57 protein-coding genes and 4 pseudogenes (1 of these 61 running past the window's edge) are annotated in these 55,454 nt (G+C 64.4%); 25 read left to right on the top strand and 36 right to left on the bottom strand.

The annotated features are described in order from the left end of the window. Nucleotides 1-866: the 5' portion of a ParB/RepB/Spo0J family partition protein gene (locus tag WKW80_RS24260; protein ID WP_340366131.1), read on the bottom strand. 184 nt of this gene lie to the left of the window's left edge; 866 of the gene's 1,050 nt are visible here — the first part of the coding sequence; it begins with the start codon at nucleotides 864-866; its stop codon lies beyond the left edge, outside the window. Between the two features lies 1 nt (nucleotide 867). After that, a complete protein-coding gene (locus tag WKW80_RS24255) occupies nucleotides 868-2,064 on the bottom strand; it encodes a ParA family protein (RefSeq protein WP_340366130.1) in 1,197 nt (398 codons plus the stop codon). A 421-nt stretch (nucleotides 2,065-2,485) separates the two neighbouring features. Between WKW80_RS24255 and WKW80_RS24250 the strand changes: the two genes are divergently transcribed. Next, the gene (locus tag WKW80_RS24250; RefSeq protein WP_340366129.1) at nucleotides 2,486-4,006 is read left to right on the top strand and encodes a replication initiation protein; all 1,521 of its coding nucleotides are present in this window, start codon (nucleotides 2,486-2,488) and stop codon (nucleotides 4,004-4,006) included. Between the two features lie 662 nt (nucleotides 4,007-4,668). On the opposite strand, the gene WKW80_RS24245 is transcribed toward WKW80_RS24250, so the two are convergent. Together WKW80_RS24245 and WKW80_RS24240 are read right to left on the bottom strand one after the other, a co-directional pair. Further along, nucleotides 4,669-5,076: an FHA domain-containing protein gene (locus WKW80_RS24245; RefSeq protein WP_340366128.1), complete on the bottom strand. Its 408-nt coding sequence runs from the start codon at nucleotides 5,074-5,076 to the stop codon at nucleotides 4,669-4,671. Nucleotides 5,077-5,155: 79 nt separating this feature from the next. After that, nucleotides 5,156-5,308 (bottom strand): hypothetical protein, encoded by a 153-nt coding sequence (locus WKW80_RS24240; protein WP_340366127.1) that lies wholly within the window; start codon nucleotides 5,306-5,308, stop codon nucleotides 5,156-5,158. 235 nt (nucleotides 5,309-5,543) lie between these two features. Here WKW80_RS24240 and WKW80_RS24235 point away from each other — a divergent pair, with 235 nt between their 5' ends. Continuing rightward, on the top strand, nucleotides 5,544-6,269 hold the full coding sequence (locus tag WKW80_RS24235; RefSeq protein ID WP_340366126.1) for a mechanosensitive ion channel family protein: 726 nt from the start codon (nucleotides 5,544-5,546) through the stop codon (nucleotides 6,267-6,269). Between the two features lie 124 nt (nucleotides 6,270-6,393). Here WKW80_RS24235 and WKW80_RS24230 read toward each other — a convergent pair whose 3' ends face one another. Together WKW80_RS24230 and WKW80_RS24225 are read right to left on the bottom strand one after the other, a co-directional pair. Next, nucleotides 6,394-7,290: a DUF72 domain-containing protein gene (locus tag WKW80_RS24230; RefSeq protein ID WP_340366125.1), complete on the bottom strand. Its 897-nt coding sequence runs from the start codon at nucleotides 7,288-7,290 to the stop codon at nucleotides 6,394-6,396. Beyond that, a complete protein-coding gene (locus WKW80_RS24225; protein ID WP_340366124.1) occupies nucleotides 7,256-7,474 on the bottom strand; it encodes a hypothetical protein in 219 nt (72 codons plus the stop codon). Before WKW80_RS24225 ends, WKW80_RS24230 begins: the two co-directional genes overlap by 35 nt. A gap of 141 nt (nucleotides 7,475-7,615) precedes the next feature. Between WKW80_RS24225 and WKW80_RS24220 the strand changes: the two genes are divergently transcribed. Then, entirely contained in the window at nucleotides 7,616-7,879 is a 264-nt protein-coding gene (locus WKW80_RS24220; protein ID WP_340366123.1) for a hypothetical protein, read from the top strand. 69 nt (nucleotides 7,880-7,948) lie between these two features. Here WKW80_RS24220 and WKW80_RS24215 read toward each other — a convergent pair whose 3' ends face one another. From WKW80_RS24215 to WKW80_RS24195, 5 genes and pseudogenes are all read right to left on the bottom strand, one after another. Then, entirely contained in the window at nucleotides 7,949-8,878 is a 930-nt protein-coding gene (locus WKW80_RS24215; RefSeq protein WP_340366195.1) for a DUF5666 domain-containing protein, read from the bottom strand. Then, nucleotides 8,861-9,682 (bottom strand): annotated as a pseudogene (locus WKW80_RS24210) (DUF6502 family protein); the annotation flags it as partial. The pseudogene WKW80_RS24210 and the gene WKW80_RS24215, both read right to left, overlap by 18 nt. A 1,195-nt stretch (nucleotides 9,683-10,877) precedes the next feature. After that, the gene (locus WKW80_RS24205; protein ID WP_340366122.1) at nucleotides 10,878-11,054 is read right to left on the bottom strand and encodes a hypothetical protein; all 177 of its coding nucleotides are present in this window, start codon (nucleotides 11,052-11,054) and stop codon (nucleotides 10,878-10,880) included. 337 nt (nucleotides 11,055-11,391) lie between these two features. Then, nucleotides 11,392-11,994: a DNA-3-methyladenine glycosylase gene (locus WKW80_RS24200; protein ID WP_340366121.1), complete on the bottom strand. Its 603-nt coding sequence runs from the start codon at nucleotides 11,992-11,994 to the stop codon at nucleotides 11,392-11,394. A gap of 214 nt (nucleotides 11,995-12,208) precedes the next feature. Beyond that, nucleotides 12,209-12,409 (bottom strand): hypothetical protein, encoded by a 201-nt coding sequence (locus WKW80_RS24195; RefSeq protein ID WP_340366120.1) that lies wholly within the window; start codon nucleotides 12,407-12,409, stop codon nucleotides 12,209-12,211. A 596-nt stretch (nucleotides 12,410-13,005) separates the two neighbouring features. Between WKW80_RS24195 and WKW80_RS24190 the strand changes: the two genes are divergently transcribed. Further along, nucleotides 13,006-13,158, top strand: a complete 153-nt coding sequence (locus WKW80_RS24190; RefSeq protein ID WP_340366119.1) for a hypothetical protein — start codon at nucleotides 13,006-13,008, stop codon at nucleotides 13,156-13,158. 215 nt (nucleotides 13,159-13,373) lie between these two features. On the opposite strand, the gene WKW80_RS24185 is transcribed toward WKW80_RS24190, so the two are convergent. The 3 genes from WKW80_RS24185 to WKW80_RS24175 form a co-directional block, all read right to left on the bottom strand. Then, on the bottom strand, nucleotides 13,374-14,000 hold the full coding sequence (locus tag WKW80_RS24185; protein ID WP_340366118.1) for an alpha/beta hydrolase: 627 nt from the start codon (nucleotides 13,998-14,000) through the stop codon (nucleotides 13,374-13,376). Nucleotides 14,001-14,517: 517 nt separating this feature from the next. Further along, nucleotides 14,518-15,606: an adenylate/guanylate cyclase domain-containing protein gene (locus WKW80_RS24180; RefSeq protein WP_340366117.1), complete on the bottom strand. Its 1,089-nt coding sequence runs from the start codon at nucleotides 15,604-15,606 to the stop codon at nucleotides 14,518-14,520. Nucleotides 15,607-15,702: 96 nt separating this feature from the next. After that, nucleotides 15,703-16,140 carry a hypothetical protein gene (locus WKW80_RS24175; protein ID WP_340366116.1) on the bottom strand — a complete coding sequence of 146 codons (438 nt, stop codon included), beginning with the start codon at nucleotides 16,138-16,140 and terminating at the stop codon, nucleotides 15,703-15,705. Between the two features lie 233 nt (nucleotides 16,141-16,373). On the opposite strand from WKW80_RS24175, the gene WKW80_RS24170 reads away from it, so the two are divergent. The 4 genes and pseudogenes from WKW80_RS24170 to WKW80_RS37410 all read left to right on the top strand — a co-directional run. Beyond that, the gene (locus WKW80_RS24170) at nucleotides 16,374-16,817 is read left to right on the top strand and encodes a c-type cytochrome (RefSeq protein ID WP_340366115.1); all 444 of its coding nucleotides are present in this window, start codon (nucleotides 16,374-16,376) and stop codon (nucleotides 16,815-16,817) included. Between the two features lie 300 nt (nucleotides 16,818-17,117). Beyond that, nucleotides 17,118-17,288: pseudogene (locus WKW80_RS24165) on the top strand (IS5/IS1182 family transposase); the annotation flags it as partial. Nucleotides 17,289-17,592: 304 nt separating this feature from the next. Further along, on the top strand, nucleotides 17,593-18,273 hold the full coding sequence (locus WKW80_RS24160; RefSeq protein WP_340366114.1) for a redoxin domain-containing protein: 681 nt from the start codon (nucleotides 17,593-17,595) through the stop codon (nucleotides 18,271-18,273). A 907-nt stretch (nucleotides 18,274-19,180) separates the two neighbouring features. Next, nucleotides 19,181-19,516: pseudogene (locus WKW80_RS37410) on the top strand (H-NS histone family protein); the annotation flags it as partial. Nucleotides 19,517-19,545: 29 nt separating this feature from the next. On the opposite strand, the gene WKW80_RS24155 reads toward WKW80_RS37410, so the two are convergent. From WKW80_RS24155 to WKW80_RS24145, 3 genes are all read right to left on the bottom strand, one after another. Then, the gene (locus WKW80_RS24155) at nucleotides 19,546-20,139 is read right to left on the bottom strand and encodes a hypothetical protein (protein ID WP_340366113.1); all 594 of its coding nucleotides are present in this window, start codon (nucleotides 20,137-20,139) and stop codon (nucleotides 19,546-19,548) included. A 600-nt stretch (nucleotides 20,140-20,739) separates the two neighbouring features. After that, nucleotides 20,740-21,765: a tyrosine-type recombinase/integrase gene (locus WKW80_RS24150; RefSeq protein ID WP_340366112.1), complete on the bottom strand. Its 1,026-nt coding sequence runs from the start codon at nucleotides 21,763-21,765 to the stop codon at nucleotides 20,740-20,742. A 273-nt stretch (nucleotides 21,766-22,038) separates the two neighbouring features. Next, the gene (locus tag WKW80_RS24145; protein ID WP_340366111.1) at nucleotides 22,039-22,413 is read right to left on the bottom strand and encodes a response regulator; all 375 of its coding nucleotides are present in this window, start codon (nucleotides 22,411-22,413) and stop codon (nucleotides 22,039-22,041) included. A gap of 110 nt (nucleotides 22,414-22,523) precedes the next feature. On the opposite strand from WKW80_RS24145, the gene WKW80_RS24140 reads away from it, so the two are divergent. After that, entirely contained in the window at nucleotides 22,524-22,721 is a 198-nt protein-coding gene (locus WKW80_RS24140) for a hypothetical protein (protein ID WP_340366110.1), read from the top strand. 189 nt (nucleotides 22,722-22,910) lie between these two features. Here WKW80_RS24140 and WKW80_RS24135 read toward each other — a convergent pair whose 3' ends face one another. Both WKW80_RS24135 and WKW80_RS24130 read right to left on the bottom strand, forming a co-directional pair. Continuing rightward, nucleotides 22,911-23,159 (bottom strand): hypothetical protein, encoded by a 249-nt coding sequence (locus WKW80_RS24135; protein WP_340366109.1) that lies wholly within the window; start codon nucleotides 23,157-23,159, stop codon nucleotides 22,911-22,913. A 6-nt stretch (nucleotides 23,160-23,165) separates the two neighbouring features. Further along, entirely contained in the window at nucleotides 23,166-23,345 is a 180-nt protein-coding gene (locus WKW80_RS24130) for a DUF3606 domain-containing protein (RefSeq protein ID WP_340366108.1), read from the bottom strand. Nucleotides 23,346-23,552: 207 nt separating this feature from the next. Between WKW80_RS24130 and WKW80_RS24125 the strand changes: the two genes are divergently transcribed. After that, complete coding sequence (locus WKW80_RS24125; protein ID WP_340366107.1) at nucleotides 23,553-23,849, top strand: hypothetical protein; 297 nt, start codon at nucleotides 23,553-23,555, stop codon at nucleotides 23,847-23,849. Here the strand turns inward: WKW80_RS24125 and WKW80_RS24120 are convergent. From WKW80_RS24120 to WKW80_RS24095, 6 genes are all read right to left on the bottom strand, one after another. Next, the gene (locus WKW80_RS24120) at nucleotides 23,831-24,211 is read right to left on the bottom strand and encodes a hypothetical protein (protein ID WP_340366106.1); all 381 of its coding nucleotides are present in this window, start codon (nucleotides 24,209-24,211) and stop codon (nucleotides 23,831-23,833) included. The two genes, WKW80_RS24125 and WKW80_RS24120, sit on opposite strands and share 19 nt — an antisense overlap. Before the next feature lie 254 nt (nucleotides 24,212-24,465). Then, nucleotides 24,466-25,599: a YihY/virulence factor BrkB family protein gene (locus WKW80_RS24115; protein ID WP_340366105.1), complete on the bottom strand. Its 1,134-nt coding sequence runs from the start codon at nucleotides 25,597-25,599 to the stop codon at nucleotides 24,466-24,468. Further along, the gene (locus tag WKW80_RS24110) at nucleotides 25,596-27,653 is read right to left on the bottom strand and encodes an AsmA family protein (RefSeq protein ID WP_340366104.1); all 2,058 of its coding nucleotides are present in this window, start codon (nucleotides 27,651-27,653) and stop codon (nucleotides 25,596-25,598) included. The genes WKW80_RS24115 and WKW80_RS24110 overlap by 4 nt, the downstream gene beginning before the upstream one ends. 28 nt (nucleotides 27,654-27,681) lie before the next feature. Then, nucleotides 27,682-28,389 carry a glutathione S-transferase family protein gene (locus WKW80_RS24105; RefSeq protein ID WP_340366103.1) on the bottom strand — a complete coding sequence of 236 codons (708 nt, stop codon included), beginning with the start codon at nucleotides 28,387-28,389 and terminating at the stop codon, nucleotides 27,682-27,684. A gap of 170 nt (nucleotides 28,390-28,559) precedes the next feature. Next, nucleotides 28,560-29,528: an NAD(P)H-hydrate dehydratase gene (locus tag WKW80_RS24100; protein WP_340366102.1), complete on the bottom strand. Its 969-nt coding sequence runs from the start codon at nucleotides 29,526-29,528 to the stop codon at nucleotides 28,560-28,562. Beyond that, nucleotides 29,525-30,292, bottom strand: a complete 768-nt coding sequence (locus tag WKW80_RS24095) for a histidine phosphatase family protein (protein WP_340366101.1) — start codon at nucleotides 30,290-30,292, stop codon at nucleotides 29,525-29,527. The genes WKW80_RS24100 and WKW80_RS24095 overlap by 4 nt, the downstream gene beginning before the upstream one ends. 499 nt (nucleotides 30,293-30,791) lie before the next feature. Here WKW80_RS24095 and WKW80_RS24090 point away from each other — a divergent pair, with 499 nt between their 5' ends. The 4 genes and pseudogenes from WKW80_RS24090 to WKW80_RS37405 all read left to right on the top strand — a co-directional run. Continuing rightward, nucleotides 30,792-31,811: an extracellular catalytic domain type 1 short-chain-length polyhydroxyalkanoate depolymerase gene (locus WKW80_RS24090; RefSeq protein WP_340366100.1), complete on the top strand. Its 1,020-nt coding sequence runs from the start codon at nucleotides 30,792-30,794 to the stop codon at nucleotides 31,809-31,811. Nucleotides 31,812-31,938: 127 nt separating this feature from the next. Then, nucleotides 31,939-32,973, top strand: coding sequence for a L,D-transpeptidase family protein (locus WKW80_RS24085; RefSeq protein WP_340366099.1), 1,035 nt, complete (start codon nucleotides 31,939-31,941; stop codon nucleotides 32,971-32,973). A gap of 7 nt (nucleotides 32,974-32,980) precedes the next feature. Beyond that, nucleotides 32,981-33,556, top strand: a complete 576-nt coding sequence (locus WKW80_RS24080) for a M23 family metallopeptidase (RefSeq protein WP_340366098.1) — start codon at nucleotides 32,981-32,983, stop codon at nucleotides 33,554-33,556. 89 nt (nucleotides 33,557-33,645) lie between these two features. Further along, nucleotides 33,646-33,714, top strand: a pseudogene (locus WKW80_RS37405) (histidine kinase dimerization/phospho-acceptor domain-containing protein); the annotation flags it as partial. A gap of 172 nt (nucleotides 33,715-33,886) precedes the next feature. Here the strand turns inward: WKW80_RS37405 and WKW80_RS37400 are convergent. Both WKW80_RS37400 and WKW80_RS37395 read right to left on the bottom strand, forming a co-directional pair. Beyond that, on the bottom strand, nucleotides 33,887-34,312 hold the full coding sequence (locus WKW80_RS37400) for an adenylate/guanylate cyclase domain-containing protein (protein ID WP_422822956.1): 426 nt from the start codon (nucleotides 34,310-34,312) through the stop codon (nucleotides 33,887-33,889). After that, nucleotides 34,236-34,685: a zinc ribbon domain-containing protein gene (locus WKW80_RS37395; RefSeq protein WP_422822954.1), complete on the bottom strand. Its 450-nt coding sequence runs from the start codon at nucleotides 34,683-34,685 to the stop codon at nucleotides 34,236-34,238. The genes WKW80_RS37400 and WKW80_RS37395 overlap by 77 nt, the downstream gene beginning before the upstream one ends. 631 nt (nucleotides 34,686-35,316) lie before the next feature. Here WKW80_RS37395 and WKW80_RS37390 point away from each other — a divergent pair. Both WKW80_RS37390 and WKW80_RS37385 read left to right on the top strand, forming a co-directional pair. Continuing rightward, nucleotides 35,317-35,541, top strand: coding sequence for a hypothetical protein (locus WKW80_RS37390; protein ID WP_422822953.1), 225 nt, complete (start codon nucleotides 35,317-35,319; stop codon nucleotides 35,539-35,541). After that, nucleotides 35,538-35,750: a hypothetical protein gene (locus tag WKW80_RS37385; protein ID WP_422822952.1), complete on the top strand. Its 213-nt coding sequence runs from the start codon at nucleotides 35,538-35,540 to the stop codon at nucleotides 35,748-35,750. The genes WKW80_RS37390 and WKW80_RS37385 overlap by 4 nt, the downstream gene beginning before the upstream one ends. Here the strand turns inward: WKW80_RS37385 and WKW80_RS24065 are convergent. After that, nucleotides 35,740-38,220, bottom strand: coding sequence for a response regulator (locus tag WKW80_RS24065; RefSeq protein ID WP_340366095.1), 2,481 nt, complete (start codon nucleotides 38,218-38,220; stop codon nucleotides 35,740-35,742). The two genes, WKW80_RS37385 and WKW80_RS24065, sit on opposite strands and share 11 nt — an antisense overlap. A gap of 118 nt (nucleotides 38,221-38,338) precedes the next feature. Continuing rightward, nucleotides 38,339-40,042: a SpoIIE family protein phosphatase gene (locus WKW80_RS24060; RefSeq protein ID WP_340366094.1), complete on the bottom strand. Its 1,704-nt coding sequence runs from the start codon at nucleotides 40,040-40,042 to the stop codon at nucleotides 38,339-38,341. A gap of 252 nt (nucleotides 40,043-40,294) precedes the next feature. Here WKW80_RS24060 and WKW80_RS24055 point away from each other — a divergent pair, with 252 nt between their 5' ends. The 4 genes from WKW80_RS24055 (at nucleotide 40,295) to WKW80_RS24040 (ending at nucleotide 42,367) form a co-directional block, all read left to right on the top strand. Further along, nucleotides 40,295-40,633, top strand: coding sequence for a hypothetical protein (locus WKW80_RS24055; protein WP_340366093.1), 339 nt, complete (start codon nucleotides 40,295-40,297; stop codon nucleotides 40,631-40,633). Continuing rightward, a complete protein-coding gene (locus tag WKW80_RS24050; protein WP_340366092.1) occupies nucleotides 40,626-41,258 on the top strand; it encodes a hypothetical protein in 633 nt (210 codons plus the stop codon). Before WKW80_RS24055 ends, WKW80_RS24050 begins: the two co-directional genes overlap by 8 nt. An 87-nt stretch (nucleotides 41,259-41,345) precedes the next feature. Beyond that, nucleotides 41,346-41,738, top strand: a complete 393-nt coding sequence (locus tag WKW80_RS24045; RefSeq protein ID WP_340366091.1) for a hypothetical protein — start codon at nucleotides 41,346-41,348, stop codon at nucleotides 41,736-41,738. A gap of 104 nt (nucleotides 41,739-41,842) precedes the next feature. Further along, nucleotides 41,843-42,367, top strand: coding sequence for an SLATT domain-containing protein (locus tag WKW80_RS24040; protein WP_340366090.1), 525 nt, complete (start codon nucleotides 41,843-41,845; stop codon nucleotides 42,365-42,367). 213 nt (nucleotides 42,368-42,580) lie between these two features. On the opposite strand, the gene WKW80_RS24035 is transcribed toward WKW80_RS24040, so the two are convergent. Further along, nucleotides 42,581-43,708, bottom strand: coding sequence for a LirA/MavJ family T4SS effector (locus WKW80_RS24035; RefSeq protein ID WP_340366089.1), 1,128 nt, complete (start codon nucleotides 43,706-43,708; stop codon nucleotides 42,581-42,583). A 346-nt stretch (nucleotides 43,709-44,054) separates the two neighbouring features. Between WKW80_RS24035 and WKW80_RS24030 the strand changes: the two genes are divergently transcribed. Continuing rightward, complete coding sequence (locus WKW80_RS24030) at nucleotides 44,055-44,924, top strand: amino acid ABC transporter substrate-binding protein (protein WP_340366088.1); 870 nt, start codon at nucleotides 44,055-44,057, stop codon at nucleotides 44,922-44,924. Between the two features lie 254 nt (nucleotides 44,925-45,178). Here WKW80_RS24030 and WKW80_RS24025 read toward each other — a convergent pair whose 3' ends face one another. The 4 genes from WKW80_RS24025 to WKW80_RS24010 all read right to left on the bottom strand — a co-directional run bounded on the left by WKW80_RS24025 (nucleotide 45,179) and on the right by WKW80_RS24010 (nucleotide 48,246). Next, nucleotides 45,179-45,460 carry an HU family DNA-binding protein gene (locus WKW80_RS24025; protein WP_340366087.1) on the bottom strand — a complete coding sequence of 94 codons (282 nt, stop codon included), beginning with the start codon at nucleotides 45,458-45,460 and terminating at the stop codon, nucleotides 45,179-45,181. Between the two features lie 173 nt (nucleotides 45,461-45,633). Continuing rightward, complete coding sequence (locus tag WKW80_RS24020) at nucleotides 45,634-45,891, bottom strand: hypothetical protein (RefSeq protein ID WP_340366086.1); 258 nt, start codon at nucleotides 45,889-45,891, stop codon at nucleotides 45,634-45,636. 130 nt (nucleotides 45,892-46,021) lie between these two features. Continuing rightward, a complete protein-coding gene (locus tag WKW80_RS24015) occupies nucleotides 46,022-47,446 on the bottom strand; it encodes a DUF5666 domain-containing protein (RefSeq protein ID WP_340366085.1) in 1,425 nt (474 codons plus the stop codon). After that, the gene (locus WKW80_RS24010; RefSeq protein WP_340366084.1) at nucleotides 47,443-48,246 is read right to left on the bottom strand and encodes a DUF6502 family protein; all 804 of its coding nucleotides are present in this window, start codon (nucleotides 48,244-48,246) and stop codon (nucleotides 47,443-47,445) included. The genes WKW80_RS24015 and WKW80_RS24010 overlap by 4 nt, the downstream gene beginning before the upstream one ends. Before the next feature lie 595 nt (nucleotides 48,247-48,841). Here WKW80_RS24010 and WKW80_RS24005 point away from each other — a divergent pair. The 3 genes from WKW80_RS24005 to WKW80_RS23995 all read left to right on the top strand — a co-directional run bounded on the left by WKW80_RS24005 (nucleotide 48,842) and on the right by WKW80_RS23995 (nucleotide 52,081). Continuing rightward, on the top strand, nucleotides 48,842-49,216 hold the full coding sequence (locus WKW80_RS24005) for a hypothetical protein (protein WP_340366083.1): 375 nt from the start codon (nucleotides 48,842-48,844) through the stop codon (nucleotides 49,214-49,216). Nucleotides 49,217-50,398: 1,182 nt separating this feature from the next. Continuing rightward, the gene (locus WKW80_RS24000) at nucleotides 50,399-51,145 is read left to right on the top strand and encodes a hypothetical protein (protein WP_340366082.1); all 747 of its coding nucleotides are present in this window, start codon (nucleotides 50,399-50,401) and stop codon (nucleotides 51,143-51,145) included. Between the two features lie 330 nt (nucleotides 51,146-51,475). After that, nucleotides 51,476-52,081: a hypothetical protein gene (locus WKW80_RS23995; protein WP_340366081.1), complete on the top strand. Its 606-nt coding sequence runs from the start codon at nucleotides 51,476-51,478 to the stop codon at nucleotides 52,079-52,081. Between the two features lie 569 nt (nucleotides 52,082-52,650). Here WKW80_RS23995 and WKW80_RS23990 read toward each other — a convergent pair. Then, on the bottom strand, nucleotides 52,651-53,781 hold the full coding sequence (locus tag WKW80_RS23990; protein ID WP_340366080.1) for a BamA/TamA family outer membrane protein: 1,131 nt from the start codon (nucleotides 53,779-53,781) through the stop codon (nucleotides 52,651-52,653). Between the two features lie 21 nt (nucleotides 53,782-53,802). On the opposite strand from WKW80_RS23990, the gene WKW80_RS23985 reads away from it, so the two are divergent. Beyond that, entirely contained in the window at nucleotides 53,803-54,000 is a 198-nt protein-coding gene (locus WKW80_RS23985) for a hypothetical protein (RefSeq protein WP_340366079.1), read from the top strand. Here WKW80_RS23985 and cax read toward each other — a convergent pair. Next, the gene (gene cax, locus WKW80_RS23980) at nucleotides 53,975-55,069 is read right to left on the bottom strand and encodes a calcium/proton exchanger (protein WP_340366078.1); all 1,095 of its coding nucleotides are present in this window, start codon (nucleotides 55,067-55,069) and stop codon (nucleotides 53,975-53,977) included. The genes WKW80_RS23985 and cax overlap by 26 nt on opposite strands. Between the last annotated feature and the right edge of the window lie 385 nt (nucleotides 55,070-55,454).

Below are 55,454 nucleotides of genomic sequence, written 5' to 3'. Positions count from 1 at the left end.
GGTTCCACCAGGTACGCCAGGACCGCCTTCGGGCCACGTGGCCCGCGATGGGCCTCCATCTCGGTCGCCCGCTTCATCAGGCCCGCCTCGTCCTCCTCCATCGCCTTGTTCAGCAGTGGCGCCCAACGCAATTGAATGTCCAGGGGCGTCGCAAACGCGGCGACCACCGCATCAGGCAGCTTTGCGAGCGCCAGTGACTTGCCCAGATTGCTGGGATCGATACCCAATGCCGTGGCCAACTGGCGATTGGAGGCGAACAGCCCCTGGTCCAGCGCCTTCAGATACATGACGCCCTGCTCCCACGGCGACAGATCGGCACGCTCCCGGTTTTCGCGGTCCATCTCCACAAACAGGGTCCGGTCGTCCAGGTTGTCGACAACCGCCAGCACAGGCAGGCCGAGTTGTCGGCAGGCCTCATGGCGCCGATGACCGAACACGATCTCGTACGCCACGCCCTCGCCCGACTTGGTCGGCCGCACCTTGATCGGCTGAACGTTGCCGCCCGCCTCCATGATCTCGCGCTTCAGCCGCTCGAAATCCTCTCCCAGGAAACTGCTCTCATGGCGGTTGGCATACCGGCTGCGCCCGATCTGTGCCGCATCCAGCAGGCGCGCGGGCTTCGCGCCATCCCAACCGCGCAAGTCGTCCACGGCCTCGGCCAACTCGGCCTCGAGTTCGGATGTCCGCGCCGCTCGTACCCGCAGTTCCTCGTTCTCTCGCAGCAACTCGGACCGCGCGTCGTTGGCATGCGCCATCATGGCACCCGGGGCCGTCTTCGGCGGCTTGGCCTCCATGCCGCTCACAACAGTGGCCGGCGCCATCAGTGATGCGAAATCGATCTTCGATGCTTTGTCTCTGAGGCCCATGTCACGCTCCTGATTCGAGGGTATGGCGATCATCGAGCTGGCGCGCCCAGACGGCTTCGATCTGCTGTTCGACCAATTCGCACATCCGATCGTAGGCGTCGCGCGCCCGGGCAAAGGTCTTCGAGTTGACCGAGCCACGCGGCAGGTCGTAGACGGTACCAAACTCAGCACTGGCTGTCGCTGCCACCGCCGTCTTGGGAATCTCGATCGGAAGCACCTTGTCGCCGTAGCCTTCGAGCACCCACTGGCGTACGACCGAACTCGCCGCGTCCGAGGCCTCGACGCGCGACAGCAGCACGTCGATGAATTCGAAACTCTTGTTCTTGCCGCGGCTGCGGATCAAGCCGTTGCAGAGGTCCGAGAACAGGTCCCAGAATTGGGCCGAGCTCGCGAAGTCGAGCGCCGACGGCGGCAGGGGCATGATCACACCATCGGCAGCCATCAAAGCATTGATGGTCGCGTATGAGAGAGAGGGCGGCGTGTCGACCACGATCACGTCGTACTGTTCACGGGTCGCATCCAGGCCGCGGTCCAGCACCCGCCAGAACTCGAAACCGGCGTCCTTCGACTGCCGAGCCGGCAGGATGAATTCGGCGTTGTAGAGCAGAGGGGCCGCACACACCAGGTCGATGTTGGGCCAGTAGGTCGTGCGGATCGCGTACTGCAGACTCTCTTCGTCCCCGCTGAAAAGCGGCATGGCGGTGTGCTCGACATCGACTTCGGCGTCCGGCAGCACGCCGAACAGCGTGGTGGCAGAACCCTGGGGATCCAGATCGACCAGCAGCACGCGGTGGCCGCGCATCGACAGCCCCTGCGCCAATGTCACTGCGGAAGTCGTCTTTGCCACGCCGCCCTTGAAGTTCGCGACTGTGATCGTGATGCCGGCAGCACCTTCCGGGCGCCGATGCGAAGCCCGGAAATCCCGGCTCCACAGTTGAGCCTCCGCCATCGTCCATTCACGCCGATTGCCATGAATGAAGCCCGCAGGCAAGTCGCCGCGCGTCAGGCGATACGCGATCTTCGCCTTGTCGACGCCGCACAGATCTGCCAGCTGTGCCGCGGTCAGGTTGGGTGCGAGCTTGGCGGCGGTGGGCGCAAGCATGGCCGAGCGAATGTGATCCATCATTCCGGCGATCTTCTGCGCCTGGATCTCAATATCCTCGAGTGTTTGGCGCCGGATGGTTTGTTTGATGTCCACGCAAGGAGCTTTCGAAGTTTCAGGGTTATGCGATTATGCACAGCACCTCTTGAAAATCGAAGAACCTCGGCCCGCTTATCCCGTGTCCGCGTCTACTTTACCTTCCCGGATTCGAAGAATATTCAAAATCTTCAAGAAGTTAGCATTTTCGAAAAATTGATTTTCTTCTTTTAAATCAACAAGTTAGAAGATAGATTTCGCGCAAAGCGTCCGTGATCTACGCGAAAGCGTCCGCACTTTACTCGCAAGCGTCCGTGCTTTTCCCAGCAAACGTCTGCATCTTCTCCAGCGCTTCGCCGCTTGTCCACAGCCTTGCGCAAACGCCCGCCTAAAGGGCGTTTTGGCGGCGATGCAGCGAGTGTCCGCGGTTTACTCGGGGTGTCCTGATCGCGTGTTCGGCATGCGGGCAGCCGAAACGTCCGTGATTTACTCGGCCGGACGGAGGGTTGCCCGATTCCGGATCCGGCAAAGTGTCCGTGCTTTACTCGGCTATACAAGGCTCGCCCCCTATCGCAAACGTCCGCGCTTTACTCGGACGCGAGGCGGGTCGTGGCCTGGTTTGCGTCCAAGCCTGCTTGGACATATCATTGCTGCCATGACTTCGAGCGACGCCGGTGCAGTGAGCGTCCCTGCCAAAGGGCAGGGCAGCACTGATTCGCTCGAATTGCGCAAGCCCCACGAAATGGTGGTGATGGTGCCGCGTTCTGCGCGGGTCACCCTGACCGCACGGCGGATCTATACGGTGCTGCTGCAGGTGTCGCAGGCGCGGCTCGGGTCCATGCAGACGATGCCGCTGGCCGACTTCCTGTTCGAGGCGCCGCTGGCCACGATCCTGCGGACCACGGGATCGGATGCGTCCGACCGCACTGCTGCCAAACGCTATCTCGGCGAGATGCGCAGCCTTGAGGTCGACTGGGAGTCGACGGCACCGGGTGATGGCGTGAAGTGGCGCGGCTTCTCGATGCTCTCGGAGGTCGCGCTCGAAGTGCGGCGTGGCGAGACCTGGGTCAGTTGGTCGTTCCCACCGTCCATCATGTCGGCCCTGCGCGAACCGTCGCGCTGGGCGCGCATCGACCTGGACATCCTCGCGCGCCTGGGCACCTACGCATCGGTGGCGCTTTACGAGATCTGCGCGCGCTACCGCGAGAACCCCGGCGGCGTGACCAGCCGGAAGCCCGTGAGCTGGTGGACCGACGCTCTCAGCAACATGCCCGGCGGCGACCGTCGCGAGTGGCGCAAGTTCAAGAACGAGCGCATCAAGGAGGCAGTCGACGAGATCAACCAGGAGACCGATCTCGAGATCGAGCTGATCGAACACCGCCAGGGACGCACGGTCCACGAAGTGCAATTTGCCGTGCGCCGGCGCAGCAAGGTCGCGGCGATCCGCACCGGTGCGCAGGCCCCAGTCGACGCCAACCTCGCACTGCGGGCGGAAACGCTCGGCATCCGGGAAATCAAGCTCGACGGCCTGGTCAAGGAATACGGCGACGCGCTGGTCCGCGAAAAGCTCGAGGCGCTGGAGCGGAGGGCTGCCAACAGCAGCTTGCGCGTCGTCGACAACGCCTATTCGTATCTCCGCTCGCTGCTGCGCAACGACGGCGCGGCGCCAGCACCGGCCCCCACCGTGGGAGCGTTGCTCGCCATCGCGCCAGCCGACGCGCCCGCGGCACCCGCCGCGGTTCCAATCGCGCCGCCCGCCGACCTGGTGGGTGAACGGATTCGCGCCATGAAGCGGGAGATCGAGGCCTTGGCGCCCGCCGAGCGCCAGGTTTGGGTGGATCGCGCCCTGCAGCAGTTGGCCGCCAAAGGACTGCTGACTGGCGTCATCAGCCGGCGCGCGACGCAGGGCGACGTGTTACACGGCCTGTTGGGCTCGGTCATCGCCCACGCGTACGCTGACGCCACCTATGGCCCAGGCTGGAACGACGTTTCTGTAGTTTGAACGTGGCTCAGATGCAACGCGTAAGTTAGCGCTGTCTTCGATTGCCTCAGTTGCGTCGAAATTCGTGACGCTCGCCTTTCGGCGCAAGGCGGACCGCCAGCGAAAAAAGGACAGCATTTCCCAGGTCCATCGCTGCGACTGCGGGTTTGCCATCCATCAACTCGCAGTGTCAATGCGGGGAGCCGCTTCCAGCCGATGACCCGCACGGTGGCCGCACGTCCCAAGGGCGAGGGCCGACACGGCGAGAGATCGAATGGAGAAGAGAAAGCCGCCTCCGACTTTGGCGGATGACACCGCAGTCCACGCGGCCACGTCACCGGGCATTGGGGCGATACCCTCGGGACCATCGAGGCCTGAACCGACCACGTTCGCCGCATTCGGAATAGGGCATCGATCCTCGAGGCTGAGATCTCCCGCGTGGCCCGGACGGGTTGGCGGGGGTGCCTCATCGACTGACGAACAAGGAGGGCCCTGAAGTTGGCAGGAAATCGAAGTGCCTTCAAGCGCGGTCCTCAAGGCCGCTGAAACCAGACTCCCCGGCCTCCCACAGGTGAATGCCATGCAGAGGTGCATCGACTGGTGCGCTGACCCTTGTCCTCACCTGTCTTCACCTTTTGCAAGGCGCGGCGCTCTTTCTCACGCGCATTCGCCCCGCGCGTGCATCAAAGCTTGCCGCGGCGATCGGGCGATTTGTCACGGGCGGCGGACGTGCCACGGTCAAGGTCCACAAGCAGGCCCGGAACGGTCGGCAACCGCATGGCCTCGACCTTCGTGTATGTCTGCGTGTCGGTTGCAAAGCGCATCTCGAAGGTGCCGATACGAATCGCATCGCCGTCGGCGAGCACTTGGCTCTGGACTCGCTCGCCGTTCACAAAAGTGCCGTTGCTGCTGCCGAGGTCCTCTATCGTGACGAACGCGGGAGCCACCACGATACGAGCATGCATGCGGCTTGCGCTGGTTGACTCCACGTCGATGTCGTTCTCGGCACCGCGTCCGATGGAATTGGCGTTCGACTTGAGCGGGATCTCCGCAGGGCCGCCGTTCGGAGCCTGGATGATCAACTTGGGCATGAAACAACTCCTGCAAAAGAGGAGCGGGCGTGTCGCTTCCCCACGGTCCGGAATATAGTGCGGCCGAAAGCTGCGGGCTTCACGCCTCGCGATCCTCGAACCCATAAGCGCCTTCCCCGTAAGTTTCGTCGCCAAAGCGCACATTGCGCTCGGCGATCTCGCGATCGATCATCGGATTGTCGGGGATCCATTGCCCGTCAGTCAGCGTCGCTCGGCGTCCTGCTGCCGGCACGACGCGCTCGTCACGATGGCCCTCGGCGGCGAGATCCTACGGGGGCGCGTTGATTGCACGGTTAGCCTTCAAGGCGGTTCCCTGCCAGAGGGGATCGAGCCATTCAGACCCGACGCGAAACATCATCATGCACACGCTCAGCCTTTGGGAAGTCGACCTGCTTTCCTTCCTCGGCCCCGACACGCCGGTCGGGGCCCTTGTCTAGCTGGCCGTGTTCATCCTCACGGCTCTGATCTTGTCACGCGGCCTATCGGCCGCGGTGCACGGGGCGATGTCGCAACGCGAACACCTCGACCGCACAACCATCAACTTCGTCCAGCAGTTGGCCTCGGCGCTGATCTGGGTGCTGGCATTGATCCTGTATGCCCACCTCATTCCGGCTCTTCGGTCGATGGGCACGGCATTGCTCGCTGGTGCCAGCGTGGCCTCGGTCGTGATAGGCCTGGCTGCGCAAAGCGCTTTGGGAAATCTGGTGGCAGGCGTGGCCATCACGATCTATCGGCCGTTTCGGCTGGGCGACACCTTGCAGGTCGCCGCGTCGAGCGGCACCGAGATCGGCGCGGTAGAAAACATCTCGCTCGGCTATACCACCTTGCGAGCTTGGGACGGACGGCTGGTGGTGCTCCCCAACAGCGTCGCGGCCAGCCAGGTCACCATCAACCTCAGTGCCAACACCACGCCCTTTCCGATGAAAGTGCAGATCGGCATCCACCGCGATGCGGACATCGAAGCGGCTTGCTCGCGGGCGATCGCTGTGGCGGCCGACGCCCTGGGTCCCCAGGCGGTCGGGGCCTGCGTTCTGACCCGGATCGATGGCACGGCAGCGCAACTGGAACTGCACTTTCGCGCCGACGAAGGCAAGGGCATAGAGGCCACGCGATCGAAGCTCCTGACCCGGCTCGCCGCGGGCTTTGCCGGCGATCCTGCATGGGGACCGGCACCGGGGCCCACGCTCTCGTGAGCCGACCGGCTCGGATCCTGACGCGAAACCGGCCCTCGATGAGGGCGATCATCGCTGTTTGCCGCCGTTCGATGAGGGGGTCCGGTTTCCTGACGGTGCTGCCTTACGCAGCGGTGCAGATCGATCATCCGTGCGCCCGCAGCATCTTCATGAATGTGATGCCATTGCGCTGGCCCTTGTCCTCGTCACAGTTGTTGAAGATCAAATGCGTGTTGCGCACCTTGTACGCCAAGCCCACCACCTCGATCGCAAGCTCCTTCAACTCCTGGTCGGAGTAGTCGTAGTCGAAGCGCTCGGCCGCCGACGATGCGCCCCGGGTGTTGTACGTCTCGGTGTTGCGCCCATGCAGCCGCACCAGCGCGTACTCGGCGTGGGTCGCCTCGGCCAGCATCGGCACGCTGTTGGCGAAGCCCTGCGGGCCGTCCACCACCGTGTTGACGGCCCGCAGGTCGCGCAGGAAGGCGAGGGTGGAGGCCGCGCGCTCAGTGCCTTCCCACCACGAGCGATGCCGGAACTCGATGCTGCAGGTGTGGCCTGCCATCTGCTCCACACAGTGCGCGACGTGAGCATGGCCTTCGGGATTGCACTGCAGCCAGGGCGGGAACTGGAAGTGCACCAGGCCAAGCTTGCCCGCCGTCTTCAGCGGCGCGATGGCGTCGATGAAGCGGCGCCAAAGTTCTGTGCGAATTTCGAGCGGCGTGCCGCCGTAATAGAGGGTGCGGGTTGAGCCCAGTGCGTCTTTGACGTCCTTGTGCAGCACCTTCGGATCGGTCTGGTGACCGGTGAAAAGCCGGAACGCCTTGATATTGAAGACGAAGTACTCGGGAGTCCGCTCGCCCCAGTTGCGGGCGTTGGCAGGCGCGGGGATCGCGTAGTAGCTGGAGTCCACCTCGACCAGCGGAAACTGCGACGCGTAGAAGCGCAATCGCGCCTCGGGCGTCTTGCAACTGGCCGGGTAGAAGCGCCCGCAGTCGATCAGCGTCTTGTCAGTCCAGGAAGCGGTTCCGACCAGGATGCTCATGCCCGGATGCTACCGGGCGAAGCCACTGCGCCGCGGCTTCGTGCGGCGGCAGTGCACGCAGCCGCGGGTCGCGCGCGATCTCGTCGGCCACAGCCTCCAGCTCGATTGGATCGACCGTGCGCCAGTGCTGCTGCAGCCGGTGCGCGCAGGCGGCGATCCAGATGTCGACAGGCTTTGAGTCCATGCACACAATGGTACTCAAATACTGGATGTTTGCACAGTGTTTGCCGTCGTCTACCGTTGCCGCCGGTAGGATCTATTGCTGGATCGCGACTCGATTGCAGCCGACCCTGTCCGTGGCGAGTTGCGCATGGAGCGCAAGGGCATGAAGCGCATCGCCGTACTGCTCGATGCGGACGGCGAGCGCTACCTGCTCCCGGTGCTCGACAAGGTACGACAGTTGGCCGTCAACGATCGCGGCATGCTGCTGACGGGCATTGAGATCTACCCGCTGGGCAGCAAGGCTCCGCAGACGTGGTGGTGCTTGCTGGGTGGTTCCAGCGACAAGTGTCCGAGTTCGTGCATCCCGGACCGTGATGCTCTACCGTCGAAAACAGGTGCGACAGAAATCGGTCCAGCTTGGCGGTAACGTCGTTCATCTCATCCTGTCTGTGATCGGCCGAAGCGAAGGGAGGGTGGTCACCGGTCGGCGCGTCGGTTACTTCCCACCGCCACCGCCACCGCCACCGCCACCGCCACCGCCCGGTCCGCTGCCGCCAGGACCGCCGCTGCCGCTGCCGCCGCCGCCGCCAGACGAGCCCGAACTTCCGGAACTTCCCGAGCCGCCTGAACTACCTGACCCACTCGACCCACTCGACCCACTCGACCCACTCGACCCACTCGACCCACTCGACCCACTCGACCCGTGTCCAGAACCAGAGCTCGAACTCGAGGCGTTGGACGAATTCGAGCTGCTACCCGACCCGCCACCCGGCCCGCCCGCCTCGATCAACACCTGGTCCACCACGACGCGCTGCTGCGCATCCATGCGCCCTGTCACGCGAACGAACTGATTCACCAAGAGATCCGCGCGACTGCCACCCATCACACGAGCCTGTGCGTCGAATAGCAGGCTGCTGCCCTTGTCGAGACGGAGCGATTTGTTGCCAAGGTCCTGCACATAGCTTTCGAAGACGACGTCTCGGACGCCGCCCAATTGGTCGGCCGTCGGATCTGCGATCACGCGTTGCGCCACCAGGACTTCACCGTTCCAGCGGCCACTGACCTGCACTTCGGCGCCGCGCTCGAAGGTGCGCGATGCCCTACGCGCATCCCGGCGCACGCGTGTGCCGCTGATCTGCATGGCTTCGGGCGTGAACGCCTCGACGCGACCCACGATCTGTGCCAGTCGCGCTGCCGTGGCGGGCAGTGTCTCGATTTGCGATGCCACGAGAACACCGTCGGACTGCCGGTGCCCGCTGAGCCGCACCCAGTCGCCGACGCGCTTGCCGCTCAGCCTGCCGTCGGACCGAATCCTTGCGGCTTGGCCGAGTACGCGCACTGTCCCCGTTCTGGCATCGATCGCATCCAGCGGCCCCACGAGCGCATGCACGACCGCAATGGCTTGCGCATGAAGGTCGTTGCCCATGCCCGTTGCACGCACTGCAACCAACTGGCCCACGGCCAGATCGCGCGCGGTGGCCGGTTGGCCGTTGTCTGTAACCGGTGTGCGTGGGCCGAATTGCACTTCCATTCCGTTGACGCAGATGCTTGCGAATCCGGTGATCTGGCCCACGATACCGCTGCCGCCGGTCGGATCGCTCACGCGCGCGGTGATGCCCGTGCCACCGATGCCGCCCGTCGCTCCTTCGACATTGGCACGTGCAGTAACGCCCGTGCCACCCACTCCGCCGGTGCCGCCAGCGGAGCCGCGGTCGTCCCCGATCCAGGCAAAGCGCCCCGAGGCGCGTTCACAAGCGATGCACCGGTCTCGCAGATGTTGCGGCCTTGCGCGCGCACTGACTCGGCGGGCAGCAGCACGGTCAGGCTGAGCACCATCCAGACCACAAATGCGCGCCCGGTCATTCCGAGGCCTTTGCTTTCTTTCTTGAAGTCGACTCGGACTGTGCCGCGGGAGGCGCCGAGTAGGCACGAAGGCTCCGGCGTTCAGGCATACGCGCCCTTCGTCGTCGATGTGCAAGACGCCAAGGCGCAGCCACTCGTCGAGCACGACGCGCGGTCGGATGTCGCGGTTCACGCGAGCCACCAGCGCCTCGAACGACAGTTCGGCGCCTTCGCTCGCGAAGCGGGCCAGCGGCAAGGGCGTGCCGGACTTGTCGACATATGGCGTTGCGCCCATCCACTGCGCGACCACCTGTGCACCGAGCGAGATTACTTCGGTCACGGTCTCTTCGCCGGACTCCATCGCCAGCCGCAGGCGGCTCACTTCCCGCTGGTCAAGCCCATGCTATCGCGTGGCGTGACCCCGCGAGCAATGCCGGAAACGGCCACGGTGCAGGCCAAGGGAACAGTCATGGCGTCGGCCACGGCGCTGACGATGCAGCGGGCCGATAGAGACTGCCTTGCAACGCTGGGTGTAGCAGTTGCGCGCTGCATCGTGGAGCGGCCGAGACGCGGCCCGGGCTTGTGCGATGCACGACAAGGTCGTGAGCCGGATACGCAGCGACCTCAAGGCAGCTTGCCCAGCGGACCGAATCGAACGCAGGTTCAATGCGCAGCGGCTGAACCAACTGCTGGTGGCGTAGGGGTATCGACGCCGTTTCAGCCGTGCGGTATCTCAGATGAACCTGCACGCTGTTTCGGGCTGATCGCGGACGACGTTTCGGCCTGCTCGTGCATTCGGCGCCGCGACAACTCGAATTGAGATGATCGAGACGTCCGGTTCATGGCCATCGCCTTGCTCAACAACGGCTGGGGGTCAGAAAAGCGTGATGATCGCAATTACTCGCGGGCTGCCCGCGGCAGGCGAGGAAGGCCTCACGCCTCGTCCATCCAGGCGACGAGGCGCCGAGGCATCCATTTTCTTGTAGCAGTTGCCGCTGCCAATTATGTTGACTGCGAGCCGGCATCGCAAGGAACTTTGGGTGTGGGCGAAAACAATCCAGCGACATCGGGGAACATCGGACCGCGTTCACGACATTGCCAGTCATCGGCCCCGTGACGAACAGGCAGGGCTTCCTGGGGGATCGATGGCAAGGCCGCCACCTGCGCGGCGATCTCCGCGTTCTCCATCATCCTTGTCTTGCTCGTCGGCACGTCCCTCGTGCTATGCCTCGAACACAAGTTCACGCCAAACTCTTCTCTGCGATGCTCCACCAAAGGCTTGCACTTCGCCCTCTGAGCCTGCATAGAGCCCGCCAGCACTCCTTCGTGCATGCGTCTTCTTCAGCAACGACACCATGCCGCACACGGACCAGCCGCCGCAGCAGATTCTTGACTGTGGAAACGCACGGCTGTCGTTCCCCACCTGCGGATCGAGTGGGCCAGCGTCCGCCATCTGGCAGACCCCCTGGAAAAGCTCTCACCCTATGCCAACGCGATGTGCTCACCCAAACGGGATTCAAAGCAAGGAAGACAGAACTCCTCGCACGCCTGCAAAGGGCACTCCGCTGCGCGGCTCTGGGTGCTCAATCCGCAGGCTCGTCTTCCGGAGCGTCGGGGTTGACCAGCTTCTTGTTGTGCACCGACTTCATCATCGCTTCGCCTTCGATGTCCTTGCCGTCCGAAGGCACGGATTCCTCCTGCGTGAGTTCCGGCTCTTCATGGTCGCCCGGCTTGGTGCGGGTGGGTGAGTTGTTGGACATGCCATCTCCTTGGAGTGATTGGCGAGCTTGCGGTGGTTTCTCCGCGCAGCGCTTCGGCAGATCGCTCCATCCTCCGTAAGCCGATGCTGACGCAGGACGAGCTTGACCGTCACCTCCCGCGCGCTGCTGTACGACGAAATGCGTGAGCCCTGCGCAGGCTGCCCGTTCGAAGCCATGATGCGGCCTCGACGGCGCGCTCACGCCGTTGACGAAGCGCGCGTCGCCACTCGCCAGGAAGGCGACCGCGTCGGCGGTTCGGCGACACATTGGTGCGCACGGCCTCCGAGCCGAAGTCCATGCCGCGCTGCGTGCTGGTGCAGACAGCAACCACTGGCCGTCAGGCGTCGCGCGCTCGGGCAGGTGTATTGCCAGCGTTGAAGGGCTTGCTCAGGAAGCGCGAACCCGCCTCGCCGAAACGCCAAGGCGTGTCGATGGCCTTCGAAATGCCGATGCGCGGGCCTTCGGAAACCTCCGCTGCCGGCCGATCGGTGGGCGCGGCCAGCAGCAGGAAGGGCGGCACGTCGAGCGGAAGCCCATTGAAGCCGTGGTCGATGGCCAATGCCTGCCCGAGACGACCCGGGCCCGAGCACAGGAGGCGCGGGTCGTCGAGGCCGCGTCGCAGCTGCATCCGGTCGATGCCCATCGTCGGCTCAAGGGCGCGAATCAACACTCCGGCGCCATGGCCCGCCTCGCGGCACACGAAGTTCAGGCACCAGTGAATGCCGTAGGAGCGGTAGACATAGGCATGCGCCGGCGTTCCGAACATCACCGCATTGCGCGCCGTCGGGCCGGCGAAGGTGTGCGAAGCCGGGTCATCGCGGTCGTATGCCTCGGTCTCGACGATTCGGCCGCCCACGCCGTCGACCAGCAGCGTGACACCGATCAGGCTTCGGGCGACCGTGTGGGAAGAGCCCGCGAAATCGACGCCAGCTAGCAACATGATTGCGCGGGCCCCCCAGCGCCGACTTGCGCCCGCACGCGCACGTCCGCAAAGGTGGGGCGTGCTTTGAGAATGAAAGTCAGTTTGGGGATGCCGCTCTCCTTCAGTGCGTCAAGACTCCGCACTCCCTGCGCACCCCTCGGTGCTTCGATAAGGTTCGCGTCTCCGCGACGACCGTGATGCGAGCTTGCACAGCGGATGATCTTGCGACGCCCTATTTGGAGGGAGTCCCCGGGGGCGAGCTCGACGGCGCGACCTGAACCGGCGTGGAGGTCGGCGCCGTGTCCGGGCTGCCGGTCCGAGCAAGGTAGTTGTAGCCTACGGCCCCGATCGCGACGACGATCACCGCCGCGACGGCCCAGCGCACCACGAAGTTGTTGTCCCGGTCGTCCTTCTTGGCCTGATCTGCGTTCATTGCCATTTCCTTTCTCGCGTTCACCATGGCGGCCACTCCAGGATGCCTGCCAGGCATGCGAAAGACAGTCGGACAATTCCGCTTGCCCGTGTCGCTCGATGGGCGGCCTCGCTCGTTAGCGTGCGCAAAGCAGAGTGTGGCCGGCCGTGAGGCGTCTGCTCGCTGCCGGCCCTATCTCCTTCGCGGTCTGGACACTGCCTCTCCAACGTCTTACCGACAGCGGTGCATTGAGCGGTGGATCGGATTTGAGGTTTTTCATGATGTCTTTCGCGTGCACGGTGTTGGGAGTGGTCCTTCTTCCTTTCGTGTTGGGGGAGCTTTTGCGGGGCGGTCAGGATGTGGCCGGCGCCGAGCACAACCTGCGGGTGGCCGCGCGTACGTTGCATAGGCGCCGTCGCGCCTGGCGAAGCCATGTCGCAGGGCCGGGCCGGACAGGGAGACCGGGCGGCGGCCGATCCTTCCCGTCGGCGCCGATCGAATCGTCGGGAGCCACAAAGCGGTGGTTGCCTACAAGAGCCGAAGTTGCGCGGTCGCATGCTGCGCGCTTCAAGGCGTCCTGACGTGAACAGGGCCGCTGTTTGTTGAAGGAGATCGCGATGATCCGCAGACTTGCTTCCGGCGAATATCGCCTCTATTCCCGCAAGGTCGACCCGAAGACCGGCAAGCGTCGCAACCTCGGCACGTTTGCCACGCGCGAAGGTGCGGAGAAGCACGAGCGCGAAGTGCAGTACTTCAAGCGCCACGCGTAACCGTCCTGGGTTGCGCTCGAATCCGGCCCATCCGGCTGCGATGCGGCGGCGGCCTCGACTTGCCCGGCAAAGCAAGGCGCGCTGAATGGTCAGCGTCGGAATCGGCAGCGTTTGTTCCTCAAGCGCGATTGACTCTCAGAGCTTGACGCCGGCCTCCGCCTCGAGCCTGTACAGAATCTGGCGAATCAGGAGACCAGGCTTGTCGGGAGCGAAGTTCAGGTCGAACTGCGGCACGTGTCATTGCGCACCATGTCCAGGATCCACTCCAGCGCATCCGCGTCCTCTTGATAGGCTGCCGCTCGATGAGCCGGGATCTCATTGCTCAACTGTTTCAAGAACGCCGGCCGATCAAAGCCCGGCGGATCGGCTCCGATGTCGCCATCGGGCGTTGGGATGGGCATGCCAGGGGTCCATGAAGGCCCAGTGCCATGCGTTGGGAATGCGGCGAAGCTCGGGCGAGCCGGGCCGTTCGCGAGCAACGATCGGTCTTGCCAGTTGTCGCCGGGATGACGTATCGCGGCAACCAGGTAGCCGTCGCGCGCCAGCGCTTCAGCCAGGCTGGCGTGTCCTAGCTCGGACCCGCCGTTTCCGTGACTCAGGACAATCAAGCCCTTCACTTGCGCGTCAGGCGTACCTCCCATGGCGGCATGGACCGTGAACGGCCCCATCGCGATGGATCGTTCGGGGGACTGCGTGGGGTAGAACAGGGCGACAGGGATTGGCGCGGGGTCCGCGGGCAGACCGGGAACGCTGATGGTTCGAAAGCCTGCCTGGCTCGCCAAGGCGTTGATGGATAGAAACAGGCCCAGGGCCAGGAGTAAGCCACGTTGTCTGATGCGCATGAGCGAGATCCTCGGAGGAAGCGGCACGGGGTGCCGGGTTGTCTGAATCGGCATCGTCATGGCTGGACATCCTCCGCGCCACTGCAATGAGACGGAGCACCCGGATACGGGCGTCAAACGCAGCTGGGGAGCGTGAACACCATCCGCCGACCGCCTTCGCTGGTCATGAGCCTTCTGACTACAGTTGCGTCCTCCGACGCTGTGCCCAAGATCGGGGTTGGGGCCGGTGCCTTGCCGACGCTGGCAGCAGGCGTCGTCAGCATGGTGCGGGCGAGACCAGCCGTGCAACGACTAGACGCCTGGCCGGGAAGGGCGCCACTCGAACACTATCTTGCGCAATGGCTAACGCTGCTGCCGCCCCGTTGCCGACATACGCCTGAGCAAAGGTTAGCCGTCCGAAACCTGGAATTCGAAACGTCGACAAGTGGACTTCAGCTTTCGATGGAGCTAGCGCCCGACCCTCTTCGGATTTGCAGCAGTACGCCGGAGCGAAGAACTCCTTCTCGTCGCGCGGCCTTCATGCGCTCTTCAAGGCGCTCCTATCCGAATATTCGACGCAGAACGCATGGACCGGCTCGACTCGTCCGCGCAGCGCCAGCGCGCCAAGGTCGTGGGTACGGATTTCGGGCGGCGGACCAAGGGAGGCGAGCGCTTCCGCCGATGCGATGAAGAAGCATCCGACGTCGCGGGTCGCCTGCTCGAGGCGCCCGGCCGTGTTCATGACGTCGCCATGGAAGACGATCGCACGACGAACCTGGCCGACCTCGCCGGCGATGACCTCGCCCAGATGCAGGGCCGCACGTAGTTCCGGCCGCACGCTAAAGCGTTGGACAAACCGGTTCGCGTCCGCGGCGAGCGCCGCGCGCATCGCGAAGTAGCAGCGCAACGCGCGCGCATTGGCAACGCCGTCGGCTTCGACCCAGGTGATGACGATCTCGTCACCGACGTATTGGTAGATTTCGCCGCGGCACAGTTCGATCGGTTCGGCGACCGCCGAAAACACTGCGGCGAGGAAGCGATGTGCTTCCAGCGCCCCGAGCCGCTCGGCGATCGCGGTCGAGCCCACCACGTCGGCGAAGAGGAAGAAGCGTCGCTCGGCGTAGGGCCGGCGATACTTTCCAAGCAGAAGTGCCATGAACGTGCGGTAGCCGACGAGGCCCGCGGCTTGAAACATCATCACCATGACGGCAACGGGCACGAGCGAGAGGCAAACCGCAATCAGCCCGGTGCGCGCGCTATAGACGGCGACGACGCCCAACAAGCGCTCTCCCGGCTGACCGGCGAGGACTGCCCCTGCGATCGCGCCGTAAACAAGCGTCTTCAGGATAAACACCGCAGCGAACGGCAGCGCGTCGAGCCAGCGCATCGAAGCGCGAGGCAACAGGAACATCTCGATGCCGGCGATCCATGAAGCCATGAGCAGGGCGTCGATGACACCAATCGGTATCGAGATCAGGAGGGAATGGAGCAGCGAGCGAGCGCCGGGTCCGGCAGTTGCGCCCGCGTAGATTGCACCGACGCCCGCACCGATGACCGCGGCCATGCGCATGATGCGCATGAAGCGCCGAAGGCGTTCGCGCGTGACGGCGGAGAGTGTGGCGATCATCTGCGCTCGAGTCTAAGTGCACCACCGGCGGACGTCTGTTGACCTGCGCAGGCTCGATGAAGCCTCGCGCTCACGCGGGTCCAGAAGCGCTCATGGTCATCGACGTGAAATCGTTCGACCAGCGAGTGATGAAGAGCCGCACCTTGGCCGGCATGTGCATCCGAGTTTGAAACGCAACGTTGATCGTAAGTCCCCTTCATCCAGAACCGGTACCGGCGTGCCCGCCGCGATGTCGTCGTGGACGATGTACATCGACTCGACGTTGATGACGCGGTCTTGGCTCGCATTCGCGCACGGCATGGCTGCGATAGCGGTATGCAAAGTGCGGCTGGCTCCATCGGCGAGCGGCTGGCCAGTGCCGCCGCGCACTCCTTCGTTGGCCGCGACGACGAGATCCGGCAGTTCGAACGGCTGCTGCAGGCAGCCCTGCCACCACGCTGTGGTCCATGGTCCGGGCGGCAGGTGCGCGGACCGCCAGGCGCCCTCTGCCGAGTGGCGCACCGACCCGCAGTGGGCGGCGTTGATGCAGGTCACGCGGCTGGAGCCGCTGGACGAACCCAGCGCCCATTGCGGGTCCCGTTTGAGGAGGGGCGTTCAGGACCCGGCCGGCTTCATGGGTATTGAACCGGTCGTGCGTTTCCCGGAATGAACGTTCCGCCTTGGCGCGGAATCAACCGTGCCGCGGGCGGTCTCCCGTCTCGAACCGCAGCAAGACGAAACTGGGAGGACGCCGTACTTCGCGGCGCGCGAACAAGAAGGATTGACGAATGAAAACCCTTGTCCCCCTCATTCTGGTTGCCGCTTGCGGCTTTTCCATGTCGGCCGGCGCGCAGTTCGCCAAGATCGACGATGCCATCAAGTACCGCCAGAGCGCGATGTTCATCCAGAGCCAGCACGTCGCCCGCCTGGGTGCCATGGCCGGCGGCAGGGTGCCCTACGACGCGACGGCCGCGGTGGCCAATGCGGAAGTTGTCGCCGAAATATCGAAGCTTCCCTGGGCCGGATTCGGACCCGGCACGGAAGGCGGCAAGGCCAAGCCGGAGATCTGGCAGGAGCAGGCGAAATTCAAGGAACTGAACGAGAGATTGATGTCGGATACGCAGAAGCTCCTGGTCGCCGCGAAAGCCGGCAACCTCGACGCACTGAAAGCGGCCATGGACCCGTTGGGCGAGACCTGCAAGACTTGCCACGACACCTTCAGGAAGAAGTAGTTTGCTCGCACACTCGGCGCGCCGACGTCCGCATGAAGAGCATCGAGGAACCAATCAATGATGCTGGCAGATCACGCCGGACAAGGCCATCGTCAAGTTCCACGAAGACTGCGTCGTCATCGACGAGATCAACGATCCCGCCGATAGACCCGCGCGGGCGGGACGGCAGGACGCTTACTCATCGCGCGTTGCAGCGTGCATTCGAGCTCCTCGCAAGCCGCTCTCATACTTGAGAATCGATCTGCCTGCATCGGCTTGATTGAACACGCTTGAAGGTCATACCGCGCTAAAACGGCCGCAAGACAGTTGAAGCTCTCCGGTCAAGCTGTAGTGGCGATCGACGGCAGCAAGTTCAAAGCCGCCAATAGCCGTGATCGCAACTTCTCGCCCGGCAAGATCGACGGGCGCCAACAGCAAATCAAGCAGAGCATCCAGCGCTACCTCGATGCACTTGAGACTGCGGACGCCGTTCGCCGCTGCGCCTCAAGCGCATCATCCCGGCCAATCGCTGTCGATCGAACCCCGATGTTGAGCGCCAGCTACAGACTCTGAATGCTGAGATTGAACTATCAAATTATGTCGCGTGGGAGCCCGCTATTGGCCAATCGTTCTTTCGGTCGGCAATATGCGGCGGCAATTTCGAGATCTCTACTACTCGCTTCCCGTGGCCGCAAAGGCGAATGCGACATCCATCATCGAGCGTTGTGCCGTCACGCGACAAGTGATACGGTCGATTTTTCGTCCTCACCTGAACGCCAAAGCAAAGGAATAGTCCGTGGAAGACCAGAAACGCCCGCTGCGACCAGGAGAACCTGCGCCCGAATTCTCGCTTCCCGCGGCCAACCTCGAAGGAATGTTCTCGCTCGGCAGCTTGCGTGGTCGCCCGTTTCTGATCGGCTTCTTTCGAGGGCTCCACTGTCCATTCTGCCGACGCCAAGTGGTGCAGCTTGGCGCCGTGCAGCCTGCCCTGCGCGCTGCTGGGGTGGAGACCCTGGCGGTGATCAACACGCCGTTGGAGCGCGCCCGCATGTATTTCCGCTACCGGCCGACGCCAGTGATGCTTCTCAGCGACCCGGATTGCCTGACGCACCAGGCCTTCGGCGTGCCGCGCGGCGAGTTCCTCCCCGATGGCAGCAGCGAGACGCCCGAATGGCCGTATCGCGGAAGCATGGCGGAATTTGCAGCGGCACGTATCAACCCGACCGGCGAGTTGCCCGAACCGATGAACCCGATGGCGGCCAACCCCGTACTCAACGCCAAGGACGGCTTCGAGATGGATGAAGCCGATCATGCAATCTTGGCGAGCCACCCCACCCAACTCGCCGGGCACTTCCTGGTCGATGCGGCGGGCGTCGTCGCATGGGTGCAAATCGAGGCGCTCGACGGGCCGAACAGCATTTCCATCTTTCCGACCGCGGCGCAGATCATCGCCGCCGTCGGCAGACTGGAACGCTGATTTGTTGCGTACCGTCCGCGAGCATTTGCCGCAGGTGGTCAGCACAGGAATGGCAATGCCGCCAGCGAATCGCGAGCGGCCCCCGCCTGCGCGAAAATCTAGCGGCCTTGGCAAGGTAGCACTCGGAGCGCTCATCATCGCCTTGATCGAGGAACGCTGTGAGCCATGCATTCGTAGCAAGGGAACAAGAAGTTCTCTTGCTGATGCTCTGCCCTTCGCGCCCGCATGGCGAATGGCAGCAAAGGGTCGAAACCGCCAGCTTGATTCGCGACATTGAACGACCGCAGTCGTTAAGGTTGTCCGATACGTGCCCTTGTGATGCACGGCGCCCAGCAGCACGACGGCCTGAGGGCAGGTGTTGGGCAAGCCTCGAGGGACGAATCCGCAGAATGCCCCTCTGACGCCGGATAGGTTGCGAGGCTATGGGGATTGGGATGGCGGCGATCGAGTTGGCAATGTCGCTTGAGCCCCAGGGTCGCCTGAATGGCGCTGGACGGGCCCCATTGATCGGAGAACCCATTCGCCGAATCGAGAGGCATTTGCTGAGCAATTGGGGCGTGAGTCGAGCGCGATGGCAAGACCACTCCGCATCGACTGAAGAACGACGGGTCGAAGCGGGATGAAACGAATTGACGCAGACTCGTGCTGGGTCCGGCCGCTGAGGCGGTGCGCGAATCGATCGCCCTCCGAGGAGGATCTCCGGGATGAGGTCCATCGCAAAAATCGCACCGCCATCTTCTCAGCCGCGCAGCATGCAGGCGAGGCGTTTGAGTTCATATTGGCGCGAGTTGCCGCCGCCCCACGAATCACAACAGCAGCGCGATAAATGATTTGTCCATGCGGACTCGCTAATTTGCTGCACCAGAAAAGTAATTAGACTTGCGCACCTTTAACTTTCTAATTCCTCATGATCAAGACCCACGCCCAGCTCCTGCGCGAAATTGCCGTACTCCAGGCTGCAGCCGACAAGCAAAAGGCGGTTGAATCGAAAGGCGCCATTGCCAGGATCAACGACCTGATCGCCAAGCACGGACTGTCCGCTTCGGATCTCCGGTTCGCATCGGCCGGCGTGGACAGCGCTTCTTCTAAGCCCGCGGCTGTCACTCCTGCTGCGAAGGGCAAGGCCAAGCCTGCCGTTGTTGCGAGCGGCGCGAAGTACAGCGACGGACAAGGCAAGCAGTGGGGCGGGCGCGGCCCGCGACCCGCCTGGCTGCGCGAGGCGCTCGCTGTCGGCCGGTCTCTGGAGAGCTTTCTGACGGGCGCGACACCGGCTCAATCTCCTGTCGCAGCCCCCGCCGAACAGACTCCGCAAGAGACGGCGAAGACGACTGCGAAGAAGGAGGCGAAGAAGGCGGCGGTCGAGCCCGCTGCCGCATCCGCAGCCGCAGAAGGACCGGCCATTGCCACGAACGTGACCGCAAGGAAGGTGGCTGCCAAGAAGTCAGCGTCCAAGAAATCCGCTGCGAAGAAGTCCGCCGTGATCGCGACAACGGCCACGACGACGCCAGCGCCCTCGAGCGATGCGGCACAAGCAATGACCTCTGCCAGGAAGACTCCTGCAAAGAAAGCTGCCGGCAAACAGGCGGCCGCACAGAAGTCCGTTGCGACGAAGTCGACCGCCCAGACCCCGACCAAGAAGAGCGCGGCGAAGAAGCAGGCCGCTGTCACCCAGCCTGCAGAAACCGCAGTGGCGCCCGTCGCGAGGAAGGCAGCGAAGACGACAGCGAAGACGGCAGCGAAGAAGGCCGTGCCTGCTGCAGCGAAGACGGCGACCAGGAAGGTTGCGAAGAAAGTTGCGAAGAAGGCCGCAAAGACGGTTGCAAGGACGGTTTCGAATGTGACTGCGACACCCAAGGCGGCGGCCACGAAGAAGTCATCTCCTGCGCGCAAGCGCGCGCCGGCAGCTGCCGTTGTGCCCGCCACCGCGCAGGCCGCGCCTCCTGCATCCATTGCACCCGAAGCCTCCACCGCCTGATTCCGCTCGGCGCTGAGCGCGCCGGGCCTGCGCAGCGGCTGTGCGAAGGACCGCTTGCCTCACCGGCCCGCGCGTTCGTCGCTATTCGCGAACGTTGTCTTGATGATCGAACCGTCGAGATCGGGAGACGTCTCTTCCTCGGAAATGAAGCACCGATGAAGCCGGCCAAGGACTTCGCTTTGATCGACAAGCGATCGATGCAATCCGTGCGGCTGTTATCAAGCAGTTTCAGTAGTACGCATTGCCTGAAGGTTGGTCTGAACTGACTTTGCGCGGTCCGGCCGAGGTTGTGAAGGCCGCGCACGCTCTATTCAAAAAGCGCATGCGCGAACACGAAAAACCTTCTCAAAACCAGACATGATGGCCTGCCTCCGAGGACGGGCCATCATGTCTTGGCGCGGCCATGTTGTTGGACATGGCAAATTGCTTCAGCAGCTTGTGGCGAGGCAAGCACCCATGAAGACAGCGGGCAGTGCCGGCTTTGGCCAAGGTCAAATCACGTCGGTAGGGGTGGCCACGACGCGGTCGTACTTGGCCATTGCCTCCGGTTCGATCCCAAGCCAGCGCGCGACCTGACCGGGGTCCGTCCCGCGGCGAAGCTGGCGTATCGCGAACGTGTGCCGCAAGCGGAACGAGCCCCCCTCGCTGCTGTCCAGGCCGGCGTCTTCGAGCACCTGGCGCGCGCACTGGTAGTGCGACAGCTTGCTCCATGGCTTGCCTGTGCGTGTCGAAGGAAAGAGGAATTCACCCAAGATGCCGGCCTCTGCACGAACCTGCAGCCAATGCTGCAGCAGTTCGCCGGCCCAGGGCGCGATCGGCGTCTCGCGCGGAAATGAATTGCCGTTGCCTGGCACCGACACTTTCCAGGGCCGCGCGCGCACGCGGCCGCCTTGCGATGTCGGCGATTTCAACGTCAACACCCGCACGTCGCCCGGTGTCAGTCCACCGCCCAGTTGAAGTGCCACCGCGGTGCGATTGCGCAGTTCCTGCCAGGTGAACGAGGAGTGGCTGTTGCGGCGGGCCTCCGACAGCCCCGGTCGTGGCCGTGCGGCCGAGAGATAGGCGATCAGGTGCCTGGCCTCGCTAGTTGACAGGAACTCTGGAAGCGGGTCGGCACTCGCGGCATCTGCGTAGCGAACGTCAGGGTGCGCGGCAATCCAGTCGGCCGCCGCTGTGTTGGCGGGTTGATCCATCTCGGCGGCATGGTGACGAAGCACCCTGTCAATCAAGCGCAGCAACCGCAGCGCATGTCGAGGAGAAAGTGAGAGGTCCGAACTCTTGGTGCCGAACCGCGCGGCGTGGAATACCTCGAGGTCGTGCATGTCCAGCGATGCAAGCGTCACCGCAGGCTGCTCGCCGATGCACCAGGCGGTGAATGCGGACCACATTTCCCGGTAGACAGCGATCGAAGAGGCTTGGCGCAATGTGCCGGCAGCGCGTTGGTCGGCCAGCCAGCTTTCGAAAGCTGCACTGTGAGTTTCGGCCGGGAGGTCGGAGAACAGGGCGAGCGTAAGCATGAAAATATACTAACGGAAGGCGTTGGGTTGCACAACGGTTGGTGGCAGTTGACAGGGTGAATCGTGCACGTGTTAGAGCGCGCCGGTAGCTTATTTACAGCCATCCCGCGGAGACTCTCTTGCGGTCGGGTTTTGGCTTCAGTTCGAATTTGACTGCTGGCGACTTTTCGAACAGATGCAGCACGACTCACGCCGGCGTCGCCACGTTCGGTGCTCCCAAAGGCGGATGCCCTGCCAGTGCCAGGCGCCAGAGCCAAGACACCGCGGCCAAAATCAGAAGCTTTGATTTTCCAGGCAGTAGGAGAAGAAGTCCTCGAGCTCCGTGGACTTGTCGAAGACGGCGTCGGCACCCGCATCTCGACATGCCGAGCGCGTCACGGGCGTTGCATAGTTGGACAGCACGACCACCCGTTGACCGGGTTCGCGTCCGTTGCACCACTTCACAACGCCCAGGCCAGTCCCTTCGCGAAGGATGAAGTCGACGACCGCAAGATCCCATTTGCCCTTGTGCAAGGACAACCAGTCAATCGCTTCCTGCTCGGATTCGGCAGTTGCCATTACGCTGGCCGATCCCAATTCCGCAAGCGCCGGGATCAGGTGATCACGGATTCTTTCGTTGTCTTCCACCAGGAATACGGTGAGCGCCATTCTGAATCCCTTGTTTGTTGAACCGACTCTGAATGCGCTGATCTACACGTGAGTGGGCGCTCAGGAATCATCCGGGTAGGATTGATTCGCAAGATTTGACGTGGGAACCAATGAAACAGACGACGGCGAAGCTCCAAGCCAGATTGAAATGGGAGGCCGCATGCGAGCGACTTGCCTTTGCATTGCGGCCGCCATCGGGGGCGCCGCCGGACGCGCCAGACGTGAACTCGGCAGTCAAACTCGCGCAGGCGGCGCTGGAAGAAGTTCGTCAGGCGTTCGGGGTGGCTGACGCTTCCAGCGACTCCTGATCAACGCGAATTCCGACGCCACGGCCACAGCGCCCCATCGCATGCAGCGCAAATTCGCCGCGGGAGGTTGCTCGAACCTCGTGTAGGTTGCGATTCGCAAGCTGCAGCGGGTGCCGTGAACGCAAGATCTCTCGCTCGATTGCCGTTGCGAGCGCACCCTGACGGCCAAGGCGTCGGGAAGTCGCTCGTTCAAAACCGGCCCTGACCATCGCCGGTCCGGTCATGCACCCAGCGAACGGCCTGTTGCTCCGCATGGCGCAGCGCCTCCGCGGCCGATCCATAAGGGTCGCTGTCGTGCGGCAGTTCTGCCTGCTGCACGACAGCCATTCCGCCCCGGTAGATGACCCGCGGCTGGAACGTGCCGCCCTCCGTCTGGATGGCACTGCACGTGAATTCGCAGCCGCGGTATGTGAACGGCTGCGTAAGGTTCTCAGCCATGGACTGTCAGGCCTTGCCGAGATGTTCGGCGACTTGCTGGGCCGAGACTCCGACATCCGCGACCGCCTTGCGGAGCTCGTCTTCGCTGACGCCAAGGCGGCTGGTCCAGTACCGAACCTCGTGAGGCTCGTTGACGTTGATCCGGGTGCGGTCCTGGTTCCCGCGTTCTGAAAGGTCGTCTGCCATGTTGTGCTCCGGTCGCTGTGATGGCGCCACTCTTCTGCACGGCGGGAGCCTTGCGAAAGCGGACAACTCGCAACGCGCTTGCAGGACAGCGTGCCATGCGTGCCCCTGCAACTGCGGTTGCCTTCACGAGCCCGGCGAGGGCTTGTACGTCGAAGCGAAAGCACCGCGATCAAGGCCGGGCCAGACCAGTCCCGCCGGCGACCGCCGTTGACCGATCTCCTTTCAATGCCGAATGACAAACACCGCAACAACCAGGGCGACCACGAAGATAAAGCCCGCAAGGTTTCGGCGCCACGTTCGCGCAGCGAGATCCTTTCGAATATGCCGCTCCAGTTCAATCGACTGCTTCACGCTGGAGCGTCCGGCGAACTCGTCATCATCGTCATCATCGTCATCGGCGCGGCCCATCAAACCTCCAGAGGAAGACAGCAGGGGGCCACGCCGATCTGGTCAAGGCCGACGAGCCTTCAGAATCCCGGCACGGCTTACGCGCGGCGTATCTGAATCAAACGCGAACTGAGCGAATGGCGCGCGCCGGCGACGTCCATCGGCTTCCGGCGCAGATCGGCCGTGTCTTTTTCCTTCAATTGCGGTCGGGAGGCTGTTGCCGGCTTTTCTTCTGCCGCTGCGCGCTGTGTCGTCGCGGACCCTTCCGCTCCTCGGGAAGGCTCAGCTTGACCCGTCATCAATGAGATGAGCGACAACACCAAGGCGAACATCAAACAGACGACGAATGTCGCCTTCGGCCAGACATCGTTGCTGACGGGGCGCGTGGAACTGAGGACTTGGTAGCCGGTGGGCAGGTCTGCGATTTTGGTGGGCCGCTCGTGCCACCATTCATTCGTTGGTTGAGAATGTTTCTGCATGTAATCAATTATGACTATATGTAGTACCGACGAATTACACGCCTGGCGCCTGGGGGCACATTCCGTGACTTTTTCACGATCCGGGTTGCGTGCAACTCACGCACCGGTCATTCAGTGGCAGCTCCGCCGGGCGCGCAAAGGCTCTTATGCGACCTTCGCTCCTCTGAACGCGGCAACCGCGCCGGCAGGAAGACTTCAGGTCTGCGACCGCAGGAGAGCGAGGGTCTCGGTGAGTGCGCGTCGAGTCCACGCCCTCACATGGCTTTCTTTTTCTGGCGGCGGGTGCGTTGGCGAGCGAGCGAATTCGCCAGCGTGACCACCGCCAGCAACGCGACTTGGCGCGTCAGCCTGCGCGTGGCCAGCGCGACACGGTCATCCACCTCGCGCTGGGTCGCGGCCACAAGCGCAAGCCCGGCGTAGTCCGGTACGTCCGAGGCCACCGCCGCCACGCCGCTGTCCGTCGCGCGTGCAAGGTCGGCCTGCGACGTGCCAGCGGCTTGGACATTCGCCCCGAGCCTGGTCGCTGCAACGGCCTTCTGCCCGGAGAGCGAGCCGTGCGCATCGGCATAGACTTTGGTGAACTCTGCGCCGAGCAGGAAGATTTGGGCGGCGTAGTAGACCCAGGCCACCAGCACCACCAGCGATCCCGCCGCCGCAAATGCTTGCGTGACGCCGCTCTTGCCAAGGTACAGGCCGATCAGCAGTTTCCCGAGTTCGAACAACAGCGCCGTCACGCCTGCGCCGATCCATACATCTCGCCAAGCGATTCTCGCGGTGGGCATCAGCTTGTAGATCATCGCGAAAAGCAGGGTGACGATGCCAAACGAGATCAGCAGATTGAGGGCCTGCATCAGCACCTCCCAGCCCGGCATCAGCCCGCCAAACCAGTTGTCGAAGGCGGCCAGTGCCGCACTCACCAGGAGCGAGACGATGAGAAGGAATGCGACGCCGAGGATGAGCCCGAACGACAGCACACGGGCGCGCAACACAGCCCAGACGCCGGAGGGCTTCTCTTTCTCCGGAACATGCCAGATCCGGTCGAGCGCGCTTTGCAACTCCGCAAAGACTGTCGTGGCACCGACCAGCAGCACCACGACGCTGACGGCACCGGCCACCAGACCCTTGTCGGTATCGGCGGCGGCGTGCAGGATGGCTTGCACCGCCGCGGCGCCGTCCTGGCCGACCAGGCCTCCGATCTGCGCCACGATCTGCGCCTGCGCCGCGTCGCGCCCGAAGATCGCACCCGTGATCGCGATGACGATCACCAATAGCGGCGCAAGCGAGAAGATGGTGTAGTAGGAAATGGCGGCGCCCATGCTGGGCGCGAAGTCGTCGACCCATGCCATCACCGCGTCGCGACACAGGTTGTAGAGGTGCTTCAGGTTCACGGCGTCCTCCTTGCTTTGGGCACAACGGGTCTCTTGGCGCCGCCAGCCTGCTGCGCGGCACCCGCCACCGCCTGCTGCACGTTCGCGCAATTTGTTTCCTGGCCCGGCCCGGTTTCGATCAACGGCAGGAGGGCCGCCAGCGGGTTGACAGCCGCCAGCGCAAGCGCGCCCCCGGCGCGCGCGAGGAGGGGGCCCTTCACGACCTCGTAGTCCGGCCTCTTGAAACTGCCATAGACGCGCACCGGGGTGCGCAGCGAGAGCAGCCCGAACTCCTTCGGCTTCGGTGCCACGGTCATGTCGAAGCGTTCATGCTCGAGGTCGAACCGGCCGCTGCCGAGCACCTGCGTCTGCTCGGTGTCCAGCACGAACAGCGTCGACTTGCCGCGGCCGCCCGCGACGTCGAAGGCGACGCCGCCGCAGCGGATGACGATGTCCTTGTCGCCGCCGAGCAGGAGTGCGAGCACCTTGCCCCCATTGAGTCCGCTGGCGGCATCCAGAAGGTTGGAGATGCGTCCGTTCACGACGGTGACCGCGATGCGCCCGTCGGCCTGGGCGGCCGCGTCGGCGATGGAGTTGCCGGTCCCCTTCAGGTGCAGCGTTGCCCCGACGCGGCCGGCGCCCTTGGCGATCGTCTCGTTGTCGGGGACGAGGTGGTCGACGCGCACACGCTGCAGGTCGACCTGGACATCGGATTTGAGGGTCGGTTCGCGCGCATCGAGCGACACCCGCGATGCGATGGTCCCGCCCGCGAAGCCGAAATCCAGCGGCGCCACCTCCAGCATGGCATCGTGCAGGCGCAGGGAGGCCTTCAGGCTTTCGAGCGGCAGCGCGTCCGGCACGACGAGCCTGGTGGCGATCAGGTCCACTTCCGCATCGATTTTCTGCAGTCGGCTGCCCTCGAAGGTACCCGCCGGCAGTACATGGTCGGGGTCGGTCGCCCTTTCCTTGGCCTTCGCGGCAGGACGGTTGCGGGTTTCGGCCTGCGACGCCGCCGGCTTGCCGCCGCTGCCCTTGGTTTGCACGCCGACCAGCGGGCCCAGGTCGGCGATGTTGAGCAGCTTGCTGTGCAGGTCGGCGGTCAGCAATGGGCGCGGCTTCTTGTCGACATAGGCACCCTTGCCGGTGACGTCCGTCGAGCCGATCTTGCCGGCGAGGTCGTCCATCGTGTAGCGGTTGCCCTTCAGGATCAGGTGGCCTTGCAGTTGGTAGGGCGGCGAAGCCGGCAGCGGCAGCAGCAAAAACGGGTAGAGGTTCGCGAGCGTCAGGCCCTTGATGCGCAACTGGGTGTCGATGGCGGAAATGTTGGCGGCATCGGCAATCGTGCCTTCGACGGCAAGCTGGGTGGTTCCCGCATCGAGCTCGCCCTTGAGCGGGAACGGAACGCCGGACTCCTGGAAGCTCAGCACATCGCCGGTCAGCGCCCGGCCCGAAAAAGCAGCGCCGTGGTATGCCCCCTTGAAGTCGTACTGCGTCGAATAGCGGTTGTTCGCGGGCTTCGCATCGGCGTCCTTGACCTTCTCCTGCGCGGCCGGGTCGAACGTGCTGCCCTGCACGTCGAGCACAAAGGGTTCGCCATGGTCGACGTAGCGCAGGTGGCCGTGGTCGACCGACAGCGTGCTGATGCGCAACTTGCTCGGCGACGTGTCGGAGGGGTCCGAAAGGATCCAGTTCTTGCGGTTGTCGGGCAGGCGCTCGAAGACCAGTTCGGGGCGCGTGAGCGCCACGCGCGGGACCAGGACCTTCTCCGGTAGATCGCGCAAGGACACCGAGAACTCGAGCGCTTCGATCTTCGCCATGGCCGGCTCGTCCTTCGACCATGCCGCATTGCCGAAGTAGACGTCGCGCATCCGGATCGTCGGTGTGAGCCCGAGGCGGACATGCAGGTCGGAGATCCGGAACTCGCGCTGCGTCTTTTGCGAGATATAGCGCTCGAGCGGTGGGCGCACCCAGTTCCAGTCGAACAGGACGACGAGTGCGACCAGCAGGAGGACCAGGGCCCCGCAGGCGACCAGCACGGGATGGTGGCGCAGGGGTGCGAGCGTGCGTTGATACATGGGTGGATTTCCAGGGCGGCCAGCGCGGTCAGGGCCCTTGGCTTTCCCAATCGGTCGTGAAGGGGTAGCGCGCCGCCCAGGACTGCGTCAATCGCGGTTCGGCATCGACTCGGCGCACGATCTCGGCCATCCTCGGCGCCTCGCGGTAGAACCGCAGCCGGCGCGGTTGCCATCGCGAGACGACGGTCACGTACAGGTCGAGCACGCCGATGTCGCCGCCAAGCAGGTAGGGCGACCCTCGTGTCATCTCGGCGTCCATGACGCGCCAGCAGGCCGCAATGCGTTCCGCCGTGCGCTCTTCGATCACGACTTGGGCCGCACGGTCCTGCGCGAGTCGCGAGGGTTCGTCACGGACCCAGTACAGCGCGTAGATTGCGCAGGAGACGAAGCTCATCCACCGCAGGTACTGCGCACGGCGCGGGTCCTCGAGCGAAGGAGCCAGGCGTGCTTGCGGATAGCGATCGCCCAGCCAGATGAGGATTGCCGCGCTCTCGGTCATGACTTCTCCCGAAGGAAGAACCAGTACCGGCACCTGGCGCATCCGGTTGACGCTGTTGAGCTTGTCCCGCTCCCGCTCGTTGCGCCAGGGAGCGACATCCACGACGCTCACGGATGCGCCGATCAGCGTCAGTGCCGCATGGATGGGGGTGGCGCCGGAGCCCGGCGCGCCATAGAGGATGTAGGGTGCCCGCGAGATCTCAGCAGGCTTGGAAGAATCGATTGCGTCTGGAGGCATGGCGCGGTCCTTTCGGCATCTCCGGCGAGTGAGGTCGACTGCTTTTAGATCGACAGCTTTTTCGCCGGATTGACGATCGTGTATAGGCGCCGGGCGCACCGCGATGTGGGTTGGGACGCCATCGCTTCCCGACAAGCGGCTGATCGTTTTGGCTTGCCCGGTGCGAATCGCTAACTGGGTCGCCCGATGGCGCTGCGCGTCACCAGGCGCGGCCGTGCCCGTCCTTCCTGTGAGCGGCGCGGCCGACTCGCGGATTGGATCAGTCGCGGCAACTCGCCCGGCAATTCGCGCGCGAGAAATCCCAGCGGACCGTGCCGTCGCGCCAGCGCCGCCCCCGCCCGCGAGTGGAGTACCACGCCCCACGCGCTGGCCACGGCCGGTGCCAATCCGCGCGCGGCGAGTCCACCGATGACCCCGGCCAGCGTATCCCCCGAGCCGGAGGTGGCCAGGCCCGGTGTCGATCCTTCATGGCGCCAGGTTGTCCCGTCGGGCTGTGCAATGTAGGAGCAAGCGCCCTTGAGCACCACGCAGGCGTTCCACAGACGCGCCGCGGCGATCGCGGTACTCAGGGGATCGTCACACACGGCCTCTTTGGTCAGCCCCGACAGGTTCGCCATCTCGCCCGCATGCGGCGTCATCACCACGGGCTGGTCGAGACAGAGATGCCGGACCACGCCCATCGCGAATGCGTCCAGAACCACGGTGCTTCGTCGAAAAGCGGGCAGCAAGCCGCGCACAAAGCCGATCGTCCCTTGCGCATTCATCATGCCGGGGCCCAGCACCACGGCGTCGACGGCACCGGCCAGCGCGGCGAGCCTGTCGCTGCCGCGCGCGAGAAATCCGCCGCCCGACGAGAGAGGCAGGCCGATGACGCGTGCCTCCGGCACGGCCAGCGCCAAGCCCTGCGCTACGGCAGCGGGGACGGCAATCGTGAGCTTTCCCGCGCCGGCGCGCAGCGCTGCGATGGCCGCCAGCATGGCGGCACCTGGCGTCTCGACGCTGCCGCCCACGATCAGAACATGTCCGCGAATTTCCTTGTCGGCGTCGCTCCCGTGATCGGGAAGCGGCCAGCGCGAGAGCATGGCGGATGTCAACAGCGTCGCGGACGATGCACGCGTTCCCATCAAGAGCTCGCTCACGGCTTCGCAGCGATGGGCTGGTCCGGTGCGCGCGTGACTGCCGTCGCCGCCTCTTCCAGCGGCGCCAGAAAATTGACAAGCTCGAGCTGCAGGACTTCGTCGTCGTTGCGACCGCGTTCCGACCTGTAAGAGGTCACCGCGCAGTTGGGGACATCACCCTGGCGGTCGATATCGAGGATCCGGCGTTCGTCCATGTGTTCCAGCAGGTAGCGCGTGCAGTTCACGATCACCTGATGCGCGACCACCAGCACCCGACGGCCTGCGTACTCCCGCGTGATCATTTCCAGCAAGCTGCGCAGCCGCAGGATCACATCGCACCAACTCTCGCCACCGGGCGGCCGGAAGTAGAACTTGCCGACGTGCAGCCGCTGCGCGTTGAGTTCGGGATGCTTCTGCTGGATGCCGAACTTGGTCAGCCGGTCGAGGATGCCGAATTCCTTCTCGCGCAAGCGCTCGTCGATGCGAAGCGTGGCATGCGTGGCGATGGCGTTGCAACGCTCCGCGACAAGGCGCGCCGTTTCGAGGGCGCGCAAGTAGGGCGAGCAGATCACGACTTCGGGCTGCTGCTGCGCCGGCAGCCTGCCGAACCACTCGGCCAGCGCAGTCGACTGTGACACACCAAGTTCTGACAACGGGACATCGATGTCGCGCCACGCAAGATCGATGACGGCGAGGCCGCCGGCCTCGGCCGCATCGCGCGCGACATTGCCGGCACTTTGCCCGTGCCGCACGATCCAGAGCACCTCGGGCCAATTGGCTTGCATGGTCGGAGTTGTGAGTAGTGTGAGCGGTCAATATAAAAGTGATTGAACAACGGCCTCGTAGGCAAAAGCCGCTTGCGCGAGCACATCGTCGATGGGCGGTGAGAGCGCGACCGCTTCCGGGTCGCTAGCGCGGTCTGCCTCAGCGCGTCATACGCCGCCAGCACATCCTGGAACTGGTACGTAAGAACATGCCCACGCGCTATCGCGCAAAAAGCGTCCGGCGTCGACGTGCCGGCGGACCGCATGCTGTGCGGTTCGAACATCCTGGCTCACGAAGGACACCCATGCGCAATCCCTGGACCACCAAGAACCCGTTCATGAGCATGTGGCTCAGTGCGGCGAATCGGGCCGCTGGCTCTGCGAGGGGCCAGGCAACCGCAGCGGCCAAACGCAATGTGGCGACCGCGCAAGCGGAAGCCGCACGTCAAATGCTCGACTTCTGGAGCGGCAAGACAGGCAAGCCCGCCGCGAGGAGAAAGACACGTCGTTGATCGCGGCCGTGGCGAAGCGATACAAGGCCCCGACATGGGGCAGCATCTTCCAGCGCAGCGTTGTGTCGATGACCCGGCAGGGAATGCGCGCGGGGCAGAGTGCGATGGCCTCCATGGTCAAGCAGACGGTGCGGCAGACGCTCAAGAAGCGCAAGCCGCCCGCGGGGGCCGGGCAATGGCTGCAGGGCGTGGCAATGGGCGCCGCTGGCATGCGCCGCTATCGGCTCTATCGGCCGCCGCATGTCAAGGTCGGGGAGCGATTGCCGCTGATGGTCATGCTTCACGGTTGCAGCCAGGACGCCAGGACATTTGCCAACAGCACCCGGATGAACGTTATCGCGGCGCGCGAGCGCTTCATGGTGCTTTACCCGGAACAGGACCGGGTCTCCAATCCCCAAGGCTGCTGGAACTGGTTCGACACCACCGGCGGCCGGGCCTATGGCGAAGCCTCGCTCATCATGAGTGCGATCGACCAGGCGACCCTGCTCTATGGGGCCGATCGTGCCCGCGTTGCCGCGGTGGGCCTCTCGGCGGGTGCCAGCATGGCCGCACTGCTCGTCGCCCGGCATCCGGACCGGTTCAAGGCGGTCGTCATGCATTCCGGAATTCCGCCGGGGACAGCGCATTCGACAATTTCGGCGGTCGGCGCCATGCACGGCCTGAGGGCCACGAAGTCGCTGGCGGCAAGGCCGTTGAGGGCGGTTGCGGCATGGCCCCCGCTGATGGTGATTCATGGCAGCCTGGACCGGGTGGTCTCGCCACACAACGGCCACGCGGCGGTGCAGGCTTGGGCGGCAGCCGCCGGCGCGCGCGCGACTGCGACCCGCAGCGTGCAGCGCGGTACCCGCTATGCCACGAACGTGACCGACTACAAGCGCAAAGGCAGCACGATCGCCACGTTGGTGGAGGTCGCGCGCCTGGGGCACGCATGGAGCGGGGGCGCGGCAAAGGAGTTCTTCAGCGACGACAAAGGGCCGGATGCGTCGCGCATGGCGTGGACGTTCGCATCGAAGCAATTTCGGCAGTGAAGACACTGGCCGAGCTGGCGGCAGCCCGAAAGACGCGCGTTGTGCCGAGGCGCTTTGTCTGCCTGCGACTACAGGCTCCGGTTCGATCGGGAAACAGGCTTGGGCGTCCATACCTGACGAGTCCACCATGACCTCTGCACGCCGAACATTCCTGATGACCGCCACTGCGCTGGCGGCTGCCGCCACGCCATGGCTTGCCTTGGCCACGCGCCGACCGCCGGCCGCCGCGAAAAGCGCGGAAGCCCCCGGCGGTGTCGGATCGATCGACAAGCTCAACGCCGCGCACGACACCCCCACGCTGGCACAAGGCTCGCGCGGCGCAGCGGTGATGCGGGCGCAGATCCTGCTCGATCGCGCCTGGTTCTCGCCCGGGGAAATCGATGGCGGCTTCGGTACCAACATGCGCAGGGTGGTCGCGGCCTACCAGAAGTCCAATGGCATTCCGGCCAGCGGCAAGATCGACGCGGCCACATGGGCTGCCCTGCGTGCCGACGCGGCACCTCTGTTCGCGACCTACACGGTGACCGCGAACGACGCGGCCGGCCCGTTCACACCGACACCCAAGGACATGGCCGAGCGCGCCAGGCTGAAGTCGCTCGATTATGAAAACCTGCGGGAGGCGCTGTCGGAGAGGCATCACATGTCGCCCCGTGCGTTGGCCAACCTCAACCCAGGCGCGCGTTTCCAGGCCGGCGATGAAATCATTGTCGCCAACGTGGGGGGCGCGGCGGACGACAGCGTCGTCAAGGCGGCCAGGTCGATTGAGATCGACAAGGGCGAACACATGCTCTTCGTGCTGGACCGCGATGGCAAGCCGTTGGCCGGATTTCCGATCAGCATTGGCGGCCCGCTGGATCCGTTGCCGCTGGGCAGGATGAAGATCACCAACGAGGTCAAGAATCCGACGTTTACCTACGACCCTTCGATCCTCAAGAATGCGCCGGCCGATGCGACGAAGGTCGAGGTTGCGGCCGGGCCCAACAATCCGGTCGGCAACGTGTGGATGGGCCTGTCGAAGCCGCATTGGGGCATTCACGGCACACCGGCGCCGGATCGTGTCGGCCATGAAGAGACGAACGGCTGCGTCCACATGACCAACTGGGATGCCGCACGCGTCTCCCTGCTCGCGAAGCCCGGTTTTGCGGTCGAGGTCAAGGCCTGAGGCGATCTTGAATCCGCGTCAGGCATTGGTGGCTGCGCTGTGGTGCGTGGTGGCCGCAGGGACGATGGCGCAGGGCGCTGCGTCCGCACCATCGCCCGCTATCTCCGCTGCGCCCACGTCGACCTTTGCCGACGGACCCGCGCTACTGGCCGCTCGCCCGCTGCGATTCCCGATCGAAGGCATGACGGTCGACGGGCTGAAGGACACGTTCGACGACGGGCGGCCCGGCCACCGGCATGAGGCCCTCGACATTCCCGCGCCGCGTGGCACCCCGGTCCTTGCCGTGGACGATGGGACGCTGGTCAGGCTGTTTACCAGCAAACCCGGCGGCCTGACGATCTACCAGTTCGACCCGACCGAAAGGCTGGCCTACTACTACGCTCACCTGGACCGCTACGCAGCTGGCCTGCAGGAAGGAAAGGTGTTGCGGCGCGGCGATCTCATCGGCTACGTGGGCACGACGGGCAACGCGCCGCCAGAGGCGCCTCACCTTCACTTCGCCGTATTCCGGTTGGGACCGGAGAAGCAGTGGTGGAAGGGCGAGGCGCTGAATCCGTATGAGGCATTGCGCCAGGCGCGCTAGGTGATCTCACGCGCATCTTCAACTTGTTGCCAGCGCAGGGTCCGACGTCTGGGCCCGGCCTTGAACACGACGTGGTCACACGGATCGACATGCCTGGCGTGCGGGAGTATCTTGAGTTCCTGGCCAACATGTCGCATGAGTTGCGCACGCCGCTGAATTCCATCGTCGGCTTTTCGGAAGTGCTGGTCGAGCAGGTGTTCGGCGAGGTGAACGGCAAAGCAACTCGAGTATTTGCACGACATCTACAGCTCGGGCCACCATCTGCTGAGCTTGATCAACGACATCCTGGGCCTGTCGAAGGTCGAGGCCCGACGCATGGAGCTCGACGTTTCATCGTTCAACCTGCAGGCGCTCCTCGACAACTGCACGACGCTGGTGCGAGAGCGTGCAATGCGCCAAGGCCTGGCCTTGTCGCTCGATGTCGACGAAACGCTGGGCGAGTGGACGGCAGACCAGCGCACGCAAGCTCAAGCAGGTGGTCATCTTCACCAGGGTGTTGGGCTGCGCAAGCGCCTGCAATCTTGCCGCGACGTTTGGCGTCTCGCCCACGGCCAGTGTCTCTCGCCAGTTTCCGCTGCCCATTTCGCCGGCGACGACAAGACCCGAGTGAATGCCGACGCGCACGGCGAGCTTGAGGGGATGTTTGACGTCAGCCTTCTGGGCAATGCGATCGACCCTGTCAATGATCTCCAGTCCCGCCCTGATCGCACGCTGCGCGTCGTCTTCGTGTGCGAGTGGATAGCCGAAATACGCCAGTACGCCATCTCCCAGGTATTGCGCGACCTGCCCATCGAATTCCGAGTGCGACGGCGCTCACGGCTTGATAGGCCTGCAGCAGTTCGCGCATGTCTTCTGGATCCAGTCGTTCCGAAAGGGAAGTGGCGCCGACCAGGTCGCAAAACATCACGGTGAGGTGACGCCGTTCCGCCGTATCGCCGCTCGCGTCCAGCACAGCTGTACGACCGACCGGCATCGGGTTCGAAAGAGGCGCAGCGCACTGCCCGCAGAACCTGAAACGCGAAGGGTTGTCAGCCCCGCATCTCGGGCATGCGATGACGAGTGAAGCGGCGCATGCACCGCACCACTTCAGTCTCTCGGGGTTTTCGGCGTCGCAAACAGGACATCGCATCGCCCACTCCGTCTGCTGCTCTGTTGAATCCGACCGATCTAAGCGACACCAGAGACAGGGCTTGCCTCGCAACCAGGGTTGATCCAATGCAGGCGACGACCATTACGGTTTTCGCGCAACCTCAGGGTGGAAGACTCTCGGTGAGGATTGCCCCGCGCTTGGCGCTCCAAGTCGACGAGGCATCTTCATATTCTTTTCGTGCAGTTGCCGGGGCCGATTATGTTGCTCGCGGGCCAGCATCACAAGCGCTCATGCGTTTGTCCAGCCAGCACACATAGCATGCGCATGGGTGCTCGGTCTAAACATCGCTCTCGCTGTGCGGACACGACGTGCCCATGAATGAACCAACCAGGATGAAACACCCCCGAAGCGCCTGCGGCACCTCGCCCTCAAGGGGGCGATACCAGCGGCCCGGCGAAGTCGGTCCCGCGGTATCGCTGGCATTTGATGGCGCCGGTTTCATGCGTCGCGGGTCACGCGATAGCGTGGTGGAGCACTGACACGACCACCGCTGGCAACATGGCAGGACTGGCCTGTTTGCCGGTCAGTCTGTTCGGCTCAGTCGTGGGCTTGTGCGGTCTGGCGCTGGCGTGGCGGCTCGCCGCGATCGAGTTCGGCCGGCGCGGGTTGGGTGGGCGAGGTTCTTGGCTGTGCGGCGGCCGTCGTCTTCGTCGCACTGGTTGTGGCCAATGCGATCAAGAGCCTCAAATCACCCACTGCAGTGCGCGCCGAATTTGCGCACCCCGTCGCGGCGAATTTCTTCGCGACCCCGATCATTCCTTGTTGCTTCTGCCGGCAGTCATTGCACCCTATGCGCTCGCATGGGCCAATGTCCGCTGGGTCGCCGGCACCTTGACCATGCTGGGCTTCGCCCTGGCTGATCGTGAGCCGATGGACGAGCGTGCGGCAACGAATCGCGCATGCCACGCCCGCGTGGTCCCGGTCGTCGGAACGCTCGATATTTCGATCGCTGGCGTTCCCTTGGACCTGCCTGGCTCGGATCCCGTGTGCGCATTCGCACTGGCAGTGGGCCTGTTCTTCGCGGTGCCACCTTTCACGGGGTGATCTTCAAGGCCGTTTCCCTGCGCCCCTCGAAATAGGCGACCAGGCGCTTCTGTTCCGGCTCGAACACCGACATGCCGGCAAGAACCGCTTTCCAGTCGCCGATACGGCTGGCACGGTCGATGTTCTCGCAGGCGGCTGCAAACGCGAGCGCACCGACCATCTTGCTGGCGCCTGCCATGCGGTGGGCGAACTGGGTGACCAGCGAGACATCGTCGGCGCTCACCGCCTGCCGGAGTCCGGCCGAGTCGTCCTCGCACGTTCGCCGGAACGCCGCAAGGACCTCGCCCACGACCGACGCGTCGCCCCCGCATTTCGCCGTGAGGAGCGTCATGTCGATCGGGCCGGCGATGGGACCGGGCTGCGCCCCTGCGCCGTCGCGAGCGGCGGGCGGCGACGGGGCCTGGGGAAGCGGCAGCCAGCGGTCGAGCTTTTCGGTCAGCTGCGCCAGTTCCACGGGCTTGACGAGGAAGTCGTCCATGCCGGCGGCGAAGCAGACCTCCGCCTCCCCCTGCAGCGCGTTGGCGGTGCAGGCGATGATCGGCACGCGCTCGCGTCCCGCGTCGGACTCCAGCCTGCGGATGCTGCGCGCCAGTTCGTAGCCGTCCATGTGGGGCATGTGGCAATCGGTGATGACCAGTGCGAAGCGACCCGACTTCCACATCTCCAGGGCCTGGACGCCGTCGTCGGCGGTCTGGGCGGCATAGCCGAGCGTTCGCACCTGGCGCAGGATCAGCATGCGGTTGACTGGGTGGTCATCCACGAGCAGCACCAGGGTTCCCTCGGTCTCGGCCTGCGCGGTGCCGGGCGCCACGCGGCGCGTGGCCGTGGCGGTGGGCAGCGCGCTCGCGCTGTCGGCGCCGCTGCCCGGCAGCGTCTCGGCGACGGGCAGCGACAGTTCCAGGGTAATGGTCGAGCCCTTGCCCGGCTCGCTCTCCAGCTTGATCGAGCCACCCATGATCTGCGCCAACTGCCGGGAGATGACCAGCCCCAGCCCGGTACCTGCCGGCCGTCGCCGCGCCTCCTCACCTTCTGCCTGGGTGAAGGGCTGGAACAGGCGCTGCTGGTCCCCGGGCGAGATGCCAATGCCGGTGTCCTTCACTTCGAAGCGCAGGCTTTCCTGCCCCTGGGAGCGCCCCAGCCATTGCACGTTGATGTCGATCCAGCCCTCGGAGGTGAACTTGATCGCGTTGCTCACGAAGTTGTTGAGGATCTGGCGCAAGCGCACCGGATCGACGCGCAGCGCAGGACTGATGCGCGGGTCGACCATCCGCCGCACGATCAGGCCCTTGCTGCTGGCATTGCCCAGGTAGATGCTTTGCACCTCCTCGATCAGACGCTTGATGGAGACGACTTCGGGACGAACCTCCAGCTTGCCGGCCTCGATCTTCGAAAAATCGAGGATGTCGTCAATGATGCGCAGCAGCGACCGGCTGGATTCCCGCACGAGCCCTAGCGTCTCGCGCTGCTCGGTGTCCAGCTCGGTCAGGCTCAGCAGTTCCAGCATGCCCAGGATGCCGTTCATGGGCGTCCTGATCTCGTGGCTCATCGTCGCCAGAAACGTGCTCTTGGCACGGTTGGCAGCCTCCACCTCGGAACTGCGCAGCGCCAGGGCCGCATTCAGCTGCTCGATTTCATGTTCCTTCTTCTTGCGTTCCGTCACGTCCTCCGCGATGGTCAGCAGAAAGCGCGGCTGCCCAGCCTCGTCGAGGATCGGAATCTTCTTCGCGTGCAGGACACGCACGCTGCCATCGCGTGCATGCAGTGTCTCCTCGGGGATGTCCACTTCCCGGCCCAGTGCCAGCGCCTCCTTGTCCTTGGCCGTGAAGAAGTCGGCCTCCTCCTTGGAACTGACGTAGTCGTGAACCGTCTTGCCCAGCAACTCCTGCTCTCTGAGCCCCGTCAATTCCTCGAGGGCGCGGTTGACGCGGACGAGCTTCAGGTCGATGGCGTTCTTGACCATGACTTGATAGGGGATGTGATGGATCACCGAGTTCAGGAACGCGTTGGCGGTTTCCAGCTCGGCCGTGCGCAAGTGCACGCGCGCCTCCAGGTCGGCGTTCAGGGCACGCAGGCCTTCTTCCGCCCGGCGCAACGCCGCCCGCTGCTGTTGTTCGGCGAGCGCGCGCCGCACCGAGAAACCCAGCCTCCGCAACCGGTACTTGAGGACGTAGTCGGTGGCGCCGGCCTTCATGCAATCCACCGCCTCTTCCTCGGTCAACCCGCTGGAAATCACGATCAGGAGCAACTCCGGCTGCTGCTGCCGAACCTGCCGCACGATCTCCAGGCCGCCCACTTCATAGGCGCACAGCACCAGATCGAAGGCTTGCCGCTCCAGGGCGGAGAGGAAGTCCTCCCTGGTCTGCACCCATGCGATGTCGCAGGCAAGCTCCTCTTCCTGCAGCGTTCCCTGGATGCGCTGCGCATCGGCTGCGGCGTCCTCGAGATGCAACACGCGAATGGCAGTGCTCATCAGGAAACCTCCATGCTTCGCACTGCGGTGCGAGCGCCTTCGGGCGGCCGGGCGGCGCTCATCAGGAAACCTCCGTGCTTCGCATCGCGGTGCGAGCTTGCTCGGGACGGCGCGGCACTCATGTCGACCCGTCCTGCTCGCCGCGCAGGGACTCGACCACGTCCTTGAACTCCTCGCGGTTGCGTTCGCTCAGTGTCGAAAGGGCCTCGTGCGCCCGCAGGATCCGCATCTGCGCCCCGGCCTCGTCGCCGACGGCGCCAAGCGCGTAGAGCTCGGGGGCGGCGGGAATGTCGTCGCGAATCGCGGCCAGCACCTGCTGCATGCTCAGTTCCTCGAACAGGGCGCGCACGGCCGGCGTCACCCCTGCGAGCACCAAGCCGCCCCGGGCGACCAATTCATGCACCGTGCCGAGCCAGGTGCTGTCCATGTACTCGCAGGCGGCGAGATCCAGCACCATGGGACGTCCGGCGTCCAGCACGGCCTTGGCCGTTTCATGGAAGACGTTGCATTGCATCCAGTTGGCCCGGCCGCGCAGCGCAAGGTAGGCGGCGCTGCCTGATTCGCCGTAGAACACGACCTCTTTCTCGGGCTGCGGCGCAATGGAGGTCTCAACCACCGGATCCTCTGCGCCATTGTCGAACCAGGACGCGCCGGCGTGCGCGTCGATGAGCAGGATGGTCACGTCATCCCGGTCTGCGCCCGCCGGGGCTTCGCCGTGAAGGTGCGCCATCATTTCCTGCGCGCTGGAAAGCGGCCTGGCAAGCACCTGCTGCAGCAGCTCCAGTTCGCGCTCCGACCCCGAGGGCAGCAGCCCATCGGTATAGAGCAATATCCGGTCGCCCGCCAGGAGTTCAAGACGCTCCTGCCGGAAGTGCGCGTCCGGCGCCAGCCCAAGGGCGGGCCCGGTGCGGCGAATGAGGCGCGTTTCCTGTCCATCGCGCGCATGCAGTACGGGCGGGTGGCCTGCCGAAGCCAGCGTCAGGCTCGCGTCCGACGTGTCCAGCAGGCCGAATACGGCCGTCAGGAACAGCCCCGGCGCAGCATGCGTCTCGCAGATCGAGCGGTTCACCGCCGCCAATACCTGCGCAGGCGGCAGGGCCAAGCCCGTTGCCGGGTCGACCAGGACCAGCCGCTGCTTGAACAGCACCGAAAGCATCGCCGACGTCACGCCGTGCCCGGTGGCGTCGGCCAGGTAGAAGGCGAGGTGCTGCTCGCCCAACCTGACCACGTCGTAGAGGTCGCCGCCCACATGCTGCCCGGGGCGATAGACCGTGTGGATGCAATAACCCTCCATGGGGGGCGGACTTCGTGGCAGCAAGGCGCGCTGGATCACCTCTGCCCGCTCGAGGTCGCGGCGCAGCAGTTGGGAGGTTTCCTCGAGTTCGCGGACCTTGCGTTGCAACTCGCGATGCAGCCGCTCGCGTTCCGCCAGCAATTGCCGACGTTCGAGCGCATTGCGCACCGCGACTTCCATCTCCTCGCTGCGTGGCGACTTGGGCAGGAAGTCGAACGCCCCGAGCCGGATCGCGGCCAACGCCGAGTCGAGGGTCTCCAGCCCTGACAGGACTATCCACATGATGTCCGGAAAGGCCTGGCGTCCCCAGCGCAGCAGTTCCAGACCGTCCATCCGCGGCATCATGATGTCCGTCAGCACCAGGGCGACCTCGGGATGCGCGCGCAGGACCGCCTGTGCCGCGACGCCGTCGGCCGCCTCCAGGACCGGCGTGCAGCCGAGGCTTTCCAGCGTCATCTTCACCATCAGGCGGGTCACGGGCTCGTCGTCGACCACCAGCGCGACCTGCGGGACAGGGTTGAGGTTCATCACATCCGCCAGGAGCTGTTGTGTGCCGTGCAGGGAACGGATTCTCCGGGCCGGCGGGCGCTATGGCAAGCCACTGCGGCGAGCAATGGCGTTGCCCGAAGCGGATGCGCGAACGCGTCTGGTCGCGCCAGATCGAGTGCAACGCCACGATCCGGCGCGACGTCGCCCCGAGGTCAGTGTCACTCCTGTCTGGCTGCGCGGGCGCAGACCCATGCAGCGTCGTGACGATCCAGTCCGTGCTATAAGTCGCCCATGTCGTTCATCGACCAATTCTCCAAGCTCATCGGGGGCCTGCAGCATTACAGGCGTCCGGAGCCCGAGCTGAGCCTGGATACGGGCCTGGCGTTCGGTGGGGGCGCGGGAGCAAGTTCGGCGCACGCGGACGCCGGCACCGACTTGCTGGAGGGCGAGGTGGTCGCGATTCTCAAGGAGTTTCGCCAGGTGCATGTGCGCACGCCCGAAGGCCGCGTTCTTGCGATCACGCCCGACACCCCGGGCGTCGAATTTTCCGCTCTGCATCGTGGGCAACGTGTCGCGTGCACCGTCACAAGGTTCGTCCCTCGCGTCTTGAACGCGAGAGTTCTTGCTTGAGCTGATCCTGCCTCCGCACGAGCAGGCGTCCCGTGCGCTCGGTTCGAAGCGTGCGGGCGCCTGTCCGAAGGACTGGCCCGGCCAGTATGTGCCCAATTTCGATGACTGGCTGCCCGGCGACATCGTGCTTGTCGAGCGAGACGAGGAGGGCACCGGCCGCTGGCTGGAGATTGGCCAGACGATCTCGTTCAACCGTCTCATGCGTGCCGGCAGCCGCTGGTCGCATGCTGCGCTCTACCTCGGCGGGGGCGACATCGTGGAGGCGATACCCCGCCACGGCGTGGTGCGCCGATCGATCTGGAACCATTGCCAGACGCGTGCGATTCGCGTGCGTCGTCTGCCATCGCCGGTCGTGACCGAACGAATGGCGCAGCGGGTCGCCGACTTCGCAGAAACGTTCGTCGGGCGGAGATATTCCCTGAAAGAGGTCCTTCGATCGAAGTTGGTCCCGAATCGCCGGCCCGATGTCATGGAGCTCTACTGCAGCACGTTCATCGGACTCGCGGTGGCCGGCATCACCCAGCTGATGCTCTGGGACGGCCCCGAGCAGCTGCCGTTGTATCCCGCCATCCTCGCGGCACACCCGGACCTTGCCGACGTGCCCCTCCTGTGGCGACACCTGTAAGGAGCCGGCGTACACCCGCTGCCGCCGCGCCGTTGGAAATGCCTCGATAACCAGCCGGGGCGCGCCGCAGATCAGCGCATAGTACTTTTGGTTTCAATGTTGCAAGATGAACCCGTGCTCATCCGCCATGATGCCAACATGCTGGTACTGCAATTCGTGTCATCCGATCAGCTCATCCAGGCCGACTGCCCTGCGCGTGATTGGTCGGAAGAGGATCAACATGCGGCGATCGTTCTGGGTGGCCACCGGCGCAGCGCCGAGGAAGCGATGGTGCGCAGCGCCGGTGGCCAATTGGTGGCTGGACGCTACATCCGGTATGCGTCGCGCATCTTCGACAGCGCGTTGCGCAAGCGCGTTGCGGAAGGGGAATGCAGCATATGCGTGTTTTCGAGTCTCGGGGACCGTGACGCGTTCTGTCTCCTGACCGGTGCGCACCCTGCCGACTTTGCAAGGGCGATGGCGACGGACGATCTCCCATGAGCGCACATTGCCGCAGTCACGTGGAGTTCCCGCCGCGGCCCAGGATCATCTTGGAATTGGTATTGCGCGGGCGTCCTGCCGGCGCCCACCGCGTCGGATGAGCAATGGCAACCGACACCATGCCCATCGTGCAGCAACGCGAGCCCGCGCTCGACGCCGGATCGGGACTCGACGTGAAGCGCGCCGCGGTGACCCAGCTCGAATACCTGCACCAATGCATCAACGAATCGATGGACCGGCGGGGTTCGACGGCCAAGTGGTACAGACGGGTGAACTTCGGCTATCAGATCGCGGCGGCGGTGTTGTCTGCGCTCATCGCGGTCATCACGGGCTTCAAGTCAGCCTGGTCGCTCAGCACGGGTGCCAGCGACGTCGTGCTGTTCCTCAGTGCGCTCATCACGGTCATCTCGGTCGCCGGTGCCTTCTACTCGCCGCGCGACCTCTGGGTCCTGGACACCGTTTTCGCGGGCAACCTCAGGGAATTGCAGACCCGGTTGCGGTTCCTCGAGAAGGATCCGAATTTCGAGACGCATCGGCAGGAAATCGCGGAGCAGGGCTTCGCGGATTTCGAGCGGTTGCTCAAGGAATACGACGCGCAGTGGCTGGCGATTCGCTCGAAAGGCAAGTAGCGCAGGGCGGACTGGCAAGGTTCGACGCGCATGTAACTCTCGCCGCGCTCGCGCATGCCCGGCACTCCTGCGCAACATGGCCCCGTCACCGGGCAAAGCCCAGCCGGCGTGAAACGCGTATCGGCGGGACCGACGATGGACCATGGCGGCGTGGCTGAACGCATTCGGGTGTGGTCGACCGTCGACGTTCCATGAAACTCCGTCAAGCGCAACTCAGCCGGTCAAATACCACACCAGCAGCCCACCCAAGCCGGCGCGCTCCTTGTCGCCCGGGGGGCTGATGTAGGCCTCGGCATATTCTTTCCTGCCGCTCTCGATCTTGGCGGACAGCTTGTCGAAGGCGGTGCGCTTGATCTGCTTGTCCTCGGTCTGCCGCTTGATGCGCCGCGCGAGCAGCAGCACACGCAGACACCACAGATTGCTGGTGTCTCCGTCCACGTAGGCCATGGTCTGCAATTCCTTCTCGTTGCACAGATCCAGATTGAGATAGTCCGGGCAGTTGTAGACCCCGTACTCCGCGTAGGCCACCGACTTTTGTGCCTTGGCAATCTCCTTGCTGGCGAAGCAGTCGAACAGTGCCTCCCAGATGTAGACCTTGCCTGTGGGTACGTCATGCTCTCCGCCGGCCCACAGGCTTCCCATGCTGCGATACAGAAAAGGCAAGGGATTGGCCAGGGTCAGTCCCGCCTGCGCCAGGGCGTACCAGTGCAGGCGGTGGGTGTATTCGCCGTGGTCGATGCCCGCGCCGACATCCTTGAAGTGGTAGCCATGGCGCAGCAGGATGCGGTTGAAGTCGCGGCCCGCAACGTTGCCCATTGCCCGCGCCACGCCCTTGGGCAAAGTCACAGGCTTGGTCAGTCCGACCTTCTCGACCTTGGGCAATTTCGTGGCGTCGGTGACGACCTCCGACTTGGCGCCACGCTCCGCGACATGAGCCTCGCTGTGCAACTTGGCTTGGGAATCCTTGTAGAACAGTTCGGGATTGTTGAAGCCAGCGGCGATCTCGAAGCGACCGAGCGCGCCCGACAGCAGCTTGTCCGCCTTGAACGTGGCGGGCTGCGCGGGACTGAAGCCTTCGAGCCTGTTCTTGACGACCAGCTTGGCCTCACTGCGCAATATGGCCTCGAGCGGCTTCAGTGCCGTCAGAACGTCGCTCTTGCGTGTCAAGAAGGCACCAATCTTGCAGAAGTCGTCGACCAGCGAGCCAACCTGCCGACCCTGATGTTCCGGCGTGTCCTTGCTCGCGACGATCCGCTGCTGAAGATCCTTGCCCCAGTAGTGGTCGAAGACTTGCTCCTTGAACTCCGCTTCGACCATGTTCGCCTTGACGGGAAATGGCATTGCAGCCTCCTTGCACTCTGGATGGAACGCCACCATAAGCGCTGCCCCGACATTGCTCAAGATGGCTGTCTCCAGCGCAAGGTCCTGTCGATTTCAGAATGGCGTGCCACGACCAGCCCCATCGACGCCAGCAGCTGCTCGCCGACTGTCGGCAACGCCATGCGCGACGCACGGCGGCCGCGCCGGCCTTCCATCAAATTGACGACGCCGATCCAGCATCGCGATTGCCAAGGTCGGTCCCGGGCAGCACAATGCGCCGGCTCCGCAGCACTGTTTCGATGAGGCCCGCGCGGGGATCGGCCCAGTGCCTCATCGCGCCCGGCACAGTGATGCCAAAGGACGAAGCATGCATTCACGCTTTCTGGCGGTGGTGGCACCGCTCTGGATGGCAACCCTGCTGAGCGCTTGCGCCAACGTCCCTGGTGGCGCACCACGCGATTCACTCGCGCGCATCGGACAGAGCCAGACTCTCAGGCTGGGGTACCGCGAGGATGCGAAGCCGTTCTCGTTCAAGGGCGTTGACGGCGCACCGGCAGGGTATTCGGTAGAGCTGTGCAAGCGCGTGGCCAGCTCTGTGCAATCGCAACTCAAGCTTGCCAAGCTGGACGTCCAATGGATCCCCGTCACCGCAGCCACCCGTATGCAGGCCGTCAATGACGGCAGCGTCGACCTGGAATGCGGCAGCACCTCGCGCACGCTGAGTCGGGAGCAGCAGGTCGACTTCAGCAACACCATCTGGGTCGAAGGCGCTTCCTTTGTCTCGCTGGCGTCCTCGCCGATTGGCCGCTCCGTCGACCTGAACGGAAAGCGGGTGGGTGTTATTCCTGGCACCACCACCGAGCAGGTGCTCAAGGGGCTGTCCTCGCGCGGCATCGTGCCGATCTTCGTGACGGTGCAGACACACACCGACGGAATCGCCGCGGTACGTGACGGCCGGGCCGACGCCTATGTCACCGACCGGCTGATCCTCGTGGGTGAGGTGACGGGCGGTCCGGCCGGTGCGACGCTGCTGCTCAGTGATGACTACCTCTCGATGGAGTCCTATTCCCTGATGATGCGTCGAGACCCGAACCTGCGGCTTGCGGTCAACCGCGCCCTCGCCGAGACCTACCGCAGCGGCGAGATCGTCAAGGTGTTCCGCCAGAGCTTTCCGCCTGGCACCGTGCCATCGCAGTTGATGGAAGCTGTGTATGTGCTGAATGCGCTGCCGGAGTGAGCGAACGCATCCACCGTCTCATTGCAACTTTGCGCAACGCGCTTCAACCGGGAATAAGCCCTGTCCTGCGGCGGATCCCAATGCGCAAGATGTTCACGGTTGCGCCCATGGAGGTCGCACACCGCGCCAGCCAGTCCTGGCTCCGAGGCGACGAGCTGCAACCCGGAAGTCGTGAGCAGCGGCTGCGGCGACATCATCGTTTCAGCTCTCTCGCGAGGCGGCTGAAAGCCTGGAATCAGGCGAGCTTGCAGGGGCTACGCTGGCGCGTTGACGGCATCCTTCAATGCCTTGCCTGCTGTGAATTTCACCGCCTTGCTCGCCTTGATCGTGAGTTGCTCGCCCGTTGACGGGTTGCGGCCCACGCGCTCGGCACGGCTCGCCACGGAAAGATTGCCAAAGCCGCTCAGCTGGACAGACTCTCCACGGGCCAGGGTCCGCGTCAAGTTTTCGAGTACTGAATCGAGTGCGCGCGCCGCATCGGCCTTGCTGAGGTCGGTGTCGGTCGCGATCGCGGCGACAAGTTCGGATTTGTTCAAGTTGAGGTTCCTTCTGAAAACATGCGAGCAGGATAGCTCCATCTGAGATTGTCAATGGTTCGATGCCGCCGTGGCAGTCACACTGGACGGCCATCGGTCGATCCCGAATTGCCGGTGCGAACGCTACGCACCCATGGCGCCGCCATATCCACGGAATTGCCTGACGTCCATTGTCAGCGCACGGGATCGTCCGGATGTCGGCCCACCCAGTCCCACGTCCAGCGCTCTGCGCGCTCCTTGGCTCGAAGAAATGCTTCCGATTTATCGCGTCCGATCTGAGTCACAGCCATCCGACATTTCAGGACGCCGTCATGTCTCAACTCGATCGTGACGCCATACTGGCCATCCGCATTCGTATTCAGCTCGATCGAACAGCCCCATTTGTCGGGCAGGTTTGGCCAGTGCTCCTTGCCTTCTTCCACTTCGTTCACGTGGGTCTCCTGATCTTGATGGCCCGTCCAGACGCGAGCGTTTCACTTGCGCCGCGCAGGGGCCGCGACGCCGACAGGGGCGGGTGGTGATGCGGTGCGGTGGCATTTCCCGCGGCGCCTGCGCGGGCCATCACTCGAATTCGACTTCCGACGCCATCAACACGCCATTGACGACCTTGGCGCCGTGCACATTGACCTTGACGCCATTGCCGAGATCGGAAGCGGTGCCGTTGGGAAACTTGACCGAAGGCCCACTGGCGTTCACAGGCTGCCCGCGGACACTGAAGTCGGCTGGCGACTTGAAAGCCCCGACGGTACCGATCAAGTTGAACGAAGCCGGTCCGCCGGTGCCAGGCACGTTGCGAATCTTGAGCTTTGTGGCCCGCAGGATGCCGTTGGACATCACGCCGCCAACTTCCAGCTTCACGCCGTTGCCGATCGAACCAACCGGGCCACCCGTGACCGTGGCCGAAGACGCATCGACAGGGACCCCGAGCATCCGGAACGAACCCGGGCTCACGTAGCCCGTGACGAGACCGGCGATCTGGGCCGTCGTGCCGTCTGCCGTTGGCACCGGATACCACCATTGCACCAGGGTGGCGACAAGGCCACTGCTGCCGGACGCGTTCGCGCGGACGCGAACAAGGGTTCCCTCTGCCAACGGCCGGCCGTCGAGGCTGCCGCCCAGGATTGCGGTGCCGTAGTCGATGACCAGACCGCCGAGCGTGAAGGTGTGTGACGAAGGGTCCAGTTCCTGGACCGTGCCGGTGAGGATCAGCGTGGAGGGGTCGCGCTGTTCCACCCGCGTCGCCCGAATCACTCCGGGTGCCCCCGGCAATCCCCAGAGCTGCAGCGTCTGGCCCGGCACAAGCGCTGCAAGGCCGGGCGCGTCCGCCCAGACGGTGGCATCGTCCGTCGTCACCGTGGTGCCGAGGACGACGAAGCTGCCTTGCTTCAGGTCAACCGAAGTCAGCGGGCCACGAACGTCCGCTGCGGAGTCGAGCCGGCGCGCGATACCACTCGTGAAATCCGCGTCGACCGGACCGGTGACCTTGACACTCATGCCGAGCTGTAGCCCCGCAGCATCCTGGATGTTCGCGACGGTGAAATCCGTTGCATAGCGCAATCCATTCACGATGATGCTGCCGGCGCCATCCACGGCGCCGACGCCCGTCGCGTCCGCGGTGCTGATCCCGGTGCCGCCGGAGCCAACGCCCGAACCGTCGTCACCGCCCGCAGCGGTGCTGATGCCGGTGCCACCGGAGCCAATGCCTGATCCCTCGTCACCGCCCGCTGCTGTTGACGTGCTGCCGTCCGGGTTCGATGCAATGCCTCCGAGACCCTGACTGCCGGTGCCCGTCGTGCCGGTCGAAGATGTATCTGTGCCGACCGCCGGGCTTCCAGCAGCGCTCGCAGGGCTCGCACGGTTGGCATTGCCGGCAATGCCGAATGCTGCGACCCCGCCGCCACCGCCACCGCCACCGCCGCAGGAGAGCAACAAGGCCATCAATACCGACAGCACCGACAGCAGGCCATAGCGGAGCAAGGAGTTCATTTTGCTTTTCGTCCAGATGGTTTCGACGGCGCGGCTACAGGCGCTTCAGCGCGTTCGATGGCCGCGTCCGCGTAGTAGGTGTAGATCCCGATCCGGATGCGGGCCGAGGCCTTCTCGTCGGCCGCTTCGTAGGCTTGCCTCATCTCCTGCGCCAACGCATGGTGAAGCCCATCCCAACGCTCGCGCGCGAACTGGTGAATACGCTCGCAGTCCTCGAGCGACAGGCCGGAGGCGAACACCGAACGTTCGAGCAGTGCCGGTGCTGCGCCCATGGTGTTCGACACGCCTGCGAGCAGGTGATCGCGCGTGTTGTCGCCCAGGAACGCCAGCATTCCTCTGAGGTCGCCCGCCGGCACGAAGCCGGCCGCGGCGAGTTCAGTGTGGCCGTCGTGTTCGGTCGCCATCTTCAGGCGTACCAGTTCATCGAGGATGGCACGGTGGTGAACGTTGCCGCGACTCGCGCGCCGCGCAATCGCTTCGAAGGTCGGCGCGCGCCCCTCCCCCATGATCGGCAGGGAACGATGCTTCGGGTCCTCGGCGACCATCTGCAGCCATAGCGTCAGCGTCTTGGCTTCGGCTGACGCCTCGGTCTGCGGCAAGCCGTCTGAACGGCGAACCTTGGTGGTGACGACCTTGCGATTCAAACCGGTCGTCACGGAGATCTGGCTGATGTTGGGTTCGGTCCCCTTCTCGAGCCATGCACGGCGCGCTTCGTCAACGAGGATGTCGCGCAGCAATTCGTCCAGGTGCGAGTGCTTCACACCGAAGGCCAGCGCGAGTCTCACCAGCGGACGTAGCACACGTTCGCATGCACCCAGGACCCAGACCAGCCGGCCCTGTCTGCTCTGTGCGAGCCCGTCGCGAGGCGAATGATGCCGGCCGTGTTCATCACGTTCGGCATTCGTTGATCCAGGGACCATTCAGACAACCGAGTTACCGACAGTTACAAGAGGGACAGCAAGAACAGCCTCTGTCCGACAACAATCAGCAGGCCAATATATCAAATGTGATTTTTTCACATTGAGATCGAGGGCAATGCCATGACGAATCCAGACTGGCGCCGGTCAGACGGCCCTTGGCGCAAGGCGAAGGACCCCAGCATCGACGCGAGGCCGACGGGCGGCGCAATTTGCAGCCGCGGACCCGAGGCGCTCGTGGCTTGGGCTGATGCGGCGTGCGAAAGGCAGGAACTCCAGGCGCGCATTGTCCGCGCATTCCGAGATTCCCTTGAAGCCGGTGGACAGGGCCCCTCGGAAACCGATCTCATGTTGTTTGCACAGACGGCCATTGCGGAGCAGCGTCTGGCCCGTGGGCTCAATCGGACACATCTGGCGCTTGACTCGCGCCGGCGTTGAGACCTGCGTCGATTCAGAACCCGAACCCAAAGGAGTCGCCATGACCGCGGCCGAATCGCTCGCCGAAGGCACCGTCGGTCCGGTCGCGTTCGGAAGCTTGCTGGACCTCGCGCGACTGCAGGTCGGGGGGGCTTCGGCCGAGACGTGCGATGTGTGCAACACCATCAACCACCAGCACGCCTTTGTCTGCAAATGCTGTGCGCACAAGCTGCCGGCGTTCTATGCGTCCAGGCATCGGGGTCGTGAGGACACCGCCGGCAGCGCGCTACCGCGTCGGAGGCAACGAGTCCGGGACAGGCAGACTTGGGCACCCCTCGTTGCCTCGTTCTCGTTCTTCTTCCATTCGTTACTGGTTGCGACAAGGACTCACCTCGCGCTGGTGAATGGAATGGCCGCCAAGGACACTTCGAGATGACCAAGTACTGCGAGGGCTGCCATACGCCCAACCGGGATAGAGCGCGATTCTGCCGCGGCTGTGCGGGTCGATTCTCAGGCGTTCGCTTCGCCGCGAATGCCTTTGTGCCTACCCTGCCCACGTTGGAGACCGTGCCCAGAGGGCCTATCTTGGCTCCATTGCCACAGGTACCCGACGTGCTCCGCTGGGACGCAAATTCGATCGTCACGCAGGCCGTGGCGAGATCGGCGCGCCTGCCAGTCGATGCATCGTCTGTGCCCGTGCCCGTGCCCGTGCCCTTGCGCATGCGCATGCCTATGCCTATGCCTCTGCGCAAAGCCTGGCTACAGCTGCCCGCCCGCACCGATGTGTCCGTCGCACTGCTGCTGATCCTGCTCCTGGTGACCCCCGGCGCATTCGTTTCCTGGTATTGGCTTCACACCGCCAACCACGGCCCTGCGTTGGCTGTGTTGGAGAAGCCGGCATCGGTATCGGTACCGGTCCCGTTGCAAGAGCCCGCCGCGGCCGAGGTGACGTCGACAATCGCTTCTTTGCCGGCGAAGGCACAGTTCGAGGCGCCTGCGCCCGTGGTTGACCCGGGGGAACGTCACCCGCCTGCCGAGTTGCGGCCTGAGCCGGACCCGAAGGCTCAGCCTGAGCCTGACCCGAAGCCGGCGCCGGCGCCGGCGTCGGAGCGGGCGCCGGTCGCCGCGGAGGAAGCAAGCGTGCCGGAGCCCACAAGTTCCGTGCATGCGAAGGCTCGCGGATTGCAACCGGCACTTCGCCGGGATGGCGATACCCGGCCTCAGGTCAGGAACGGCATCGCAAGCCGCTCGGACGGCATGGCAGAGGTTCAGCGCCAAGCCGCACCCGCGATTGAGCCTCCCTTGCAGACCCGGGGCCCGTTCGAAGCGAGTCGCCCGGAGATGCGCAGCATTCAGGCGAGCACTGCGCAGCCGCCATTGCGCGCCGCAGCGCAGTCACAACGCTTTGCGCCGGTTGCCCCGGCAAACTTCAATCACTGCAATCGGCAGAACCCCTTTGCCGATGCGATTTGCGTGGACACGCCTTTGCCCGCAAGCCAAATGTCAAATTCGCCGGTGGGAGCAGCGAACGCCGGCTCGATTGCAGGGCAAACAACCGCCCCAGTGTTGCTCTCAAAAGCATCGGTGAGCGCCGCCGCAGTCGGTAGCGCAGGCCCGGATGCGGGCGGTGGTGGTGCCTCTGGCGCCGCCGCTTCTGCTGGAACCGGGGGCAGTGGTCCAGGGGCAAGTGCAGGCGCTCCTGGCAGTGGCAGCTCCGGGGGCAGCGGAGGTGCCGGTGCCGGTGCTGGTGCTGGTGCTGGTGCTGGTGCTGGTGCCGGTGCCGGTGCCGGTGCCGGTGCGGGTGCGGGTGCGGGTGCGGGTGCTGGTCCTGGTGCTGGTGCTGGTGGCCCCGGCGGGGGTGGTGCCGGTGCTGGCGCCGGGGGCGGCGGTGGCGCTGGCGCTGGCGCTGGCGGCGGGGGTGGTGCCGGAGGCGGAGGCCCTGGTGGGGGTGGCGGCGCCGGTGGGGCAGGCCCCGGGGGTGGCGGTGGCCCTGGCGGCGGGGGAGGCGGCGGCGGTCCCGGTGGTGGCGCTGGCGGCGGGGGTGGTGCCGGAGGCGGAGGCCCTGGTGGGGGTGGCGGCCCCGGTGGGGGAGGCGGTGGCGGTGGACCTGGCGGAGGCGGTCCCGGTGGTGGCCCTGGCGGGGGTGGTGGCGCCGGAGGCGGAGGCCCCGGTGGGGGCGGCGGCCCCGGCGGCGGTGGCCCCGGGGGTGGCGGTGGTGCCGGCGGCGGTGGCGGTGGAGGCCCCGGCGGTGGCGGCGGTGGTCGATGAACGCAGTGAACACATCGCTGGCGCATCCACTTCGAACTGCGACTGCGCCAGCTTTCCCGTTTGGCTTGGCGGCCCAATCGCACTCGCTGATCAATGAGCGTCCTCCCCATGGGCAACTACATGCCCGATGCTCAGATCGTTGCCCATCGACACCAAGGCAGACCCACTGCTCCCTTTGATCGGCATCCGCGGCCCCTCGCAAGGGAGTCAACTACTCGACAGCAGGGCAGGTGACAGGGTCGCGTTGTGCGCCAATGCTGGCAACCAGGCCACGCCCGTCATCGCGCAAATCGGTGGCTCGCGGTCATCGGTCATTGGCGCAGGCATGCGTCCGCGCTTTGCAGGCCTGCAACCAAGCCCAAGCCACGACCGTATGCCGCGAGCGTGAGCACACGCTCTGCGTGTGATCGTCCAAGCCCCTTGAAGAATGTCGCCAGTCGCCGACCCGAGGGCGCCGGACCTACCAGACCTGATAGTTGTCAATGCCTTCAACGAGATCCAGCATCTGGTGCATGAGCGCGTCGACCCTGCTACACGACGCATAGCGCTGGCTATGTTGCCTGCCATGCACGCCCTCAAGCTTTCGATCGACGATTGCGAAAGATTGAAGACCTTCTTCGTGTGCTGGACGGATTGGTTCACTCCTGAAAACTGCAAGGCCGACGATCCTGAGTTTCAGCCCTTGGCCATTCCCGCGGGAATCGAAAAGATCACCGCCACCAACGCGAAAGCCCTGCAATCGATGATCAACGAGACCATCGAGATGACATCAAACTGGTCACCGGAACAGGTGGCCCAGGCCGATGACTGGCTCGCGGCCGCCGGCACTTTCACCTTGAGCGAGGTGCGGCGGCGGTTCTCGAAAAAATACCTCCGGATTCTCAAGCGCGGGGTCATCGGCTGCGAGACTGAGTACTACCTCGTCAAGGGCATCCATGACGGGGGTGGCATCGAGTCAGCTTCACCGGAAGACTTAAAAATCGAGGCGATGCTCAACGATTTCGAAGTCCGACTCCTCGCCTCCATCGAATAAGAAAATTGCCGCATCGCGATCGCACGGCGGTTCTGTTGCAACGGCGACAGGCGGACGCTGGTGCCCTTGCCCCACAACAATCCCCGTCAGTAGAAGCCAGCAATGGAGCGGGTAGGCTGGGGCTCGTTTCGGGCGGTTCAGGCCGCGAGAAGCAGCGTGCGGTCAAGAAAAAGACGCGGAGACACAAGACGAGGATGAATCGACATGCAGCGCTCGTTGCAGTCGCGCTCGCCCTTTGCGGTGTCCGCAGTCCCGCAAGCGCAATCCAATGAACAACTGAAGGCCACGCTGGATCAGGCAGCTATTCACCGGTCAACCTGCTTTACTCGCTGACATCGAACGTCACGATGGGCGGCGAGTTCATCGGGGGCCGCCTCGAGTACAAGCTGGGTCGCTCGGCGGACGACTATCGCTTCCAGTTCTCGACGAAGGTCGGTTTCCGAGGCCATGCCCCTTCGCGACGCTGCCGATCATCGTGTGACGGAACTGCGGGAATGGCCATTCCCGCGGATGGCGAAACCATCCCAGACCATCGCTTGAGAGATCCGGACGCAAAGCCTGCATCATTCCTACGGTCGCATCCAGGCGCTTCCGAATTGAACGTAGTAGACGGGGCCAGTGGGACCGTACGCAACGTCGAGGCCCATGTGCAATCCGTATTTCCGGGCGATTTCGTAGCGAATGCCGAAACCACCGGTGGTCACGTTCTGGGATGCGCGATTTCGCGAATCCTGATTCCGGGTCGCACCGGCGCCTGCAAATCCGACGAGACTGAACCGTTCCCAGAACTGCCAGCGCAGTTCCGTCTCGATCTGGGCGGTGTAGTCGCCCTGGTAGCGCATGGCGGGCACCCCGCGCAAGCTGATGAATGGGCGAAGGTAAAAAGGAACATCGCCGAAACTGAGGACCGAGCTCCCCATGACGCCAAGCGTCAGATCGCGGGAAAGCGGCTGGTATTGCATCGCGGTCAGGTTGACCCGCTGGAAATTTCTGTCGCTTCCCAGCGCCTTGCTGAAGAGCCCGGCGGACAACTCCAGATATGTTCCTTGCGTTGGCGTGAACATGTTGTCGCGCGAATCGAAATTCACGATCGGCAGCAGACCGCCGACCCTGGACTCGCCGCGGAAGCCCGTCGGGACCCGCGCTTCGTCCGCCGTATTGAACTTGACGGATGTCGAGGCCAGTGCGTAGCCAAGCCCCACCCAGGTTTGCGAGTTGCCGAGGCGATAGCGCCCTTGTGCCACCAAGGCAGTCGTGGCGAGGTTGTAGGACTGGGGACTGTCCTGTAGCGCAGCGTCATGACCGATCCCGTAGAAATTCAGATTCACGGAAGCGCGCACGACGCCAACCAGGGTTCTGACACGATCATCGAGCCAGTGACGCATGTCGCCGGCAAACGCACCCTTGGTTCCGTTGTCGGTGCCGAGCGCAGCGACCACCGAGACATTGGGCCGGCCAAACCCCGCCGCCGCGTCGTCCTTGCCTTTCTGCTTGTCGATGAATGCCAGGGCACCGACCGCGCCCAGGCCCACGGCCGGTTCGGTGATCGGAATCGCAACAGGCACGAAGCCGTAGGCCTGGTCGACGAATTTGCTGACGTCCAGCCAGCCATCTTCGTCCGAACGCAGCAGCGAGGAAGGTTTGGGCTCAACCGTGGTTTCGGACGAGGCATCGATCGCAAACGCCTTGGTGGCGAGCAACGCGGAGGACAACACGAGCCAATGGAAGCGCACACGAATCAACCGAGCGAGTTGGTGAATGGCCTGCGATCGGCACTCCTGCGAGTGCAGGCCGACCGGCGCGCGCAGCGTGTGAACGTGTTGACGGCGCTCGGTGGTGGCTTCGGTTGCGATGCCGAACTCGCGCCGTTCTCGACCCGCGCCAAGCGAGGCATCATTTCGACGCTCCGGGTGGCATGAGGTAGAGCGTCATGGCGAAGACCATATAGACCATCAGCAGCAAGACTCCGACGAACCATGCCGAGCGCCCACTGTTGGTGACGAATACCGCGGTCAGGGTGGCAATCATCATCATGACGACGGCGCCTGGCCAGAATTGAAGGTTCATCGGCATCGGCCCGATGAAATAGCTCATCAGTACCAGTGCCGGCGCCACGAAGAGCGCGATCTGCGACGCACTGCCCAGGGCGATGCCCACGCTCAGGTCGAGCCTGTTCTTGCGCGCGCCGGAAACAGCAGATCCCATTTCCGCCGCGCCACCCACCAGCGACACCACGATGAAGCCCACGAACGCGGGCGTCATCCCGAAGGACTCGGCCGCCTTCTGCACCGACTCGACAAAGATTTCGCTGACCAGCGCGACGAGCACAGTCACGCCTGCCAGCGACGCCACGGCCAGACCGATGGGCCAGGGCGGCTCACCGTCGTCGCCATGTCCCGCGCCGGCGAACAGCGCCGGGTGCGTCTTCAGCGAGAACAGCATGCCGAGTCCGTAGGCCACGATGAGCAGCACCGCCAGGCCTGCGCTCAGCGTCTGGGTGAACGGCGCAGACGCCGGGTCGGCCGTGCTCGTTGCCGATGGAACCAGCAGTGCAATCGTGGCCAGGAAGAGGAGGCCGGACTGCAGGCGGGCACTGACTCGATTGAATTCCTGGACGTGGTGCTTGAGTCCGCCGAGCAGGAACGACGTACCCAGCATGAACAAAGTGTTGGTGACGATGGCGCCCGCGATGGATGCCTTGACCAGCATTATTTGTCCGGCACTCAAGGCAGTGAACGCGATCACCAGTTCAGTGAGATTCCCCAGCGTGGCGTTGAGCAGCCCGCCCGCGGCATCACCTGTCTTGGCCGCGACGGATTCGGTGGCGTGACTCAGCAGCGCGGCCAGCGGCACGATGGCAAGCACGGACAACACAAAGAGCAGCGTATGCGCTTCATGTTTGATCCTCGCGGTGATGAATACCGCCGGCACGAATACCAGGAGCCAGAGCAGCGGGCTTTGGCGGATTTCACGGAGAAGTGGGTTCATGGGCGCGAATCAGCAAGTGGCTCGCCGTCGTCGTCTTGGTTCGAAAGGTCGCCATGACGACGCGTCGATGTCCATGAGTCGATCCTCCGGGTGGCGCTGTGGGCCAGATGCGATCCGGCGTGTTCGGAGGCCTGAGCTTGCGCCGGGGCCCCATGGACTGGGAATCCAACCAAAGTAGGATTTGCGCGCCGCATCGTGTGGGAACTTGGATTCGCTGGACGAAATGGAGCGACCTGAAGAAGGTGAACAAGGAAGCCATCGCGGCCCCTCGCCACTGCCTGACACCCCTCCTCGCCGCTTGACACCGGTCGAATCGCTCATCGATGATCCGATGGGTTGCCGCCTCTCACGGTGCTGCGCTCCGTGGGAACATGGGACCGGCAAG

Source organism: Variovorax humicola, assembly GCF_037889915.1.
GTDB lineage: Bacteria > Pseudomonadota > Gammaproteobacteria > Burkholderiales > Burkholderiaceae_C > Variovorax > Variovorax humicola.
The sequence above is the reverse complement of the archived record's forward strand: the minus strand, read 5'-3'. Positions and strand labels throughout refer to the sequence as shown.

Coding starts and splice junctions, on each gene's coding strand:
- WKW80_RS24245 (WP_340366128.1), bottom strand. CDS start 5,076: ATGCCCAAGTTGATCATCCAGGCTCCGAACGGCGGCCCTGCGGAGATC.
- WKW80_RS24230 (WP_340366125.1), bottom strand. CDS start 7,290: ATGAGCATCCTGGTCGGAACCGCTTCCTGGACTGACAAGACGCTGATC.
- WKW80_RS24225 (WP_340366124.1), bottom strand. CDS start 7,474: ATGGACTCAAAGCCTGTCGACATCTGGATCGCCGCCTGCGCGCACCGG.
- WKW80_RS24220 (WP_340366123.1), top strand. CDS start 7,616: ATGAAGCGCATCGCCGTACTGCTCGATGCGGACGGCGAGCGCTACCTG.
- WKW80_RS24215 (WP_340366195.1), bottom strand. CDS start 8,878: ATGGGCAACGACCTTCATGCGCAAGCCATTGCGGTCGTGCATGCGCTC.
- WKW80_RS24205 (WP_340366122.1), bottom strand. CDS start 11,054: ATGTCCAACAACTCACCCACCCGCACCAAGCCGGGCGACCATGAAGAG.
- WKW80_RS24200 (WP_340366121.1), bottom strand. CDS start 11,994: ATGTTGCTAGCTGGCGTCGATTTCGCGGGCTCTTCCCACACGGTCGCC.
- WKW80_RS24195 (WP_340366120.1), bottom strand. CDS start 12,409: ATGAACGCAGATCAGGCCAAGAAGGACGACCGGGACAACAACTTCGTG.
- WKW80_RS24190 (WP_340366119.1), top strand. CDS start 13,006: ATGATCCGCAGACTTGCTTCCGGCGAATATCGCCTCTATTCCCGCAAG.
- WKW80_RS24185 (WP_340366118.1), bottom strand. CDS start 14,000: ATGCGCATCAGACAACGTGGCTTACTCCTGGCCCTGGGCCTGTTTCTA.
- WKW80_RS24180 (WP_340366117.1), bottom strand. CDS start 15,606: ATGATCGCCACACTCTCCGCCGTCACGCGCGAACGCCTTCGGCGCTTC.
- WKW80_RS24170 (WP_340366115.1), top strand. CDS start 16,374: ATGAAAACCCTTGTCCCCCTCATTCTGGTTGCCGCTTGCGGCTTTTCC.
- WKW80_RS24150 (WP_340366112.1), bottom strand. CDS start 21,765: ATGCTTACGCTCGCCCTGTTCTCCGACCTCCCGGCCGAAACTCACAGT.
- WKW80_RS24145 (WP_340366111.1), bottom strand. CDS start 22,413: ATGGCGCTCACCGTATTCCTGGTGGAAGACAACGAAAGAATCCGTGAT.
- WKW80_RS24140 (WP_340366110.1), top strand. CDS start 22,524: ATGAAACAGACGACGGCGAAGCTCCAAGCCAGATTGAAATGGGAGGCC.
- WKW80_RS24135 (WP_340366109.1), bottom strand. CDS start 23,159: ATGGCTGAGAACCTTACGCAGCCGTTCACATACCGCGGCTGCGAATTC.
- WKW80_RS24130 (WP_340366108.1), bottom strand. CDS start 23,345: ATGGCAGACGACCTTTCAGAACGCGGGAACCAGGACCGCACCCGGATC.
- WKW80_RS24120 (WP_340366106.1), bottom strand. CDS start 24,211: ATGCAGAAACATTCTCAACCAACGAATGAATGGTGGCACGAGCGGCCC.
- WKW80_RS24110 (WP_340366104.1), bottom strand. CDS start 27,653: ATGTATCAACGCACGCTCGCACCCCTGCGCCACCATCCCGTGCTGGTC.
- WKW80_RS24105 (WP_340366103.1), bottom strand. CDS start 28,389: ATGCCTCCAGACGCAATCGATTCTTCCAAGCCTGCTGAGATCTCGCGG.
- WKW80_RS24095 (WP_340366101.1), bottom strand. CDS start 30,292: ATGCAAGCCAATTGGCCCGAGGTGCTCTGGATCGTGCGGCACGGGCAA.
- WKW80_RS24085 (WP_340366099.1), top strand. CDS start 31,939: ATGACCTCTGCACGCCGAACATTCCTGATGACCGCCACTGCGCTGGCG.
- WKW80_RS37395 (WP_422822954.1), bottom strand. CDS start 34,685: ATGCGATGTCCTGTTTGCGACGCCGAAAACCCCGAGAGACTGAAGTGG.
- WKW80_RS24065 (WP_340366095.1), bottom strand. CDS start 38,220: ATGAGCACTGCCATTCGCGTGTTGCATCTCGAGGACGCCGCAGCCGAT.
- WKW80_RS24060 (WP_340366094.1), bottom strand. CDS start 40,042: ATGAACCTCAACCCTGTCCCGCAGGTCGCGCTGGTGGTCGACGACGAG.
- WKW80_RS24055 (WP_340366093.1), top strand. CDS start 40,295: ATGTCGTTCATCGACCAATTCTCCAAGCTCATCGGGGGCCTGCAGCAT.
- WKW80_RS24040 (WP_340366090.1), top strand. CDS start 41,843: ATGGCAACCGACACCATGCCCATCGTGCAGCAACGCGAGCCCGCGCTC.
- WKW80_RS24035 (WP_340366089.1), bottom strand. CDS start 43,708: ATGCCATTTCCCGTCAAGGCGAACATGGTCGAAGCGGAGTTCAAGGAG.
- WKW80_RS24030 (WP_340366088.1), top strand. CDS start 44,055: ATGCATTCACGCTTTCTGGCGGTGGTGGCACCGCTCTGGATGGCAACC.
- WKW80_RS24015 (WP_340366085.1), bottom strand. CDS start 47,446: ATGAACTCCTTGCTCCGCTATGGCCTGCTGTCGGTGCTGTCGGTATTG.
- WKW80_RS24005 (WP_340366083.1), top strand. CDS start 48,842: ATGACCGCGGCCGAATCGCTCGCCGAAGGCACCGTCGGTCCGGTCGCG.
- WKW80_RS24000 (WP_340366082.1), top strand. CDS start 50,399: ATGCGGGCGGTGGTGGTGCCTCTGGCGCCGCCGCTTCTGCTGGAACCG.
- WKW80_RS23995 (WP_340366081.1), top strand. CDS start 51,476: ATGTCGCCAGTCGCCGACCCGAGGGCGCCGGACCTACCAGACCTGATA.
- WKW80_RS23985 (WP_340366079.1), top strand. CDS start 53,803: ATGGAAGCGCACACGAATCAACCGAGCGAGTTGGTGAATGGCCTGCGA.
- cax (WP_340366078.1), bottom strand. CDS start 55,069: ATGAACCCACTTCTCCGTGAAATCCGCCAAAGCCCGCTGCTCTGGCTC.